Raw genomic sequence first — 44,912 nt, 5'->3', positions numbered from 1 at the left:
CCGGTTCCGCTTCGCTCCACCTGCGCCCGGCAATGGCGGCGGAGACGACAATGCACTAACTATCTACCCGGACCACCCGGTGGGGGCTGCTCAGCTGAAGTTCAGCCACCACCAGCCGCGATTCCTCGTCTCCCCCTGATTATACCCGTCGTCCAGCATGTCGCCGATGCGACGCAGCTCGTCGGCGAGTTCGCCCTGGAGAAGGTCCTTGGCGTCGAGGTGGAAGGTGGTGATGTCAGGGTCCCCGGAAACCGCCAGCTCCGGCATGTCGCGGGGCTTCCAGGCGCACGATGCACGCCAGTACTTGCGCGCGACATGGTCGGCGACCGCCGCGTCCTGGTACTCGGCGCGATGCGCCTCGCAGGCCGCGATCGCCTCCTCGAGCGTATCATGCGAGGAGAGATAGTCCTGTTCCTCGGGCATCTCGGACGGCTGGCTTGTCCTCGGATAGGCACGGAACCGTCCGTCGCGGACGGAAGCGGAGAGAGAGGGGCGCGTGTCCGGGCGCGGAGCGGACTCCTCGGCGATCCCGCTGCGCAGTCCCTCGATGATGTCGGTCAGGCTCTCGTATTCCTCCATGAGGAGACATTCGCGTCCGGCCATGGCCTCGAAGTAGATCTGGATGACCTCGAGGTCGCTCAGGCGCTTGCGCTGTTCGGCGGTCGGCACCTTCTGGCCATGCGTCTGCGCATCGTTCCAGTGCTCGACGCACCAGGACGCGATCTCGATCGCGAGGTCCGCGGCCGTGCTCTCGCAGAAGAAGGTGTGGCCGTGGAAGCCGTAGCCCGTCTGGATGACGGCGCGCCAGTCTTCGTTTGACTCGCTCGGTGCGGGTTGAAGGGGACGCGTCAGCAGCGGAATCTCGCTGACGGTCACGCGCCTCAGATCCGCCAGGCCACCATACGGAGTGGGTGCGAAGTGCTTCGTGCGGTCATCCTCGATGCCGTCCAGGAACGACCGGGCAATCGCATAGGGCATGTCGGTCGCTGCGTCGCGCACCAGCACGACGCTGTCCGAGCCGAGATCCAGCTGGCCGATCGGCTGGGCACTGGGAGGCGTGAGGGCGCCGACTTCCGACAGCTTCGAGGTCTCGTTGGAGGACCGGTGACCGAAGGCGGCGGCCGCTACCTCGAGCAGTTGCGAGCGCTTCAGGTCGATACCCTGCTCCGCAAGGGCGGCGGCGAGGCGGTCGAGGTGAATGGCGATGGGCTTTGCATTCTTCATGATATGGCTCTCCGTGCGGGCGGGGCCGGCTTGATGCGCGGGGGTTCCGTTGCCGCCGACGCCGGCCGCCCGTTCGAAGAGTGGGTGGTCAGATGTTCAGCGTATCGTAGTCCCGTGATTCGCCTGCGGATGCGACACCGCACGCCCGAGGGCGCTGGAACCGGCCGGCTCACGGGAGCCACTGTCTTCGGCAGATTTCTGCCCTGCTACTGATATTTTTTTACAGATAGGAACGTGCCGGCTGCTGTTTACGCAAAGGGTGGTGTAAACTGGTCGTACGCTCAGCCGTGTTCGAATTAAAATTCGTGATAGGTATTAGCCATGAGGGATGGCGATAGCATCGGGCTCGGGACATGTCACATTGGGGTCTGCCGTGCCGAGAGACGGCAGATCCCCAAGCAAGTCCCAGCTATGGCGCCAGGAAGCGCCGTTCGATGCTCGCGATCGGCTCGTCACCGTCCAGAGCGCGTATGTACACGACGCCGTCCATGGGAAGCGAGGTAGCAATGACCTCGATCCTGAACGGCTGCCCGTCCTGCATGACGAGGTCCGCAGTTCCGCAGAAGCCGGCCGCATAGGCGATAAGCGCTGCGCCCGCGCCCGCCAGGCTTCGCGCGGCCTGGACGAGCTCGTCATCGGGCTGCGTGAACACGAGGTAGACGCTCAACTCGTCGCGATCGTCATCTTCGGTCATGCCCGATCTCCGGCGGCTCTCGCACGCGTCACGATCTCGTTCGCCACGACGGGCCATTTCACGACATTTGCCGCAGCCCGCAGACGTTCCCAGTCGACGGAGTCGAATTGAAGCCGGTCGAGAGCGCGCTTCAGCGCCGCGATGTCCGCTCCCTCGCCGTAGCGGCCGCCGACGGTCGCGGGCACGTGGCCGCAGAGCTGGTCGAGGACGCGTTCCTGGACGTCGACGCTGCGTCCCTCGTCCTTGAAGCGGTGGCGGAGCGAATGGAAGACGAGCCGCTCGTCGGTGCTCACCACCGCGTTGATGTGGCGGTTGAGACGACGGCTCGCTTCCTTGGTCAGCTTGCCGAACGGGTTCGGGCGCAGATCGGGGAAGAGCAGATCGATGCCGGCCTTCTTCAGCGCATCGACATAGCGGCCGAAGCCGAGTGCGAGGACGTGACCATGAAGCGGAACGATCCGGCGCGACCCCTGCGTTTTCACAGATTTGTCGGGAAGGCTGGCGTCAGCCGTGTCGGCCGCCACGTCGTCGATGTCGATGTACATGATCTGGCCATCGAGCTTCACGTCGGCGACGCGCGCCTGCCCGACTTCCTCGAGCCGGGCACCGGATGTCAGCCCGAGCAGAAACAACCAGTAGAGCGTGACGTCGCTGACCGCCGTGCGTCGGCGTAGCAGCAGGTCGGGGCGTACGAACAGGTCGCTGGAGAACAGCTGCGCCAGCTCGCCGGGCATGAAGCTGCGTCGGCCGCGGGCCGCCCGGCTGAAGCCGATGATCCGGACGCCGGTGCCGACGTTGTGCGTGATCCAGCGCTGCTGGTGCGCAAAGCCGATCAGCGCCTGGATGGACCCGATCCGCTTCTTCAATGTCGTCGCGCTGACCCGGGGCGTATCGCTGTGCTCGTGCTTGGCAAGCCGCTCGTTGAAGGGCAGGGCGCGATCGGCCCGCGGCATGCTCGCCGGCAGCTTCCTGGCCTCGTCGCGATAGTCCATCAGCATGTCGGAGGTTAGCGTCTCGACGGGTATGTCGCCGAGATAGTCGATCAGGTCCTCCGTCGCGCGCTCGACCTCGGAACACGACTGTGCTCGAGGCTTCTTCTCCTCCTTCCAGAGGGTCAGCAGCTCGCGAAAGCGCAGGTCCGGACGCAGACGCGGCTTCGACGCCGTCCGGCGAGGCGCATCGATGTCCGAGCGCAGGCGATCGTTGTCCTCGCGCACGCGCGCGTTCCACGCCTGCATGATCAGGAGGTGATTGGCGGGGATCTGCGCCACCGGCGGGTCCTGGTCCTTGACCTCGTCGAGCACCGTCCGGCTCGCCTTCAGCCAATCCGATGGCGAGGTCTGCCGCACGATCGCCAGCCAGCCGTCGCCTGGCAGAGGGTGGCCGCGCTTCTTGATCAGCTCCTCCGCGCTGTCGTCAGCAGGAAGCATCGCAACAGGGATGTCGACGCCAAGAGCGAAGCGGGCCGCCTCCTCGAGCCAGTAGACGAGGCCCAGCGTGGGCCAGCGTGCCCAACTTCCACTAGCGTGTCTGGTTCGGATGAACTCGTCGACGATCACCCTGGCCCGCTCGGGAGAGATCTCGTCGGCGAGCTTCTGGGCAGCGACGCGCGCCTCGGCGGCGGCCATCTCCTGCTCGAGCTCGGCGTGCGCCAGGACGAACAGCCGCTTGGCCTCGGCGGGGTCGCGGGTCTTGAGCGATCGGCGGATCTGGCGCTTGCCCATTTCTGAGCGAAGATGGGGCGGCAGCTCCTTGTAGAGATAGTAGATCCCGGTCTGTGGATGCTTCCAGGGGGTGATCATCTGCACCATGCGCTTCTATACCCGTCCTCTATACCTGCGGACGGTGAAGCTGGCGTAAATCCTGGATTTCCGCGCTTCCGAGCGAAGCTGGTGACCCCTACGGGAATCGAACCCGTGTTTCAGCCGTGAACACAAATTCCTGTGTGTTTTCAGTGGCTCTTCCCACAATTCACTGTTCGTTCTTGTCGTGTGATTCCATAGCGTTACGCGTCTTGTGGGAACCTGACTTAGCGTTGATCGCCCGATTCGCGGTCGAGTTTTTCAGCCACGGCCTCACGTATCCACGCTGCGCGATCACGGTCGCCACGCGCTTCATCGACGCGCGCTAATAAAGCCGGTGCCCAACGCATCGGCACCATCACCGTTTTCTCGCCTGTTCCGCCAAGTGGCTTCCTGCCCATGGATTTCCCGAACGCCCTTTCACCTCGCGCCGCAGCATGGATGGCCTCGTTGATAGCGGAGCGCGCGGTGTCAAGTGGAACGGCAAACCATTCTCCCGAAACCCAGGACTCTCGCAACGCCATGTGCGCCAACGCTTCTGCCTCCGCGTCAAGGCCATCAGGAGCCTGCGCTTCGAACAACAGCCGAATTAGCCGTGGCGACCCCGTTTGCACGGAGTGAAGCCGAGATTTGGGCCGCAAGGCGCGACCTATTTTGAGCGGCCCCTCGTCTCCGCCCATGACGTACAACATACTTTTCCCCTTGCTGCCATCGTATATACGCTATATAACGTCTATACGTAACGGAGACAAGCAGTGACCTACACCGCCAACGACATCGCCAAGGTTCGGACGCTGGTTCAGGCTGGTATCGACATGCTGAAGGCAGCGGGTTGGACGGAAGACATGATCCGCCCTCGTCTCCGTTTCATGGCTGACGAGGCGATCGCCTTTCTCCTTGCAAAGGAGGCAGCATGAGCGATACCTCTCACAAGCAGCGGATGCGGGAGGCCTTGGAATTGACCGAGGCCAACCTCACCAGCTTCATCTGTACGCGTAGCAGCCTTGGCGCTGGCGAGCAGACCGTAATTACTCAGGCACTGACCGGCTGGCGCAATGAGGTCCGGCGCGCGCTTGGTAGCTGGCATCCCGGCGGCCGCGCTTCTCTGCCAAAGATTACGTTCGATCAGTATGGTGAATGCATCTGTACCCGGTGCGGAATCCGGCATGGCCTCGCTCCAAAAACCGGCGATTTCTGATGTGCGGCACCGGCGCGCATCCACCGAAATGCATCGGCTCAGCGGTCTACGGGCCTTCTGGCTGCACTTGTCCCCACAGGTATGATCACATGGCAAAACCGACCGATCTAGAAGCGATCATTGCCGAAGCGCGCGGCTACCTTGCCGGCGCGATGCGAGAGCCAACCGAAAGCTATCCACCTGTCTTCGCCACTTATGTCGAGCAAGGCGTGCCAAGCGCCTCTGCCTCCGTTCGTGTCGACACAGCAATCACCGCAATCGCTTTTGCGCTCATGGCGGAAAGGTCGGCAAAATGAACAACACGCAGATAATTAGCGAGCTAACGCGGGTGAAGGCGCTGTTCCAAGCTCGCGCAATCGCGGCCGCTCTAGGTGCGCCACAGCCCACGACATTGCCAGCCCCCGCCCGCTACCCGGAGCAAGCAGCATGACCGACCTGACCGAGCGGCTGCGACTGATTGCGGCTTGGCGAACTCGTGGGGGGCCAACGCCTAAGCAGGCGTGCCCATCCGTTTATGAGACGACAACCGAAGCCGCCACCACCCTCGAAACCCTCACGCAGGAAAACGCGCGGCTGAGGGAGGCGGGGTGGCGGGATGCGAAGGATGCCCCGAGAGACGGTACGCGGATCATGCTTTGGCTTCGGGAGCCGTGGTCATGTGTCGAGCTTGCCCGTTGGTATGAACCTTGGGGCGTCTGGCTGACCGAGCGCTATATTCCAAACGAGACAGACGAGATGGGCGGTATTGGCGCTGACGTGCCCACCCACTGGATGCCGTTGCCGCCAGCCCCCGCAAAATCAGCATTGGAGGCTAAGTAAATGGTCGCGTTCTCCACCATCAAGCCAGGTGACCGGCTGTTTCAGGTGCGTCGCGTGAAGATGGGCAATACCACCATGAGCCGCGATGCCGTGTATACGGTTGTTATCAAGGAGGTGCATGACCGCTACGCGATAGCATCGTGGAACGGCAACACCGCTGATCGCTGGTATCCAGAGCAGATCGCCAAGCTGCGCCGCACCGAGCCGAAGCGGAAGCCGGATATTTTCGAACGCGCCATGTCAGCCCGCAAAGCCCTCGGAGGCGGCGATGAGCGGTAAGCGGTTCCGCATACCGATCGCAAAGCCGGGTGAGGTGAAGATCGCTTATGGCCGACCGAGCCGACATGATGATCCTGACATATGTGCCGCTTGGGGCGGGAAGGGGGCGGACAAGTCAGACGCTCGGACGTTTATGCACGCGTTCACTGAGCGCCGGATGGCTCCGGCTTTCCCGTCTCTCAATTATGAAGAGCGGCCATCGCTGGTCGAGGAACTGGAAGCGCGTGGTTACGATATCACCACCTTGCGCTTTACCATTCAGAAGAAGGTGGAGCCATGACCAACACCGACGCGAAGATCATGCGGGAGGCGGGGATAGTCCGCGCCTATGCCGAGAAGACTGACGCCGATCTGTTGCGCTGGCACGAAGATGACGAAGCGGTCGCGGTCATTACTGGACGGGGAATTGCTGCAACCGAGATTGAGACCGCCATCAGGAGCCAGGGCCATGAATAAGCTGCTTGCGCTCGCCGATCGCGTGGAAAAGCTGAAAGAGAGCAGCAACGAGGTAGACGTGCTGGTCGAGATCGCGCTGTTCGAGCCTGACGAAGATGCCGCCGCCATATCGTCCAACGCGGCTGGCACAAAGGTCATCTACTACGGCCACGATGGCAGGTCAGAGACGCACCGCGCTCAAGACTGGACCCATGGTAAGCCCATGCGGATGACGACAGCCCGTAGGCTTCGCGTCCGCGCGCATGGGGGAGGGGAGTGATGGGAGCCATTCAAATGTATTGCCGCGATTGCGGCTCGACGTTCGTCAGAGGGCGTTGTGACTGCCCCATACAGACAGGGCCGGTCATTGATATGATCGAATGCCAATACTGCGGCACCCACATGGCTCGCGCGGAAGCCACTCAACATGACTGCCAAGCTGCATTAAAGAGGATACCGTCGCATGACCGATAACCCGCTGATCGAGGCTGTGGCGGTTCGTATGCATGGCATGGTAGACGATCGCCAATGGCATGACCCGCGCGTCGATATGCTGACGCGCGGTGAATGGTCGGGTCACGCCACCGCCGCCCTCCGCGCGATCGAGGACGCGGGGTGGAAGGTGGTGAAGGTGAGCGACGTATAAAGAAAACCGCGTTTCGTTGACACGTCGCGACAACGTGTAAGAAATCGTTACATGTTGCCCTTTCGTACACCGAACGAATAGCGAACATGCCTCGCCACGAGGAGGCGAGTCGCGGTGTACAAGAATGGCGAGATGTTCCCGACGTGGGTGGAGACGCTCGGGAATATGGCGGACGACGGCAAACTGGTCCGCGCGCTATGCCCGAGGTGCGGGGCGTGCGTCGACGTCGATATACCGGCGTTGATCGACAAGGTGGGCCGCGACTTCTGCCTGATCGATCGCCGTCCATCGTGCCGCACGCCAGGATGCACCGGTCGGACGCTGTTCATGTATCAGGGCCATGGCTGCTTCTTGCCGCTCCAGACCGAGCGCGTTGTGTCGGAGCGAAGCGCGATCTATTTCGAGCGGGACAAGGCTGCCGGTTTGTACGATCCGCCTAAAGGTTGAGGGTGACACCGTAGCGCCACCCTCTGCAAAGCCCGATGCCGAAGCAGAGCGGGGACGGCTTAGCGTCAGAGCGACGCGAAACCTCTGTGGTTGCACACTAAGAATCGCACGCTCGGAAGCGTGGGTCAACCCTCCGTCACTCCACCGGCTTAGCGGTCGCCGCCGCGATGATCGGCGCGACCAGCCCCATGAAGACGATCCGCGCTCGCTGGTCGGGGGTCACGCCACGGGAAGGGCCAGCTGCTCGCCAGCCGCCGCCAAGATTGCCCGCGCTGCCAGTGCGCCGTCTACCGCCTGTCGATACTGGACGGTCGCATATTTCTCCGCCTCGGCGAAGGAAAGCTCGCTCCATTCCTCGGTCGGATAGCATGCGTCATAGATGGCGCGCGCGGCAGCGCGCAGCCGGGGGTCGTGCTGCATCATGTCCAGGTTCCAGCGATTCGTTGCGCTGGTCATGATGGAACAGAAAGAGAACGAAGGTCAACGGGGTGAGGGCGGCGATACGCTGCCGCCCCCGTCGCCGATCAGCTATACGCCAGATCGGCCACCACGAAGCCCGCGCCATTACCGCCCAGCTGGAGGATGATCTTGCTCCCAGCGACCATGCCCCATTTCGCCCCGGACGCTCCCGACGCCGACAAGGTGTGAGGCACCGACACCTCATTATAGGACAGCTCGTCCATCGAAAGCATGGCTTTGGCCTTGTATGTCCCCGCCGCGCGGCCGGTCACGAGCCCAGGCATCACCACGACGCCGCCCGTTCGGGTGACGCGGCCATTGAGGCCTGGCTGATCGGTTGAGCCTAAGAGCTCCATCGTCCCGGTCGACCGGCGCATTGCGAAGGGGGCGATAGGCTTGGACACATCGGCGGTGAAGACGACCACGTCGGCCAAAGGCGCGGCGGTGATGTACTGATTGGAATTGACGGTCGACGATGGAGCTTTCCAATTCAGGGGAAGCGCCATCTTCTGCCAGGTCGTCGTGCCATCATCCTTATAGATGACCTGCGCATTCGCCAGTCCGGCAATATCGTCGCCTTGGCCCGTGTCGTCGCCATAGCAGACCCACAGGCGCTTCGCGACGGCGTCATAGGCATAGCCATGGAGATGCACACCAGCCGGGTAGGGCACACCCTGAGACGCGGCGAAATCGCGGATATCAAGATCCACCACCCAGCTTGAGCCGTTGCCATTATCGTCAGATCGCCACAGCCGCACCGCCCTGCCATTGTCCGTGGACACATTGCCCGATCCACCGGCTGTCTGCGGCCCGCTTTCCGCGGCCCACACCGTCGCGCCGCGCGCCGCCCACTGATGGAGGCTGTATTCCTGATCGGGCTTGGTCCCACCGATCGACAGCACCTGAGTAAAGGTCGCGGTCTGGCGATTTGCGGACCAGCCCGACGACTTGCGGATCGATCCGAAAGAGCCCGACGAAATGAGGCCGATGAGGAGTTCGCCGTCTTCCGTCTCGAAAACGCTGACGATGCCCGAACCCGCCGACGCATCATTCGGCGCGACGGCATTGTCACAATAGGTCCAGACGACATTGACCGGATCGGCCGCGAAGGCCGCAGCGGATGCCCATCCCAGCGTGCCAGATGCTCCCGCCTTGCGCCGGAAGATCAGCGAGCCGTCCTTGCTTGGACCGATCAGCCCGGCATCGGCATAGGTGGTCGGATTTGCGACGCTGAATTGCTTACGGCCTGACGTCGTGACGGCGCGCTTGACCGTCGTGGTCGCTGCGGTCGCGGGTGCGACCAGACATTCGACCTCAATGACCAGCGTGAGATCGGCCGGTGCCGTGGTATCGGCCGACCAAGCCAGCCAGGCGAGCCCGCCATTCTCCTCATAGACCTCCTCGCCGGGGGCTAGAGTGTAGAGCGCGGTCGTCGAATAGCTGTCGAGCGCCTTATTCTGGGTGCCCGCCTTGGTGCCGACTTTAATGCTGCCCGGCGATCCGGCAGGATTGCGCAGCCACAGCCGCCCGCGACGGCTCTCGGCCCAGCGCGCGATATTGGTGAAACTGCCGGTCGACGTGATCGGGATCGAATAAGTCGAGCGAATCGTCAGGTCGCGAAAGCCGGTCTGACCGCCAATGACGATCGTCTGGGCGGCTGCACCGGCGGCCAGTGACAGGCAGGAAGCGGCGATCAGCGCGCGGCGGGTCATCTTCATTGCGGGATCCTCGTCATGGAAGCATTGCAGCCGATGGCGGCCGAAGGAACCGTGGCATCCATCACCGCGCCTGCGGGGACAGCGACCAGCGAGACATCCGTCGCCGTCTTCGTGGCGGCGGTTTGCATGGTCGCCCCATCGGGGCCGCGATAGCGCAGGGTGATCGACTGGCCGTTATAATTGATGCAGCTTTGGGCGAAGGCATAGCTTCCGCCAAATAGGGTCTGCGTCCCGGTCGACGAGCTTGCGGCGATAAGCTGCACCGCCTCGGTCCGCGCGACCGCAGTGACAGGCAGGGGCGTGGCGGGGGACGCCACCTTCGTCGACCCATCGGCGTCCGAATAGGCGACGCCGGAGGGCGGGACGATCGTCGAGGGGGCGATGATTTTGGGGTAGGTCTGCGCGGCCGCGCTCGACGAGAGACAGGCGAGCGCGGCCGCGCCCACCCATAGGAGGGTCCTCATAGGTCAGTCCTTTCAGGTGGAAAATCAGCGGCGGGGCCAGGCGTCCCAGAGCATGCGGCGCTTGGCGTCACAGTCGGCCAGATCAAAGCGGCCATCGCGAATCGTCGCGTCATCGTCGGCCGCGCTGGCGCTACCGTCCGGCTGGCGGTGCTGTGCCGTCGGCCGGCACGGCTCCCCCGCTGCTGCCGGGGGCGGCGGGATCTCGGGCGAGTAGGGCATCGAGCGCGTCGATGTCGCGCACCCGGTCAGGGGCGCGACACAGAGCGCGACCAGCATCAGTCTGCGCATAGCGTGTCACCGTGTCTTTCGAGTGGATGATGAGGGGCTGGCGGGCGGCCAGCGTGGCGGCATAGGTCTGGGTCGCGGCGGCTTGCTGCTGGGCGAAGCGCACTTGGTCGGCGAGGCGCGCTCGCTCCCCCGCGGCGATTGCCTCGGTCTGAGCCGCACGTTCGTTGGTCAGCGTCTGCCTATAGTCGGCGCGAAGATGGTCTAGCCGGGCCACCCAGATACCCATCGCCAGCACGACAAGTGCAGGCCAGAAGCGGACCAGGAGGGCGACGACTTTCATGCCTCGTTCTTCGACAGAGGCAGTCCAGCTGCGGACAGCCGCACCGGCTTGCCGATCACCGGAAGGTCAGCGGGCCACCGGCGCGCGATGCACCGATCCTTGGCGATGCGAGTGACCGTCACGGCGTCCGACTGATTCCCGCCGAGCACGCGATAGGCCGTGTCGTCCTCGCCGACATAGAAGCCGACATGACCGCCTCCCGCACGCTCGAAGACCAGCACGGCGCCTGGTGCCAGCGCCGACGCGACGAGCGGCTTGCCCCAGGTCGCCCAAGCCTTCGCCCGGATCGCGATAGGGGGCGGCGTCAGGCCCGCCTCGGCGACGCACTTCGCCGCGAATAGCCCACACCAAGGGGTCGCATCTCCATTGAAGGCGATGCCGAGGACCTTGATCGGCAGGGACTTGGCCCAGCCCATGATGGTCTGATTGTTCGCGGGGCCGGGCGCTTCGTGCACGCCAAGCTTCGCCCGCGCGGCGGAGAGCCACTTCGGTTCGGTCACATCAATGTCCTTTGTTGGATACGGGGCGGTCAGGCCCCGCTATTATGACGCACGCAGGGCTCGCCTGTTCTCCCACATGGCGGGTTCTGCGACCTGTTCAGCCCTCGGGCTGCTCCTTGTCGCCAAGGAAATCCCGCAGGATCTTGGCAATCGGCTCGGGCAATGCCCATTGCAGGACCTTGATGGCCACCCGGATCGTGCCGATCCCGGTCCAGCCCGCACAGGTCCCGGCCAGCAGCACCGACCAGACCGGCCCATGGAAGTGGATGGCGATCGCTCCGCCGATCGCGCCGAAGGCGGGCAGCATCGTGCACAGCACCGCGATATCGCGCCACGTTACCACCTTGCCCGCTTCTATCTTCCGGCCGATCTTCAGCACTTGCCCCGCTGCGACCGCGAAGGCCGCCAGTGCGTAGAACTGCCAGTCTTTCACAGCGTCACCACTCCTATCCCAAGGCCGGTCAGGATCAGGACGCCGCTGACCAGGAAGCTGGCAGTCCGATGTCGGGAAAAGGCCGCTAGGACGAAGCTCATGCCCGTCGTGGCCAGCACGGAGGCGATGCAGTCGGTGACGACATCGAAGGGAATCCAGTGGTCCGGCCGCGTTGATACGAGCCGCGCGGCGTCGCCGGCCGACCCGAAGAAATAGCCCAGGCCGATCAGCACCGATCCCGCGAAAAGCAGGGTTGCAGACCAAGGGGTCTTAATCGCGATGATCAGGTCGACGTGCAGCTGATCAATAGCCGCGCGGAAATGGGCACGGCATTCGCTCCGATCGGGACCTCGGCACCGCGCCAGGCGCCAAAGCGCCCCGGCACATGGCACGAGCCAGTGCCCGGCCGACACCGCGAACCGGACCCCGAACAGCATCAGCGTCCAAATCGCCACGACGCTGATGATATGGGCAAGCGCCGTCATTTCACGGTCCTGTCGATGGCCATGACTCTTCCTTTTTGTAGTTACGAAATACGTTGACCGATACGCTCTCTGTAACTACAAAAAGGCATGGTCATCGTATGGGACGAACCGAAACGGCAAGCCAATCTCGTGAAGCACGGGATCGATTTTGCTGATATCGGCGAAGGGTTCTTCCTGACGGCGCTGGTCGGAGAAGCGAAGAACGGCCGCTACTTCGCGATCGGAGAATGCAACGGCGTCATCACGGTGATCTTCGCGACGCTCGGCTCCGAAGGGCTTTCCATTATCTCCGCCCGGCCCGCGAGCAACAAGGAAAGGAAGCTGATCCGATGAACAAGCCCTATACGCAGGCGGACATGGATGCGGTGTCCGACACCCCTGAACTCACCGACGAACAGTTGGCGTCCGCCCGCCCGTTCTCGGAGGTGTTCCCGGCCCTCGCCAGAGGCCGCGGGCCACAAAAGAAGCCGAAGAAGGTTCAGAAGACGTTGCGCCTATCGCAGGAAGTGCTGGACTATTTCGAGGCAACGGGACCCGGGTGGCAAACGCGGATCGACGACGCACTGAAGCATTGGGTGGCGGAGCACCGATAAAACGGCTGCGCCCTGCTCAGCCGTGCTGGACGTCGATCCACGCGCGACCTTCACGGATCGCCCAAACCTTACCGATGCGGCGCATGTACTCGGGGAAAGTGATGTCGTCGGGCTTCACGGCGACGGCCTTGATGCCCGCGCCGCTGGCGGCAGCGACGATGTAATCGCCCACCTCGAAATCGCTGCTGACGTTGCAGGGCACCTGACCGCAAAAGGCGATGCGATCGACGCAGAGGCGTGCTTGCTCTAACGCGGTCTCCCACTCGGTCAGGCGGGAAGCGAAAGTCGCTGCGGCTTCATCCTCGCCCTGCTCCGGCCGAGGCGGGAGGTGGGCCGCCCAGGTGTCACCCCCGACCAGCGTAGGATCGGTCGACTTCACCACGAAGCTGATCGCATCGGCCCAAGTCCGCGTGAGCTTCCCTTCGCGATCGACACCGCAGACATCGCCCTTGGCGATGATCCCGCAACCCGCCGCCTTCAGCATATATTCGGCGTAGTCAGCGCCGCTGCCGTTGATCGTCCCGGCTGCATTGATGGATCGGTTGGTCTGGGCGTTCTTGTTCAAAGCGAACGCGCAGGCCGAACTGTTTGCCGAACCGGATGCGGCCGAGAAAAAGGCGACGCCGGGATGGGCCTTGCCTTGCACCTGCATGATGAGGTCGCCCTCGCTGGTGCCACGCGATATGACGTGGTTCGACGCCGACGTCGCGCCGACTAGGAGGTTGCCAGCCGCGTCGAAGCGAGCCCTTTCACTGCTCGTCTGCCTGTCGACGATCGCCAACGCATTCGCATTGGCCGGCGCCGTGATGGTCCATGCCGCCTGAGGATTGGAGAGGTTCAAACCGGCCGAGGGGCCGCCAATCTCCAGTAGCTCGTTGACGGTCATCTTGTCGGGCGCCAAGGCAGCACGGCCCACGCCGCCTACAGAGAAGCCGAGGACGTTGGCGCCACCGCGATACAGGCCCGTATCTTGGTCCACCGCGAAGCTGATCCCGGGCACGCCCGAGGTGCCATCCCCAAATCGACCAGACAGCGCACCGGAAATCCACCCGCTGATCTGGGACAGAAAGTCGGTCAGCTTGGCCGCGGCCGCCTGCGCAAATCCCTGATTGGGCTGCACACTGTAGGCCTGCCCAGTAGCGGCAACCCCCAAATAGGGGGAGCCCAGCGTAATCTGGGTGTTGCTGTCGACAGACAGCACCTCATATGCGCGCCCATCCGGCAGATTGATCGCATGACCGATCTGAACATTGTTGACCCATGCGGTGCCTGAACCGGCGATCACGGCAGAACCGTTCGTCACCGCAACCGTACCGGCGCGATACCATGCCATATTGATGCTCCTGATTTAGCGCTTGAGCTCGGTGATCGCGAGCGTGTGGGTGACGTTGTACCGGCTGCCTCCGCTGCCGCTGTCGACCGAATAGACGACGTAATACCCGCGCTGACCGGGCGCGAGGCGCTCGATCACGAAGAAGGTCACGGGGGCAGACTCGGCCTGCGAGGGAGATTTGTAGAGACCCGACACTGCAGTGCCGTCCGACCGGAAAAGCTGCATACGCAGCGGCTGAGCGCCGGTCGCGGTCCGGGTCGCCTGAGCGCAGACATCGATCCGGAGCACGCCCCCGGTGCTGTTGATCAGAGTCGTGCCGCTCGCCTGCGCACCGTCGGCGCTCACATCGGTGACGGACTGGACATCGGTGACGGTGGTAGAGAGCGCGTTGCCAACGATCTGGTCGGTGTCGACCACACCCGCCGCGATCTTCTTGACCCGGACGTTCGGCATTTCAACCGCGCCATCGTCGGCGATAGAGAAGACCACCGTGCCGCCAGATGTGCCGGCTTTGGCGATCTTGAAGTTGTCGACGACGAAGACAGCATCGGTACGACCGGAGGCGTTGTTCAGCGCGAAGCCCGTCACCGCACCGTTGGCGTTGAACTCGACACCCCACCGGAGAGCCAGCCCGTTGATTGACTGGCCATAGGCGGTGAGCGTCGAGGTATGCCCTCCCACGGTGGTCGATAGGCTGGTGACGCTGCTGCTGACCGTCGAGAGGTTGTCCGATACCGTGCCGATCCGCTGGTTCGCCTGAGCGAGCGCATTGTCGGTCTGCGCCTTGTACGACGACAGGGCCTGTGCCCCCGCCTGGTCACCGGCAACCCATGCCCAATGCTCATCGCTGATACGACCCGACAGCGTACCGAGCGACGCGTCGTAATTGTCGAGGCGGCCCGCCATGGAGGTGAGCTTGTCGGCCTGCACGAGGAGTGCGTTATTTACTGACGCGAGCGAATTGCCGACCGAAACCTTGTAGGTCGCGAGGTCGCTGGCAATCGCCTGGTCGCCGCTGATCCGCGCCGCCTGCTCGGCACTGACCTGCGCACTGGCCGCGCCGATCTGCAAGCCAATCTGCAGTGACAGCGAAGCGATGGCGCTGGTGTTGCTGTCCGTTTTAGCGGTCAGCTCGGTCTTTGCGGCAGCAACTGCGGCCAGCGCCATATTACCTGCGTCCCACCCGTTCAACGCCGCGAGGATGTTGTTAGCGCCTGCAACGTCGCTGTCAGCCGGTGCACGACGGCTAGCGGTGACGGTGGTGGAGATAGAAGCCCCGTCGAAGGCGTTCAGGGTCTGTTCGGCTAGTGTCAGCCGTGCGCCCATGCCGTCCACCACTGTCTGGCTGGCCTTGGTCGACACCAGCGCGTTCAACGCATCGAGCGACTGATTTATGGACGTGACCGACCCCTGAAGGCCAGTGACGACGGTTGCGTCGGCCTTCAACTGGATCGACGCCTGAAGGCCGGAGATGCTCGTCTCTGCCGAGGTCAGCCGGACAAAGATCGAAGACAGGTCTACGTCGCTGCCGTCGAGCTTCGCCTGCAAGATGGCCTGGTCGACATAATTGACCGTCGCCTTGAGGTCGATCGTCGCCAGCGCCGCGTTAAGCGTCACAGACAGGTTGTTGATCTGTTCAGCCCGGCTTTCGATCGCGAACAGCTTGGCCACGCCTGAATCCGGATCGGTGAACAACCCGGCATCGCGAAAGACGTTCTGTACGATAGCCTGCCCGGTGGCCAATTGCGCAACGGCAGCGGACAGCGACGCCAGATCGCTTTCCAGCTGGCGGCGAGCCATTTCGTTTGCGGCGCCCAAGTCGATCAGGTTCAGTTTGCCCAGGGGGCGGGTGGTGTCGCCGATGGTGGCGACCAGCGCCCCGTCTGGGCGTAGCACTAGCGCACTATTCAGCACGTCGACCGGGGCGAGGATTTCTCCGACCGGGTTCTTGATGTCGACGCCAATGGTGCCGCCGACCGTGGCACCATTCTGCGGCTTGTTCGGACCGGTGACGGCGTCGAAGTCGACGGCCGGACCGGCCGTGACGACCGGGCCGATGATCCGGCGTCCGCCGGTCACGCCATTGCGCTGGTAGGAGATCGCGACCTCATAGGCGGTCCCGCTGCGCACGCTGGTGATCTCGGCACGGCTGGCGCCGACGGACCAGATGCCCGCCGAGGCCCAGCCCGCGCCCGACCCCTGGCCGGACACGAACGGCCGGTATTCGATGACCACCGCGTCGGCGGTGCTGGCATCGACAGCGCCGGTCACAACCAAAGCCGGGACGGTCTGCGCTTGCGAGATTAGACTGGTCGCGGTGATCGCCCAGGCGTTCTGCGCGGGTACCGGCACGATGGGCGGCCCACTGACGCCCGGGCTGGGCGGGGGCGTCGCGGTCTGACCCAGCGCGAACGCGTGCTTGGCGGCCGTCTCCGACCGCGCTGACAGGGTCACGATGCCCGACGCGGCGCCGAGCGTGCGGTTGAGGAGCAGGATCGGCCGCGCGTTGAGACCCAGCTCGGGCAGCACCGCCGTCACGCAATCGCCGGGCTTGTATCCCATCCAGTGCAGCTTGACGGGCAGGGTGATCGGCCCGAACTCTCTGGCATTCTCGATATCGTAGCGGACAGCGGTGCCGACCTGCTTCGTGTTCTGGATCAGCCAATAATCTTGCGCGCGGGCGCGCTTGCCGCCGTCCTCCGCCACATGCTCGGGCACGCTGATCGGCGCGCCGGGCAGATGCTGCCAGTTATTCGCTTCCAGGCGGAAACTCGGCGTGATGGTATTGATCCGGTCGCGGCGCGGCTGGGTGGCGGCGACGCTGGCCGGGCCGACGACGTCATCGATGGTGATCGAGGCGAGGCTGACCTTCGGCGCGTTGACGAAGCAGCTGATCCGCGCGCCCAGCGCGACAGGCTCGCCCATTCCGGCCTGCAGGATCTTCTTCATCGTGTCCCACTTGCCGTCGCCCGAATAAACGACGCCGCCGCAGGTCCAGCCATTGGCCTGGGAGACGTTCGCCCCCTCGACGAAGGATGCCACATCGATCGCGCCCCACGGCGCACCGATGCCCATCACCCGCTGATACTCGCTGTTTGGGTCGCGCGGGTCGCGCTGCCAGAACCCGTGCGCCCAGCGAAGACCGAGCAGGTAGGGGTCTTCGGTCCACTCCCAAGTCGCGGTCGCGGCATCATAGGCTGCCGTGTCGGCCGGGTCGGCCATGCGGTGCGGGCCATTGCCGCCGGGGTACGTGCTGTCCTTGCGCGGATCGTATGCCAGGATGCCGCGCACGGTCCACATCGGAGCGGGTACGCCGTTCTGATACAGCTTGGCCTTGGTATCGAAGCGAAGCGTCCAAGTCGCCGCCGCCTTGCCGGACAGGCCATGCTGCGTTGACCAGCCGGGCGGGGTGCCCGCGCCAGCACCGAAGCCGAGCAGCGGACTAGCCAGCGCGCCGAGCTGCGTCATCGACCACATGAACCCGGCGAACGCGCCAAGCGCGGCGCCATTACTGTACGACACTGGCGAACGATCGACCGTCTGGCCCTCGATCGCAGCGACAGGCCCCAAGGACAGCACTGACACGAACGCCTGACGGTCATTGTCGCCCGCGTCGCGAGTGTCCCACCCGAAGCGCGCGACGATATCGCCAGCGGTCCCGGTGCGTCCGAGGAGAAGTGGCGCGCCTGCGTCGGGATTCGCCGAGAAGCTGGTTTGCGATCCGGTCGATTCAGATGTCGGTTTTCGCGCGGTCAGACCTGCGGCAAGCGAAAGCACGCCTGCTGCCGCCGAGGCGATGGTCGCGACCGTCGCTACTGTCGACAGTGTCGCTGCAGTCCCAGCGGACATAGTGCCGAGCGCCAAGCTACCGAATGCGCCTGCTCCCGCCGCAGCGCCAATTCCAGACGCGACAAGGGCAACGGCACCGACTACAATAGCCGCCGTTTTTAATACTTTCGACAATCGAAAGTCCTTTCGGGAGAGGCCAAGATGCGGGCTGCAGCTATTGCTATATTGGCCGCCATGACGTTGGCTGGCTGCGCAACATCAGGCGATATTCGCGGTCGTCACGTTGCCCAGACTTCGGATAGTCAGCGCGCTGTCAACGATATCGCAGGGTGCATAGCGCTCGCATTCGCAGGCAAAGGGCTTGAGGTCGGGAAAGAACCAATAGCGAACGGGGTTTCTGTCACGCTGTCTTCGCGAGTGACTGGAATAAAGACCGTGATGGACGTGTTCGACGTAGTTGATCGTGGGGATCGACGGACCGTCACTCTGCAAAGCGTTGCAGGGCGACCGGGGGTAGTCGGACCAATCAGCGGCCCAGCACGGGACTGCCTATAATGAGCGAGGCCGGATCGACTGGAGACCAAGGCCACGGCAAAACTGTCCTGATTGTCGGAGCGGCAATTCTAGCGCTGATCGTGTTCGCTCGAGGTGGCACTGAACAGCCTGCGCCGACACCATCGCCAACAGCGTCTAAGACCGCGCGTCCTAAGCCGGGGACACAGTTGTACGCCAATCAAGCGACGGCACAGCGCGAGGTCCGCGCAATGCTAAAAGACCCAGATTCTGCAAAGTTTGAAGCGGTGCGGACCGGTTGGACGTCGGGGGCACCGGTGACGTGCGGTTATGTAAATAGCAGGAATGGCTTCGGCGGCATGACTGGCCGCCAACGGTTCATATCGGGCAACGTCACCGCCGTTGAAGAACAGATGCCCGCAGGTGAAATGGATAAGGCTTGGGACCGTCTGTGCTGATCATATTGCGCGCCAGGCGGTGACATATTTGACGGGCTGGAGCACGGCCGCGCCGATCGCTTCTTCGTGATACCCAACGACTCGCCCGTTGCCGAGGGCCACGACCAATGCTCCCAGCTTGTCCTCGGCGGGGAGCATCAGGACATCGCCCACGATCGCAGATGCCGGGGCGATGCGTTCCAGGCCCATGGCGTCCAGCGCATCGGCGAGACTGGAATATCCACGCTCGTCCAGCGCCTTCAGCGCGCTGCGGACCGATCTATAGGATCCAGATGCGGGCAGCTTCACCTTGTGGCCCAAGCGGCGCAGATGTGAGGCGGTCATCCGCACGCAGTCGGAGGTACCCAGCCGCATCGGTCGAGCCTTCCACTGGTCGAGCGTTGCCTGCGCCGCGTTGGCCCGGAGAATGAAGGGATCATTGGTCATTGATAGGCCCCGCCATAATCACCGCCGCCGCCAGAATACGTTGCCACCGCGCCTTGGACTCCAGGGACACCCCAATAGATCGTCTCGGCGACGCCGGTGACAAAATCCATACCCGCTTCGTTTGGGAAGATGCTGCGGTGGTGACCGGCGGATAGCCGAACGCTCTGGTCATCTTCGAACAGCCGCTCGAATACCGAGACGATCTCGTAATCGAGACGGCGCGCGTGATCTTCGGAATGGAGGGTCGGCACATCCAGTTCACCGAGGAAGACGAGGTGCGGATCGGGAATGGTCCGACCGGTCACCCGGTCAACCGCGCCCAGCCAGACCATGACTGGTGCCCCCTGCATCGTCGGCGATGCAAGGAACGCCGCCGCCGCGTCGTCAGAGGGTAGGAGCGTCAGCTGGAACGCCGGGGCGCTATCGCCGACACCGTCGGTCAAATCCTCAACCGACGAGATGGTGCCGAACGTCTCGTCATGCCCGACGAAAGTCCGCCCGCCAAAGGCCAGCGTGCCAGCGCCGTCGAGAAGGTTCACCGATTGTCCAGGGAGGTCGATCGCGACGGCGCCGAATACAAGCGGCGCGTCTGACTTCAGCGCTGTATCCAGGGCCGGGGTCAGCTGGCTCATTTCATCTCCGTGATGGTGAAGGTCAGGCCGACCGTGCGCGCCAGGTCGACGCTCCAGCTGCGCGCATCGCCATCGAGGAGGCCCTCGATCATTGGCTTGGCGATCTCGACGACCGCGCCATTCTGCGGACTGATCCGGAGCATGGGCGTGATCGGCAACGACAGCTGACCGTTCGCGACAGTCGCCGTGGCCGCTGCCTGTTCAAGATACCGGCGCCCACCGTGGATGATCGAGAAGAACTGGCCTTCCTTGACGGTGTAGCCGTTGGCCAGACCGCGCAGATTGATTGCCGAGCCGGACTGCCCCGATCCGTTCACGACGGGGCTTCCGGGCGCGCCGGTGTCGAAATCGGGCTGCGGCCATGGGAAGATCGCCCCATCGCGCTGCGCGCGAATGAGGCGGGCGATCCAGAGCATACCGGTCTCGGCATATGGCAGCGGAGGGAGGGTGACCTCGATCGCGAACCGGTCACCGAGTCGGGTCAGCTTCTGCATGGCCCCGCCGAAGATCGGCCTGAGTGTGCCCCCATAGTCGAGATAGCTGGGCGTGCTGGACGAGGGGGACGGACTGAGCGGAAGCGCGATGCTCATCGCGTGATCCTTCGCCGCTGCGCCGTGGCCGCGTTGCGCGCCGCCATCTCGCTGCCCCCAGCCGCGGCGCGAACGCCCATGGCCTGCACGGAAGGTTCAGCCGCACCCGCCGCGCGCACGTCGAACCATGGGCTGGGCTCGATGATGAAGCGAGGCGGGGCCGAGCCGATCGCATCATTGGCGATCACCTTGCCGGTGTGCGGAGCGGTGAAGATTTCAGGCCCCAGTTCTCCGACAAGGTAGCTGCGCCCGCCGATGACCGGCCCGCCGCTCGCACGCGCGCCGGATAGATTCGGCAGCGACACGGTGCCGCCCGCCGATCCGGCAGAGCCTGCTGCCCCGGTGCCGAATAGCTTGCTGATGCTGATATTGGCGTTCGAGGAAGGGAACAGCGAACCGAATAGGGCGGCGATGCCCTTCTGCATGCCGATCCGAAGTAGGGACGAAATGATCTCGTCCGCGACATTGCTGACTACATCGGCCAAGCTCTCAAAATTGCCACGCGCCGAAGCAATACCGTCGATCAGCTTGTCGAGGCCGTTGGTCGCGATGCCCTCCACCGCCTCGTTCATTTCAGCACCGGTTTTCGGGATGGTATCGAGATACCGAGCAAGTGGCCCGGCATTCTGTCGTTCGACCTGGATCCGGCTCAGCGCCTCCAGCTTGTCGAGCGTGGCGAGACGATCGAGGGCGATGGCCTTTTCCTGCTCGGTTGCCGTAACGCTGGCGATCACCGCTTCTTGCACGGCGCGTTGCTGCTTGAACTGGAGGTCTAGGATCTGAAGCTCGAGCGCAGCCCGTTCCTTCGACGTGCGCGCCAGCGACGACTGCGCGGACAGGATATCCTGCTGATTGTCGTTCGCCGCGGTGATCCGCTCCAGATCCTGGCGCTGCTGGTCCTGCTGCGCGCGACGCTGAGCAGCTTCTTCCTCAAGCGCCGCCGTGCCCTTTACCAATGCGGAAAGGCGGGCCTTCTGCTCGTCGGTCAGATCCTTATCGGTCTCGATCGCACGAAGGCGTGCCGCAGTCTCATTGTCGCGCAGTTGCTTTTCGACGGCCAGGCGATCCCGTGCCTCAACGGTGAGGTCGGCACGAGCTCGAAGCTGGGCATCCCGCTCCGATGCCTCGTCCGCTTCGAACCGACGCTGATCCCGCACCTCCTTTTCGGCGAGGCGCTTGGCTTCGCGCTCCTGCTTTGCCTGTGCCGCCTCCGGGCTGCGCCCGCGACCACCCTTCTTTTCGCCGCTGGGCTTTGCCGGGGCGGGTGTCGACACACGCGGCGCCGGGCGTTCGCGACGCCGGATGCCCGCTTCGTTCACTGTCCCGTCGGGGTTGCGGGGCACGATGTAGCCATCGGCCTCCAGGCGGCGCGCAGCGCGATCCATGCGGAGGCGCGCGGCCGATCGCCGTTGGCTGACGGCGAAGGTCTGGGCGGTGTTGGAACGCGCAAGAATCGGCGTCATAGCGACATCTGCGCTTGGTCCGGCACCCGCGCGCCGCTGGGCGCGGTTCAGCCCGCCCTTGATGCTGTTCTCGATCCGGCTGCCAAAGTTCTGCGCATCGACATACAGATTCCTGAGGTCATCAAACGCCTTCAGGATGCTGATGATGCTCGTGCGGGTATAGTCGGCTTCCTGCCGTACCCCTGCAAATGCACTCTGCGCGCCGGAGAGCAGCGGCGAGAAGGCATCCGACAAACCCTCGAAGGTTGAGCGGATATGGATGCCCTCGGCCGCTGCAGCTTCGGCCAGACTGGAGAAACCGTCTGCACCGCGGCCGATAAAGTTGGCGAGCGCAGTCGAGAATTGGCCACCATCGTCGAAGGCGCCGAACGTTGCGATCGCGGCGTTATGGACCAGCGTCATCGCTTCGCCGAAAGTCACCGGCAGCTGCTGGAATTCGGCGTCGAGGCCATCCGTGAATTTGCGGTTGGTCAGCGCGTTGAACAGCACGTCGCTAGTCAGCTTGCCTTCCTGCGCCATGTTGCGCAGTTGGCCGATGGGGATACCCAAGCTATCGGCGAGCAACCGCGCGATGCGGGGGCTGGCCTCCATGATGGAATTGAACTCGTCTCCGCGCAGCACCCCCGAGGCCAGAGCCTGGCCGAACTGGAGGGTGGCCGAAGCGGCTGCATTGGCATCAGCGCCGCCGATCTTCAGCGCTTTGGCGAACGTCTCGGTCGCGCGCGCCGCATCGCCTTGGGTCTTACCCATCTCATTCGTGGCGCGGACGAAATTGCCATAGAGGCTAGCAGTCTCAGCCAAGCCGCCGCGCGTGGCGGAGGCGATGCGGGCGACATCTTCCTGGGCTTTGATAAAGCTGCCAGTCTGAGCGGTCGCGAGCTTCAGCTGCGACGTGATCGACTTCGCTTCGTCGGCGATCGCGACGAGTCCGGCGACGCCGCCGGCACCAGTGAGCAGTGCGAGGGGACCGGACAGGTTTGCCAGCACTCCACCGAGCGCGCGGCCGCTATTCGCGATGCCGGTAAACGACCGCTGGATTCGACCGGCAAGATTGTTCGCCGCTGACTGGGCGCGCGCGGCACCGGCGCGGAACTCCGCGCTATCGAGGCCAAGGGACACCCGGAGGGCGCCGATAACTGCCGATGGCATAGGCTACCCCCCTCTTGCGGCGAACACGCGCATGGCCGCCCCGATCTGCTTGCCCGACATGGGCAGGCGCGGAGCCTTTCGGTCTGCGAGGATGTCCTTCAGCAGACGGTCGTGATGTTTCGGATCGGCCTGGGCGAACAGCCCGGCCCAACGGGCGGCGATGACGGCGTCTTCCCGTTCCCGCTTCAGTCGCGCGATATCACCCTTGAGCACCGCGCGCACCTCGCGCGGCGTCCTGCGCCAGAAGCTGTCGGGGTCATGCCCAAGCGAGCACCACTCCGACATAGCCTCCAGCCAGCCGCCGCCTACTGAGGGTTTGCCTCGCCGCCGCCCTTGCCCTCCGTGACCGGGAAGGCCGCTGCGAACGCATCAAGCGCCAGCTCGGTCGCCTTGCGCACGCCGATCTCGTCGATCAGGTCGCCGACTTGGGCCATGGTTGCCTGCTGGTCGTCGCCGCCCGCCCAGAACAGAGTGCGCAGCGTGCGGACGCCGACGCCCATTTCGAGTTCAGTGGCGATCTCGATGACCCGCTTGTCCAACGCCTCTTCGGCCATGCACAGCGCGTTGGTGGTGAAGCGGAGCGAGCGCGTGCGCCCGCCCGCCTCGAAGCGCACGCCTCCGATCGGCGTCGCCATTATGCGACCACCTTGGGATCGGCCGTCGCGGCGGCCTGGACGACCGCACCTGCGACACGGATGGTCACGGTCGCGGTCATCTTGTCATCCATGGGCGCGGTGCGCTCATAGCCGCGGACGAAACCGGGGAACGTGTACATTTGGGCATCGTCATCGGCCGGGGTGACGATCCGCATGGTGCGGACCTTGCCATCGGATTTTGCTACCTGGATCAGCGCGTCGGTGTCCGACCCGGGAACCCAGTTCAGCTCGATCGTGATCTCGCCCGCATCGTTGAGGCCTGGAATGAACTCGCGGGTGCGGTTCGGGCTCTCGTAATGCGTGACCTCGACCTCGGCGACCTGTTCGTTCGGGAAACCGACGCTGGTCACTTCGGCCAGCTTGGTCAGCGGCGTGGCGCCCGCCGTGGCCGCCATGAAGAAACGGGTACCGAACCCGATCATTGCATCAGACATGGGTGGTGGCCCTCCTATACGGCCGGTTGATGCCAGACCATGAGGTCGAGCGAGGTGATGAAGGTGGTCCCGCCGCTGGCGGGCTTGTCGGAACGGTTTCGCGAGCTGTTGACGAACGACCGCGAAAAGCGGGTCTGCCCGACGGCGCCTGCCGGTTCGGCTTCAGCGATCAGAGCGTCCGCGACGGCATCCGCATCGCCACGGCTGGCGGCATAAACATCAAACTGCACGCGCGTTTCGCGCAACGCCTGCCGCCCGTCATAGGTCGATGGACGCGGATCGGAGGCGGTCAGCAGGATGACGTAGGGCAGGGCTGCCCCCTGGGTAGCCTCGTCACGAAACACACGCCCGCCCGCGACCTTTGCCGCTTTCAGCCGGTCGCGAAGGTCGGCCGTCATGCTCATCGGCGACCTCCTGCTGCGCGGCGTGCGGCGCGTTCGGCCGTGCGCGTGATCTCGGGGCCAAGCTCCCGCTTCACGATTTCGAGCGCCTCGTGCTTGGTCTCATCCCAAGCGGGGCGAACGAAGGGTTGAGCCCGCCCATTCTCCCACCCGAATTCCTCTGGCACGGCTGCCGGGTCGTTCGGACCTGCGAACACCTCGACGGTGTCGCGATCCTCACGCCGCCGGTTCATCTGCGCCTGGCGACGCGTCAGCTTGGTGCCGACGCCGCCCGAGTCTTCCAGATTACCGGTCAGGTGTGGGGCCTTTTCCCGCCACGCCTTATCGAACGGCTGCAGTGCCTTAACCGCGACACGCCGGAGCACACCCTTCGCAAGCGCGGGTTTCAACTGACCGAGCGCCCGATCGAGGTCGCGCAGGCCCTCGACCTTGACCCGCACGGTCATCCGTCGGCCCGCCCGATGGCGGCGATCTGGAGACCTTCACGCCGCCCGATCTCGACCACGCTCTTGATGTCGAACTGACGGCCGGAGCCGACGGGATATTCGATGCGGTCGCGCGGATTGAGGTCGGCGACCTTGCGGGAATAGCGGATGGTGATGACGGTCGGTGCGGTGGCCGCGTTCTCGGCGCTGGCGAGGCGCTCGGTACCGGGTGACGGCTTCACCGATGCCCAGACGGTGGCAAGCGGCGCGAAGCCGTCGACCTCGTCGCCATAATCATCGGTGACCGTTCCGGCGCGCAGCAGCGTGACCCGGCGATCCATGGCACCGGCGTCCATCAGCCAAAGACCCGGAACGGGGACAGCAGGTTCTCGACGGTGGTCGACATCGGCACCTGCGTCATCGCGCCCGCGCTGACCGTCTCCCGGTTGCGGTATAGGTCGCCGACCATCAGCAGGATCGCTGCCTTGATGGGGGCGGGGATGGTCTCATACCCGGCGCGGTAGCGGATGCGGACGGCCTCGCGCCGCGTCGATCCGCCAAGCCAGGGCCATTCGGCACCGGATGCGACCAGGTCGCGCCCCATGACCTCGAAGTCTTCCAAGTCGGCCATCTGCTCGACGCCGGTGGCATCGAGATACGACACACTGACCAGCTCGATGACCGGAGGGAAGGGAAGGCGGATGCAGCTGCCGCAGGTGAGGGTGTCGCAGCGCGCTTCGAGGGTCTGGACGCCGATCGCGCGGCCCAGCCAGCCGTCGGGGCCGTCAATATGGCCGGTGGCCGCAGCGATGTGCGCCTCGACCAGCGCGGCCTGCTCGACATCACCGTCCAGCTTCAGATGCGCGTCTACGTCCTGCCAGCTGATGACCGGCTCGGGAGGGGTGATGACGAAGACGCGCACAGGATTACGCGCGCGCCCGACGCTGGCCTGCCGCAGGGGCGGGGGTTGACACCGGGGCTGGAGCCGGGGCGGGCTTGTCGGCAGCGAGGCGAACCGCGCCCATTGCCTTCAGCTGGTCGAAGTCGGCCTCTTCGTATTCGACCGACGTGCCCTCGGGCTGCCCATCGAGCGGCTTGGTCAGAATGGCCTGTACCTTCATGGTGTTACTCCTTCGCTTTCGGGAGCGCCGCTCGCGGCGTTCGCGAAAACGGGGGCGGCGATGTGCCACCCCCGAGATCATCAGGCGACGCGGCCCAGATCGCCGTAAACGATCGCCTGCGGGCGATAGATCGCCATGGCGAGGCGTTCCTCAGCGCGGATCGTGACCTTGTTCTTGACGAAGTTGTCCTGATCTTCGGTCGAGACATCGACCGTGGCATCCTGACGGTCGAAGATCTGGGCGGCGAGATTGAACGCACCGACCAACGCCTTGTCGACGCCCATCGCCTGGGTGGCGACGACCGGCAGACCCCAGAGGGTCGGCGACAGCGTGCCCTGCGGATTGCCGATCAGATAACGGCCCTGGCCGTCCTTCTGCATCTCGATCGCGGCCCAATCGATCGGGTTCAGCACGATGCCGTTGGGCGGATATTCCGCCAGCGCCGCCTGCAGGATCATGAGACGGATGATGTCGACCTGCGAGGTCGCGGTAAGGCTGCCCGGCGCCGCATAGGCGGTGGCGGCGGTGACGAGGCCGAGCAGGTTCTGCCCGGTGCCCGAACCGTTGAGCAGCTGCTGCTCCTCGGCATAGGCCAGGCCATAGCGCAGACGCTGATCGATGATCGACTGCAAACCCGCCGCATCGGCCAGGATCTGCACCGAGGTGCGCATCCAGTGGGCGATGGTGCGGACATTGGCGGTCGCGTCTTCGAACTGCAGCTCCGACTGGGGCTTCAGCGTGCCTTCGGCGACCGGCGCGGCGTTGTTGGTGAACAGCTTCTCGCGCTCGTATTCGATCTGGTTGCTCGTGGTGTTGCCGGGCAGCAACAGCGAGCGGATAGTGAGGCGGCGCTGCGGCAGCTCGACCTGCAGGCCGCGGCGATCCGAGTTGACGAGCGCACCGGCCGAACCAGCGGCATCGGTCGTCAGCGACGTGATGTCCTTCACGTCGACGATGATGCGCCCGCGCGGGCGGGTCTGACCGGCGAAGCTCTTGAACTGCTCGTCATTGACGAAGCGCTCGCCTGCCGACGCGTGGACCTGCTCCTGTTCCGCCTGGCGCGCGATCTTCTGCTCGAGCGTGGCGAGGGCGCCCTTCACCTCGTTCGCGGTCGTCAGCGCCTCGTCGGCCTTGGCCTTGTCCTCGGGCGACATCTTCTCGCCCTTCTCGGCCATGCCGAGCGCGCGTTCGGCGATCGCCTTCACCTCGTCGAACTTGCGCTCGACCAGCGTCTTGGTTTCGTCCGCCAGCTGGGCAGCCGTCTTGGTCTCGGGGTGGCCTTCGGGGCCACGCATATAGCGCCCGCGGGCGCGCTCGATCGAGGTCATCGGGCCGAGCAGCGAGGCCGCCGCGACCAGCATCATATGCTTGCGCATGGTATTCTCCAGGTTGTCAGGTGAGCTAGGCGGCGAGGGCCGCCGAAAGCGCCGACAGGAAGTCGACACCGGGTGCATCGCCGGGCTCACCCCGGAGCAGATGCGACAGGCCTTTACCGGCGATTGCCGTGGCCTGAGTCCGCGAAAAGCCTGCCTCACGCAGGAACTCTTCGAAGTCTGGGAGGGACGGCAGCTTGCCTTCGCCTGCGATGTGCTTGACCTTGGTCACCTGCGCGCGGTCGTTCATCGGAACCGCGACCAGCGAGGTTTCCAGCAGGGACAGTTCGATCAGCTCGCGTGCCGTGTCGGTGTAGCGTTCCTTGATCGAGCGATAGCCGATGGACAGCCCGGCCAGCGCGCCGTCGCGAACCAGCGCCAGCGCCTCGGCCCCATCTGCCGTCACGGTGGTGATGCGGCCCTTGATCTTCAGTCCGCGGTCGCTGTCCTCAAAGGCATTCCACACGCCGACCGGGCGGCGACCGTCGTGATAGAGCAGCATGGGGAGGGACTTGCGGCCGCGCAGCGTCTTGGCGAATGCACCGGGCAGGATGATGTCCCCGCCGTGGTCGACATTGTTATACGCCGCTGCGAAGCCCTCGATCTGGCCGTCTTCGCCGACGTCCTTCACTTCCAGGGGGAAATCGAAGGTCTGCATGGTCACTCCTTCACCGGCTGACCGGTCGCGGTAATCGGCACGTTCTGCGACTGCATGCGCGGCTCATCCCCACCCGGCACCGGGGGCAGGTTCTCCAGTCGGCGTACCTCGTTGATGGTCATCCAGCCGTTGTTGAGGCCGGACTGATAGAAGCTGGCGCGGCCCGCGCTGTCGCCGCGTAACAGGCCTTCCAGGTTAAACTCGATGGTGATGCCCTCGGCGCGGTCGCGATCGGTCAGCAGCTGCTTTTCGAGCGCCTGCTCGATCCGCTTGAGACGGCGCCGGAGGGAGAACTTCACGAAGCCGAGCGTCTGCTGCTCCAGCCCGGTGCCCCATGACGTGCTGTTCTCGGTATGGCCGACCATGTGAGGCGGCACGCCGAAGATCCGGCAGATTTCCTCAACGCCGAAGCGGCGGCTTTCGAGCATCTGGGCATCCTCGGGATTGAGGTCCAGCTGCTGCCACTTCATTCCCCGGTCGAGCAGCATGGGCCGCCCCGCCTTCAATGCCCCCGCGAACTTGTCCGTCAGCAGCGTTTCCAGTGTCTCCCGCTGCTCTTTGGTCAGGGCGACATTCTCGCCTGCCGACAGGATGCCGGAGGGACGAACGCCATTGGCAAAAATTGAAGCTGCGGCAGCATCGGTGGACACCGCCGCATCGAACGAACCCCGGCAAACTGCCAAGGTTGAGGCACCGGAGAGCGAATTGCCCAGCGGTCCGCGGATGTGCAGCATCTGCGACCCGGGGACGGTGAACTTTTTACCGTTAGCCGAATAGGAATATTCGATCTCGCCGCCCGGCAGGCGACGCGACGTAACCGTATCGGGGCGGAGCGGCACGAGCGAGCCGATTCCGCCGGTAGCCGTCTTGCTGATACGCGCGTAGGCATTGCCCTGCAGCTCCAGCCCGGCGACGGCGAATTCCCAGAAGTCGGTGGCCGTGTCGTCATAGTTGGGGCTGTCGTGCAGCACGCGGTACAGCGCATGATCCCGGGCAACCGACCGGATACCATCGCGCGATGTGCGATAGACGACGAGCGGAAGGCTGGCGATCGTCCCTGCCAACAGGTTGACGCACGCCCAGACGGCGGAAAGACCCAGAGCGTTGCGTCCGCTAGCGGCGCGCCAGTCCTGCACCTCCGCGACGGTCACCTGATTGCGGACGAAGTTGTCGCCGTTCTCGGTCGACATCTGACCGCCGCGCCAGGGCAGGATATCTTTATGGGCACCGGCGATCGCGCGCTCGGCTTCGGCAAGCCCGCTATCGTACTCGACGGTAAAGGTGCGCCGACTGCTCACGAAAGGCTCGCGATCCAGTCGTCGGCGTTCGTGGCGTCGTTGGTCTGCATCGCCGCCACTCCCATCGCCATCACGAGAGCGACCATGCCGTCGATGCGGCCGGTCGATTTCGCCTTGTTCAGCTTCCGATCGCCCGCCGCGTTCTTCTCGACCACGGCGTTGGCTGCGCACATCGTCATCACCGGGTTGGCGCCATGGGCGACCTGGCCGTTGAGGAACGCAATCTCTGTGGTGTCCATGGCCGGTGCCATGCTGACGTGGCCTTGGCCGAAGGGCTCAAAGGGGAGGGTGATCCCCAGCTTCCCCATCTGGGCCTCGAGTGTCTTGAACCGATACCGGTCGAACCCGATGCGGCCGATGTTCATGCCGTCCGTGATCTGGCCGATTTTGGTGGCGACGAGCTCATAGTCAACCGCGACGCCGGGCGTCGTCTCGATCAGCCCGTCCTTGACCCAGCGGTCATACGGCACGCGATCGCGCTTCGCGTGATCGAGCACCGTGGCCTCAGGCTTCCAGAACCACGCCTTAACGTGCCACTTGCCCATCCAGAACGCGACCAGCACGAACGCGCAAAGGTCGGTCGTCTCGGCTAGGTCGAGGCCGCCGAAGACCAGCCCTTTAAAGAACGCGTCGTCGTCGACCTCGCCATTGCAGGCCAGCCAGACGCCGGGAGCGATGAACGGCGAGAACCGGTTGACCCGCTGGTTAAGATACAGGTTCCGGAAGCCGTTCTCCGCCGACGGCATGCGGGACGCCTTCTCGGCAGCCGCGAGCAGTTCAGCCTGTGACCGGAAGGTGCCCAGCGCCGGATTGGCGGCGCGGTGGGCTTCCGGGTCGAGCACGTCGCAATCGGCCGGAGCCTCATAGACGTGGCAGATGATCTTCGGATCACCGGACCGCCGCGCATCGTCGATTTTGACGCTGAGCATGTCGGCGTCGGTCGGCGCCTGGGTCGAGATGATCAGGCGAAGCGCGTCATCGTATGCGCCGCTGGCCGTCTCGATCGCCTCGACGAAGTCGTCGTGATCGCCGCGAACCTGGCCAAGCTCGTCGAGGATGGCGAGCACCGGCGACAGGCCGTGCGAGGTCGAGCCCTCCGCAGCCAGTGCCTTGTATTCGACATTCAGCGCCAGGCCGATCAGGCGCTTGCCCGATGGCACGATGCGGATCAGCCGGGACAGGTCCGGCGACATGGCGACCATCTTGGCCGCGAGGTTGAACACGAGCGCGGCCTGCTCACGCGAGCGGGCGCCGCTGACGATCTGGCTGTTCAGCCGCGCCTCGGGCCCCGCGATGTGGGCCAACAGGATCGCGGCGATCAAACCGGACTTGCCGTTCTTCCGAGCGATGGAGAGGATACCCTCCGTCGTGCCCACCGGGTTGTCATAGACATCGAGGATGAAGCGCTGCTGGAATTCCTCCAGCCGCATCGGCTTTCCGACCAGCTTGCTTTCGGGGACCAGGCAATACCGATGGATGAAGGCGATGACCCGCTCGCCGCGCGTCACGCGCTACCGGCAGGCCTCGCCAGGAGGCTGTCCCCATCGCCCGCAAGCGGGTTGTGACCAGATTCGATATCGTTGGCGTGCTCGCGCCGCTTGTTCACGTCGCGCTGCTCGCCGTTCTTGGCTCGGTTATCCAAGCCCAGCGCGCGGCGGAGGGTCACGATGCGGCGCGCGAGCTTGTCACTGACGTCGATCGTGTCCAGCAGCTTCTTCGCGTTGACGTTGCCGCCGCCAACCACCGCATAGCCCGCGACGCGCTCCGCGTCGGCCATGGCGCGGGCGAGGTTGGCCGCGACGACGAGGTCGGAATCGGTCCATTCCGATTTCGGCTTCTCCGCGATGACGGCATCCCAGAACGGGAGGTCGCCTTTCCGGATCTTGAGATGCACCGGCGGTGACAGGTCGCGCGCGGCTGCGGCCATCGTCGCCACCGCCCCCGCCGCGCTGTCGATGCGCTGGCGCCGGGTCATGGAGCAAATCCTGTATTAGCGATGAAAGAAGAGGGACCGTCGGTTTCCAGCACGATCGCCCCAGACTTTTGACCCGCCCCCCCCCCAGGGGGTGGCGGCGCCGGGGTCGGGGCGGGGGTGGCGGGGGTCGGCCGGGTCGAGGGGTCAGGCCCGCCCGAGGGCGGCCGCCCAGGGGTGGGTCGGGTCGGTCGGCAGGCCGGTCGCGTCGCACCCGCCCATGCCCTTCGACCGGGTCTTCCCGAATTGCTCGGCGGTCACCATGCGGTGGCACCGATCACACAGGCATCGGATATTGGTGTCGATGTCGAGCCCGCCCAATGCGAGGGGCTTGATGTGATCGGGGACGGTCGAGGGGGTGATGACCCCACGCTCGGCACAGAGACGGCAAAGGGGTTCATCGGCGAGGCGGCGGCGGCGCTGCTCTACGGCAGCGCGTCCGCGAAGACGCTTCGTCACATGCCAGCCTCCGCCCCAGATACGGCAAGAGCCGCTACCCCAAGGGGCGCGGCTCTCGATCACTCCGAGCGCACAACGTGCACCATGACTGCCTGCCAGAAATAAACGGGAACGTCAAGCGATCAAATCAAGTCCGTCGAGCGCGCGCTCCAACTGCTGGTACTGGCTGGCTTGAGCCTGCCGCTTGGCGCGGTGGGCCACGACGATCGCGTCCAGCCAGGCCGGGCCGCAGTCTGGGTTGGGATCAATGACCAGCTGGTCGAACGCGTTCCTGATGTGTCGCCCCTGCGCGTTGATCAGTTCCAGCGACCGGGTCAGCGACGCCTCGCGCAGGGCGTCGCGCTCGGGGTCGGACGGCAGTTTACCGTGCTGGGGCTGGAAGCGCGCGAGGCTGTCAGGTGTCGTGAAGCCGTATGCGAACCAATAGGCGGCGGCGATACGGCGTGCTGCGTTCAGCCTGTCCTCGGCCTGCCGACCAGTCCCGAGCAGCCCGGCGCAATAGGCCCGGCCGATCGCGTCGCAGGTGTCCGTCTCTGCCTTGCGCCCACGATCCTGGCGGGCCTTGGCGTCCACCTCGCCCACGTCATTCGCTGGGAGGCCATACAGAGCGCGGCGGCGCTGGATGCCCTCGCACGGCATCAGCAAAACAGGCGTTCGATCACGCTTGCGCCCCGATGCCGACCGGCTGCCCCGAGGCTGCCCCTTGCTCAATTTACCCTTGCTGCGCCCCATAAAATCCGCCCTGCCAATCTGTTGAGAACATACCATAAACACCGCCTGGTGCTCACCCCTTTGCGGTCAGCTGCCAGTCGATGATGTCGAAGTCGTAATTCGGTGGGTACGCGGGGTCATTGAGCGTCCACCGCCACCGCTTGGGGCTGATCCCCCGCACGACGACCTTGTTACGGAAGCATATGTCGACCGTTTCAAACGGTGGCGGGGTGCCCGTATTGCGCGCCACGTCACGATCCCGAACCCTCCGAGGGATCGGGGATGAAGGTCACCCCGTAATAGGTCAGGCCGACGACATCCCGCCAATCCGGCTGGCCTGCCAACAGCACGCCTGCAATCCGGAGGCCGATAGTCGAGCCGCCGTCGCCCACGGCCGCGACCATGTCGAACATCTTCTCGCGGTCGACCTCGAAGGTGAAGCGCTCGACGGTCATGCTGCCTTGGCCTCCGCCGTCTGGTCATCGGTCTTGAACCGCGCCGCGATCTCCGAGACCTCGGCGGCTTCCTTCGCGCTCAGCGGTGCCGGATCGGGGCGCCACATGCGGTCATGCGTAGCGACCAGCGCGCGGATTTTGGACAGCTCCCACTTCCGCCGGGCGAGCATGCCGCACCGCTCGCGGATTTCGGCCGGGGTAGGGAAGAACCGGCTTTCGCGCAGCGCGGCGGCGCAGGCCGCGGCGAGCACATCACCGGGCACGTCGTCGAGCGCATCGGCGTAAATCTCCAGCCGGGCTTCCGCCTCAATGTCGCTGACCTTCGCCGACGGATAGGCCATGGCGAGCTTGGCGATCGCGCGGCGGCAGCCCTGCCGGGACGCTGGCGACAGCGACGCCTCGTACTGCGGCACCAGCGCGACCAGCGCGGCCCGCTCGTCAGGAGAGCAGACGTGGCTGAACGACGGCGCTTCCTTTACGAGCTTCTCGAGCTTCGGCGTTTCGTAGAGCCCGCACCATAGGGTTTTGGAGCTCGTCGGGATTGCGGTGGTTGCGAGGTCGGTTGCCATTGAAGCGTTTCCAGTTCTTGACCCAGGTTCTCCAGGAGGCTTGCCAGTCGAGGCTGGTTGTCCCCTTCGTCGTGTGCAGGTCGATGAAGTGCTCGACCTGCTCCTCGATCTCGCCAGGCGGCCAATCGGCCATAGCCTTGGCGGTGAGGGAGGCGGCGGCGGGCGCTGGCCAGAAGTCCGCCGGGACTTTCGTGGCACGCTCTGCTCGCGGTACCGAAGAAGGCGAAGCCTTCGTAGGTTTGGTGGTTCTTGGCTGTTTGGGTGCACCACCTGCGGGGGTTGCCGCATCTCCTGCGGGGCGCATCTCCTGCGGGGGTGCAGCCTGTGCGGGGGCGCACACCGTGCGGGGGTGTACGGTGTAGACGACGCCGTGACCTGGGCGCTCCTTGCGCGTGAGATGCCCAGCTTCAGCCAGCGCCTTCACCGCATTCTGCACAGACCGTTCGGACAGCTTCGTCCGGCTTACCAATCCCGCAATGCTGGGCCAGCACTGCGCCTGCTTGTCGGCCATGATAGCGAGCACCATCAGCACGCTCTGCTCAGGCGCGCTGATAGCCTCGACCGCGACGGCGGCGCGACACAGATCAAAGCCGGTCAGGAGCGTCACGCGGGTCGCTGCCCCCGTGCCTGGGCCAAGCGGTCGGCGTGGACAGATACGCGCGCTTTACCGCGCGATCCGATGCACGGATGACGGGGTAGGGCGCCGCAGGTCGGGCAGGCCCGCTGCAATGCCAGCCGCCGAGCACTCGGCCCGCGCGAATGCTGCGCATGGTCGTCCATCAGAATGTCACCTGCTGATCGGCGAGCGAGCGCCGCAGTTCTTCGACCTTGGGACGCGCCAGTTCGAACCGACGCGTCTCCAAGCGGGGGGAGGTGGGCCGCTGCATCCGACGTTCCGCCAACGCCGCGTCGAGGTCGGCGCGCAGCGGGGCGAGGCGGTCAACGGGGGCCTGGCGGAAGACGGAGAGCAGCGACCCGAGCATCAGATCATGCCCAGCGCGGTCATGTAGGTGTGGAGGATGGCTTCCTCCTCCTGGTATTCCTCGCGGCGCTTCTTGCGGATGACCATGATCTTGCGGATCTGCTTCGGGTCGTACCCACGCGCCTTCGCCTCGGCGAACACATCCTTGATGTCGTCGCTGATGCCCTTCTTCTCTTCCTCCAGGCGCTCAGCGCGCTCGATCAGGAGGCGCAGTTCCTCGGCGGTCACGTTGCCAGAGGTGTCGAAATCGTCTGCCATGGTTATGATTCCTTCGTGGTGATGGGGAGCCAGCGGGTACGGGTCTCGCGGTCATGCGGACGGGTCCACACGATCCAGCAGAAGTCCGTCGTGCCGCCGCGAAAGGCCCGATCGCCCAGATCGGCGATCATGTGGCCAGGCGGCATGGATGGGCGCTGCGAGAGCACCAGCACGTCACTGGGGGGAAAGTCGGTGAAGAGCGATTGCCGCCCCTGGCTGGCGAGGAACGACAGTTGCTGGAGGATCGCGACGCGGCGGAGCGGCTTGGCCAGCAGCTGGCGTGCGATCGCCTCGGCGATCTTGAACGGCGGGTTCGTTACCGCCGACACATCTGAGAAACCGGCGAGCGCCCCTGGGAGCGACGGACCAAGCACGTCATAGGCGCCCAGGAAGTGCGCGCAGCCGCGGTCAACGATGTCGCTGCCGTAGGCCACATAGCCCTTGGACCGGAATGCGTCGGGGATCGTCCCACGCCCACAGCACGGGTCCCAGATAATGGTGCGATGCTCGAATGCGATCGCGTCCGCCAGCTGCTCGACGCACCACTGGGGCTCGACATACCAGTCGTCGGCAGCGCGCTCATATGGAGCCGCTCGGACAATGCTGCCGGTGCTCATCGCGCCTGATCCCCCAGGCCCTGCCGGATCAGCTTCCACAGCCGCTCGACCTGCTGCACCGGCATCCGCATCCGATAGGCGGCGTCCGTCAGCGTCGGGCAGCCGTCCGCCATCAATTCGGCCAGCTTGTCCATGCGAGCGATAGAGGGATCGCGGGCCATCAGCGCGGCTTCCGCCGACCGTCACGGCAATAGCCGCAGCGGTATCCCAGGTGGTCCTTCACCAAACGGGTGAAGTGGTCGCCGCATTGGTCGCACTCGCCCTCAATGCCGACCGGGTGATTGGCGGACTGGGCTGCCGCAATGCCCCGTGCGGCTTCGGCCTCGGCAACCTCATTCGCCATGTCGATGTGGTCGGCCATTACGCTGCCACCTCGAACAGAGGGATCACCGCTTGGGCGGGATCGCTGATCGGCAAGAAACGGTACGCCTGCCCGCCGGAGACGATCACCGCCGCCGCAGGCTGCACCATCGCAAGACGCAATTCTTCGGTCGCGAAAGCAGCGCCAGCCGCTCCCGCGTCGTCATTGGCAATCGTCATCGTCGTCACTCCAGAGCCGGGTCAGACCGGCTGATTGGTCCTCATCCGTCTTGCTCGATCGACGCCAACTCGGCGTCCATCGCGGCAAGCAATTCCATCAATTCCATGATCTCCGACCGCACCTTGCGGGCCTCCGCCGGCTCGACCACGCCATCGCGCAGCGCCTCGCAAAGCCCGGACGAGACATCGGCCCCTTCCTTCACCTTGCGTGCAAGCAGGCCCATCAGGTTTGCGCCGGTCGCGCGGCCCTCGGGCACTGCCACGAAAACGCCGCCCATCTGCTTGCATAGGGCGCGGGTGACATGCGGCCAGCCAGACCGCTCGCGCGCCAGCGGCTCCAGGTCCGCGACGACGTCAATCGCGATGAAGCTCTCGGGCCGAGACACGGACTGGTTATCGCCGAGCACCGACTTGCCGACGCGGCAGAAACCCGCCGCCGCCTCTAGGCCGCCGACGCCCTTGACCATCTCCTGCGTCGCGCGCTTCAGGTCGATTTTCTCGGGAGTCATTGATTTCCCTCAGCGGAAATGTCGTCAGCCTTTCCGGATGACGTTGCGGTGTCGCAACGGCCATACGATCCGGCATGAACAGTGATTGCCTTTCCACCGCACCGCGCGCCGTCCGCATCGCGAAAGCCCGCGCGCTGGTCGACAATGTCACCGGCGGCGGCCGGGAGTGCGCCGCCGCCGGTGAAGGTGCTGCCGCCAGAGCATGGGAGTACGGAGGCGGCAGCCGCAGGGAGAGGATGGATACCGGCATAGACCGGATCGGAATGGCCGCAGGTCACGGACTGGCAGGCAGCGCAGGCCATGTCAGCGCCCTCCAGCCGGAGCACTGGACGCGCTCCGGCCTTCGGCTATCGTGCGAGATCCTACACACGCACGAAGAGGTAAATGATGCTCGGCGAAGACCCCACCGCGCTCGCGAAACGGCAGGATTTCAATTACCAGGTGCTGACCTTCACGACATTTTGGCTGACGCGATTGATGCCGACGCTGGCAAAGCAGGGAATTGTGAACCCTCAAGCTCTGAAGGTCATGCATGACACTCTCCAGATTCTTGAGAACGAAGATTTTCTCCCGGTTGATAAGGAGAAGATACTGCTCTGGCGGACGACCTTGGCAAGGGATGCTGGGCTGGAGCAGGCGTGAGATCGACCTCAGCAATCTGACGGATCATCTCGCAGGCTTCACCGCAAGAGGCGCTGCCGGATCCGGCGAAGCCTGCGACGATCTCCCGGATGCGCGCTTCCTGCTCGGGCGTGAACGGCTGCTCGGGGTGGCAGGCCATTATGCTGCTACCTTAGTGCTGGCCGAGCACCGAGGCGCGCGGCGAATGTCATTGCGGATGTCGATCAGCGCGAGCGTTGCAAACAGCAGCAACAGCGCGATGAAGCACTTCACAAGGAAGTCGAAGGGCTCGGGATCGCGCATCTATGCCGCTGCCTGCGCGGAAGCGACGGGCGGCGTCGCGATCAAATCCTCAGCGCTAACCTTGATCTTGCGTCGCTTCGCCTCGTCCAGCACCTCGCGCTGGCGCTGCGCCGGGATGACATCCCGATCCCACCAGCCTTGCACAGTGGTATGCGAGCGATGACCCAGCTTCTCGGCCATTGGCCGAATGCCGCCGAAGCGAGTGATGACAGATCGGATGCCCATGTCATGTGTGTACACTTGGAGCGTACATCTGTCAACGTGGATTGTGTACGTACGTCGCTGGATAATGAAGATGTGTCAAATAACGAATCTACTGGGGCGGCTGTAGCGCGCCTGCGCTTGCGATCTGGCCTCTCTGTTCGTGACCTTGCTGTTGCCGCAGGGTACAACCATGGGTCAGGTGTGCAACGCTACCTCGATCCCGCCTATGATAAGCGGCTACCGGTAGAAGTCGCGGATCGTCTGGCGTCGGCGTTGGTCGGGAAGGGGGATCCGCCGATCACGCGTGACGAAGTTATCGCCCTGACAGGTATCTCGTTTGAAGGCAGGGGCGCCGAACAGCGGGCCACACGTATTGATAAAGCGCCGGATCAGCCATCAGTACGCTCGGTTGATGGTGGAGAAACCGCCCCTGTGGCCCGGCTCGACCTGTCATATTCAATGGGGCCGGGGAGGGATCTCGACGATAGCTATATTGAAAGCGAGGCCTTTGAGTTCGACTTGGGCTTCCTTCGCAGCATGACGGTGACGCCCCCTGATCGCCTACGCATCGTAGATGGCATCGGCGATAGCATGCAGCCGACGCTTCATGATCGCGACCTGCTTTTTGTCGACGTGAACCAGGCGAGCTTGAATGCCCAGGATCGCATCTGGGCAATCTGGCTATTTGGCTTGGGCGCTGTGAAGCGCTTGCGCGCGATCGATACCGAGAAGGTGCTGGTCATCAGCGACAACCCCGACGTGGAAAATCAAATCGTGAATCGGGCCGACATTATCATCCACGGGCGGGTCGTGGGGTCGATCAAGCGGCATTGAGTTTGCAGCCTATTCAATTTGTTGGATCAAGTGGGGGGTGGAATGGGGTACAGTCAGGATGTCATGGACCATCCGCCATTCCAGCTTCATCTCGAGCCAGAGATACCAATCGAGCTTGGCGTCATGCTACGATGCCTCGGCGCGATTGGCCACCAATTCGAGGTTTTTGCAACCGCCGAGGGTCTGACGTCGGCGAAAGACGCTAAGCTACTTGTCTCTAGCGTGAAGCCTGGCTCGATTGATATCGGCCTACTTCCCGACCTTTCTACGCTCGGCACACTTGTTGCCCCGGTCATGGTTTACTCAGCGCCGGTTTTGAAATTCGCGACCGCCCTTAAAGGCTTAATTGATAAGTTTAAAAAGAAACCTGAGCCGGTTGGTATTACTATAAAAGATTGCTCTGACGTTGCTAATATCGTTGCTCCGTCCGCGCAGAGCGGAGGGACTCAGACAATCCATATATACAATGCACCTGTTTACCAACCAGTGGTGCATGTGACGCAGGAAGATGCAAAGCTTATTCAAGCTAACGCGTTGGAGATGAAGGCACTGCTTGAGGCTGAGGCTCTCGAGGTCGTTCAGAGGACGCCAATGATCCTGTACGGCATGGATGCGGATGCCGCCCGGACAGCCGGTGCCCGGAGCCCGGACAAAGCGATTATTGAAGAGATAGACCCTAAGCATCGGCCTGTATTTTTCGAAGATGAGTTCGCCGGGCTAAAATCTGAGATGCTCGCTGGGCACGACAACCCGTACAAGCGGATATACTTTGTAGACGTGAAGGTGTCACGGGTTGCCGGTCGCGTAGTGAGTTATCGCATAATTGGATTCCATGGGTCAGAAGAAATACCCGACGAAGAAGACGACTGAGAGCCTGCTTTCCCCTGTCCGCGACCCATGGAAAAATGGCCGGATGGTTTACCCCTTTTTCGGGGCTTTTTGCGGAGGCGCATACAAAAAACGTACACTCAATGTGTTCAGCCTGTTGACGGGTGTACATTATAAGCGTACATCCTCCTCACCGCTGATCGCCGCCTGATGCGAGCGAAGCGGTCGAGGAGATCGCTATGTCCTGCATCGCGGGCATTCCCCAGCATAGGAACGATGATCGCCGGCAGATGACGCTGGCGGCGCTGCGGGCACGGTACCAAGCGCTGTCGGTCTCGAAGCAGGTCGACATGCTGCACCTGATGGCGCGCGGCTGATGCTTCGGTCATCGCTTCCCCAGCGTAAGCCGATGAAGTCCGCCAAGGCGGATGCCGGACTGCGCTGCCGTCAGCACCTCCAGTGGATACGGGGCCATGTGTGCGCAGTCTGCGGTACGCGCGGCGACGAGGCCAATAAGATCGAAGCCGCCCATGTGCGCCGCGCCGCCAATTCCGGCGTCAGCATCAAGCCGAGCGATGCGTACACCGTGCCGCTGTGCGCGGCCTGTCACCGTGAAAGCCACCGCGGAGAGAAGTCTTTCGAGGCGAAGAACAACGTCGACCTGATGGCGATCGCCCAGGGCCTATACCGCAAGTCGCCTCACCGCCTGAATCTGGCCGATCCGTGGGGTGCGTGATGACCGCCGCACGCCGTCCCAGCCCTGTGAAGCTCGCCGAGATCGACCCCGATTTCGACCAGGTCTTCCACGGCTTGCGCTGGAAGGTGGCGCGCTACCGCCAGCTCAGCCCCATGATCCTGTCGGCGTCCACCGATCCCATGCAATATCAGAAGCTTGGGGCGATGGCGGCAGAGCGGGGTGACATCTTTGCCACCCTCCACGACCAGGCGGACAAGATGAAGATTGGCTCGGCCTATGCACTGATGCGGCTGGTCGAGACGGTTGAGGCACTGACCCGCCGGGCGCGCGGGCGCGAAACGTCGCCGGCGGCCAACGCCGTGATCGCTGAGCTTCGCGAGGAACTGGGCCGCGCGGAGAAGGCCGCCGAGGAAGCGCGCGTCGAATATGTGCTCCGCCGCCGCATAGCGAAGGAGGCTGTCGATGCCGCCGCGTCCGTCAGCGCCGCCCTCCGGTATGTGGAGGCGAGCCTTGGCTGATCCCAATCTCCCGCCGATCGGACGGCAGCCGTCCGTCCGCCAGGTCGCGCCCTCAATCCGCACGCCATGGTACGGCAATATCGTCCGTTACGATGACCGCGACGGCATACAGTCGGGTGGCGAACGCTGGACGACCCAGCAGGCCGCCGCGATCTTGCAGCGTGGACTGGACCCGCTGACCTGCGAGGCGATGGAGGTCCGGCGCCAAGCGGTGAATGCCGAGGTGTGGAGCCCGGTGGGGTCGCTGCCCGCCGTCTTCGCCTTCGACTGCCCGATCATCAAGCGGATGGCCGGCGGCAAGGTGAAGGTCATCGCGCCCGACGGCCAGCCCAAGATCGTCTTCGCCAATGGCTGGGGGCACCACCCGATCCGGCGCCCATCGCAGCCCGAGGACGGCTTCTCGCAGGCCCGCATTTTGGGCGCTGGCGGCTCCGGCGCGCGCCCTGTCTTTTCCACCACTCGGAGGCCCATCCGATGACCCCGTCACCCTTGGCTGAGACCCTGCAGATCGCCGCATTCGTCTTCGCGGGCGGTGTCGCGATGCAGACCATCGTCGGCTCGCTGGCGCCCAACTGGGGCCGGATCATCGCCATCCTCTTTCCCGTCACCATTGCCGCCTCGGCCGATCAGGCTGGCTCCACGCTGCGCACCGATGAGGCCGGTGCCCAGCCAACCGCAGAGGTCCAGTGATGTCCGATTTCGAGCGTCAATATGCTGAGGCCCGGCGTCGCAATGCCGAAATTAACCGCCGCATGGAGCAGTGGGCGCGGGTCAATGCCGGGATCGGTGTCGGGGCGCTTGCCACCTTCGTCGTAGCACTGATCCTCGTCGTCTATGCCTTGGTGTCGCGCTGATGCCCTCCGTCTATCGCTCCGTCACCATCGCCCCCGGTCACACGCTGAGCCTGCGCCGCGCGCGCCAGCAGTCCGACCGCCCAGGCTTCGTCACCGTCACCGGCCGCCGCCGCGCGCCCTTCGACGTGAAAGCTTCCCTCTGGAATGAGGCTCCGATCTCCAATGCCTAACCATGTAACGTCCCGGTGCGTGATCACCGGCCCCGCCGCTGACGTTGCTCGCTTTCGTGAGCAGATGATCGTCACGAAGATGGAGGAACCGGAGGAGTGGTGGCGCGCCGACCGCAAGCCCCAGCCGTACACGACGTTCGATTTCGACGCGATCATCCCCATGCCGGAGGTATTGCGCCGAGCGGAGGATTCGACTGCCGCCGAAGAGGGCATGGCGATGATCACGGCTCGAGGGGAGCGTGGTGCGCCGTTCGCCACCTACGGACTTTATGCCGCCCGCATCGCTTGGATTCGTGCACAGGCGGGTCTGTGCGCTGATGCGTCAATATCCGCCGTGGCGGGCGCGTTCCTGGAGAAGCATCCGAGGTGGGAGGAAGCAGGCAAGGCCCGCATGCAGGCGCTGACTGAGACGGGCTTTGTAAGCTGGTATCCGTGGTCGATAGCGAATTGGGGCACGAAGTGGGGTGCGTATGCCTTCAGCCTGGCCGCAGAGGAACCGCTGACCATCAAGTTCGAGACGGCCTGGAATTTCCCCACTCCGGTCTTCGAAGCGCTGATCGCCGCATTTCCGACACTGACATTCGACTGCATCTGCTTTGATGAGGGGTGGAATTTCGCAGGTGAGGGCGTCTTCGCCGCCGATGTCACCACGTTCCGCGAGGTCAAGGCAACGGATGCCATGTACGAGCGCGTGTACCTGCGGAAGCCGGAGCGTGACGAAGACGACGAGGATGCCGACGGCAAAGCCGCCCCGGGCGCCGCCGATCCGCAGGAGGCCGCCCGTGGCTGACCAAATACCCGATAGCGCGAAGTTGCTGCCCACCGATAAGTGGGGGGAGAACGCCCTCTCCGCAGACGCGATCCGCCAGGGGGAGGGGTGGCAACCGATTGAGACTGCCGTGCTATGGGAGGTCTACATCGTCACGGACGGCGTCAATGCCGCGATGTCGCAATATGCGGAAAGCGATCACGGCGACCGCTATTGGGCAGTAGAGCCGGAAGACGCCCTCGAATGGGTGCCGACGCACTGCATCGGCACCCCCGCCTCTCACGCCAGCGATGGGGGAGCGAGCAATGCGTAAGCCGTTCCGATGGGAAGCCGATTGCCTTGCCGATGATCCGTTCGCGGGAGACTTCGGCAATGGCGAGGTGGCGCTTTCCGATAAGATGGTCACGAACCGGGGCGGTGGGACCTGCCACACCTGCGCCGGACCATGCGAGCCGGGCACCCGCAACCGAGTGCTTACCGAGCGCGGTGACGAAGGCCTCGAGACCTTCCGTTGGTGTCAGCCGTGCTGCTTCGCGATGGCGGTTTACGACCGCCGCCCGAGCATCGGTGACGCACGCTTTGCCCTTGGCGAACAGCGCCGGGCTGAAATGCGAGGTGTAGCATGACCACCCGACAGACGCCGGATGCTGTGCGCGAGGCGGCAGAGGAAATTGTCGCTCTCCCTCATTTTCTTGATATCGGTTACGCGCAGGACATAGCCCGTCGCATCCTCGCCGCCCTCGACAGCCGCGCGGGCGATGCGGGGGAGATCGATAACGGTTATAGCGCAGATGACGCCGTTGATTTCGTGTTCAACCGGCTCGCTGAAAAGCTGGGGCTTGCCGAGTGGCAGGTGGTCGAGGGCAGCGAGGAATGGGAAGGGGATGTTTCCGCCACCCTTCACCGCCTGCTTATCGATGCTGGGATCATTGACGACGAAACAGGCGTCGTTGCGACTCTCGCCACCCCCGCGCCCGCTGTCGATGCGGTCCCGGCGGGGGAGGTGTATACGCGAGAGCAGATCAATTCCGCACTACGAACGGCGCGATCCAATGCCATGGAAACGTTCGGCATTCGATGGGCGCATCTGGAAGAAATTAGCCGGATCGAATTGACGCTCTCCGCTCTCTCCGCCCTCTCGCACGGGGAGGGGCGGAAGTGAGGGAGGTGCTCGACCTGTTCAGCGCGGCCGCCGGGGGCTGGTCCCTTGGTATGCACCGCGCCGGTTTCACAACGACCGCTGCCTGCGAGGTCGAAGCGTGGCGGCGCGCGCTCTATTCCGAAAACAATCCAGGCGTGAAGGTTTACGACGATGTCCGCACCCTTACGGCAAACCGACTTCTCGCTGATCTTGGACGGCTTCCGTCCATCGTCGTCGGCTCCCCTCCCTGCCAAGACATCAGCAGCGCCAACACCAAAGGCCGCGGCGTCGAAGGGGAGCGCTCGGGCCTCTACTTCGAAGCCATCCGCATCATCGGAGAGGTCCGTCCTCGTTGGTTCGCTCTTGAGAACAGCTCTAATCTCCGAACTCGGGGCGCTGACGCCGTCATCGCTGCACTGGAGGCAATCAGCTACGCCTGCTGGCCGGTCGTGGTTCGTGCTGGCGACGTCGGAGCAAATCACGAGCGACCCCGCTGCTGGCTCATCGGGTGCGACCTTGCACAGGTTGCACACCCCAACAGCAACCGGGAATTTGCATCACCCGTCCATGCAGAAATGGCCATCGTGCGAGGGCTGGGATCTGATCGGCAATCCACCGCTGAGCACGCCGCGCGCGTCGGACATGAAGGCGGGGGGGCACGGCGACACGGGCCGGATGGGATCGGCGCGCCATCAGTTGCAGGTGGCGATGCTGGGGACGCCAACGGCCAATCCCGCCCCACGGGGCTCGGTGCTAAGACGGCAGAAGGGGCGGATGACAACGGACCAGGACGACTTCGATCGGACTCCGAACATGGGCGAGGTCGTGCACTTCCTGATGGCCGAAACACTCCCAACCCCGACCAAGCGGGACAAGCGGATGGATGCATGGTCGCCAGCGTACGACAAGCGGAAATCGCCGACGATGGACGCGGTGCTGGACGGAGCGCAGACGGGCAGGGCGCCAGACAAATGGGCCTACGCTCGCCAGATCGCGGCGATGCTCACCGAAGCGGGCCTGACTGGTCCCTCGGCCACCTTGCCGACCACTTACGGCTGGATGATGGGCTATCCGCCAGGCTGGCTGGGACGCGCGTTGATGTCGGCGATGGCAAAGGGCAGTCTGCGGCCAGCCTCATCGTCGAAGCGTTCGGCGACGCGGTCATCCCGCAAATCCCCGAAGCCATAGGCAAGGCGATCCTGCGCACGGAAGCGGCGTTGGCTGCCATCTATGGGAGGGCCGCCGCATGACCGCCTCCGGTTTCGCGATGAGCGAGAGGCGTGTGGGTGCGGACGGATATCGTGTGATCCGCCCCGGCACGCCATTAGTCGCCACCGAATACTGCACAGGCGGGCGCTGCGTGCAGATGGCGGGGGAAGGGCCTGAGGTGCGCGAGAAGTTGAAGGGAGGGAGGGATG

At 64.4% G+C, this 44,912-nt stretch carries 73 protein-coding genes and 1 pseudogene; 29 read left to right on the top strand and 45 right to left on the bottom strand.

Features of this window, described 5'->3' with window-relative positions; translation table 11 throughout:
* Positions 1-90: 90 nt before the first annotated feature.
* The 4 genes from GGR45_RS15860 to GGR45_RS15845 all read right to left on the bottom strand — a co-directional run bounded on the left by GGR45_RS15860 (position 91) and on the right by GGR45_RS15845 (position 4,400).
* Complete coding sequence (locus GGR45_RS15860) at positions 91-1,224, bottom strand: hypothetical protein (RefSeq protein ID WP_175310812.1); 1,134 nt, start codon at positions 1,222-1,224, stop codon at positions 91-93.
* Positions 1,225-1,633: 409 nt separating this feature from the next.
* Positions 1,634-1,918, bottom strand: coding sequence for a hypothetical protein (locus GGR45_RS15855; protein WP_175310811.1), 285 nt, complete (start codon positions 1,916-1,918; stop codon positions 1,634-1,636).
* A complete protein-coding gene (locus tag GGR45_RS15850) occupies positions 1,915-3,729 on the bottom strand; it encodes a site-specific integrase (protein WP_175310810.1) in 1,815 nt (604 codons plus the stop codon). The genes GGR45_RS15855 and GGR45_RS15850 overlap by 4 nt, the downstream gene beginning before the upstream one ends.
* Positions 3,730-3,947: 218 nt before the next feature.
* Positions 3,948-4,400, bottom strand: coding sequence for a GIY-YIG nuclease family protein (locus tag GGR45_RS15845; RefSeq protein ID WP_246358264.1), 453 nt, complete (start codon positions 4,398-4,400; stop codon positions 3,948-3,950).
* A 75-nt stretch (positions 4,401-4,475) separates the two neighbouring features.
* On the opposite strand from GGR45_RS15845, the gene GGR45_RS15840 reads away from it, so the two are divergent.
* The 10 genes from GGR45_RS15840 (at position 4,476) to GGR45_RS15800 (ending at position 7,544) form a co-directional block, all read left to right on the top strand.
* A complete protein-coding gene (locus tag GGR45_RS15840; protein WP_175310808.1) occupies positions 4,476-4,637 on the top strand; it encodes a hypothetical protein in 162 nt (53 codons plus the stop codon).
* Positions 4,634-4,918 carry a hypothetical protein gene (locus GGR45_RS15835; RefSeq protein ID WP_175310807.1) on the top strand — a complete coding sequence of 95 codons (285 nt, stop codon included), beginning with the start codon at positions 4,634-4,636 and terminating at the stop codon, positions 4,916-4,918. Before GGR45_RS15840 ends, GGR45_RS15835 begins: the two co-directional genes overlap by 4 nt.
* 89 nt (positions 4,919-5,007) lie before the next feature.
* Entirely contained in the window at positions 5,008-5,214 is a 207-nt protein-coding gene (locus GGR45_RS15830; protein ID WP_175310806.1) for a hypothetical protein, read from the top strand.
* Between the two features lie 130 nt (positions 5,215-5,344).
* Positions 5,345-5,737, top strand: coding sequence for a hypothetical protein (locus GGR45_RS15825; protein WP_175310805.1), 393 nt, complete (start codon positions 5,345-5,347; stop codon positions 5,735-5,737).
* The gene (locus GGR45_RS15820) at positions 5,738-6,016 is read left to right on the top strand and encodes a hypothetical protein (protein WP_175310804.1); all 279 of its coding nucleotides are present in this window, start codon (positions 5,738-5,740) and stop codon (positions 6,014-6,016) included.
* Between the two features lie 157 nt (positions 6,017-6,173).
* Positions 6,174-6,296, top strand: coding sequence for a hypothetical protein (locus GGR45_RS19865; RefSeq protein ID WP_281394137.1), 123 nt, complete (start codon positions 6,174-6,176; stop codon positions 6,294-6,296).
* Entirely contained in the window at positions 6,293-6,472 is a 180-nt protein-coding gene (locus GGR45_RS15815) for a hypothetical protein (RefSeq protein WP_175310803.1), read from the top strand. The genes GGR45_RS19865 and GGR45_RS15815 overlap by 4 nt, the downstream gene beginning before the upstream one ends.
* Positions 6,465-6,731, top strand: coding sequence for a hypothetical protein (locus GGR45_RS15810; protein WP_175310802.1), 267 nt, complete (start codon positions 6,465-6,467; stop codon positions 6,729-6,731). Before GGR45_RS15815 ends, GGR45_RS15810 begins: the two co-directional genes overlap by 8 nt.
* 183 nt (positions 6,732-6,914) lie before the next feature.
* Complete coding sequence (locus GGR45_RS15805) at positions 6,915-7,097, top strand: hypothetical protein (RefSeq protein ID WP_175310801.1); 183 nt, start codon at positions 6,915-6,917, stop codon at positions 7,095-7,097.
* Between the two features lie 132 nt (positions 7,098-7,229).
* Positions 7,230-7,544 (top strand): hypothetical protein, encoded by a 315-nt coding sequence (locus tag GGR45_RS15800; protein WP_175310800.1) that lies wholly within the window; start codon positions 7,230-7,232, stop codon positions 7,542-7,544.
* 219 nt (positions 7,545-7,763) lie between these two features.
* On the opposite strand, the gene GGR45_RS15795 is transcribed toward GGR45_RS15800, so the two are convergent.
* The 7 genes from GGR45_RS15795 to GGR45_RS15765 all read right to left on the bottom strand — a co-directional run bounded on the left by GGR45_RS15795 (position 7,764) and on the right by GGR45_RS15765 (position 12,171).
* A complete protein-coding gene (locus GGR45_RS15795) occupies positions 7,764-8,000 on the bottom strand; it encodes a hypothetical protein (protein ID WP_415640774.1) in 237 nt (78 codons plus the stop codon).
* A gap of 68 nt (positions 8,001-8,068) precedes the next feature.
* Complete coding sequence (locus GGR45_RS15790) at positions 8,069-9,721, bottom strand: hypothetical protein (protein ID WP_175310799.1); 1,653 nt, start codon at positions 9,719-9,721, stop codon at positions 8,069-8,071.
* The gene (locus GGR45_RS15785) at positions 9,718-10,185 is read right to left on the bottom strand and encodes a hypothetical protein (RefSeq protein ID WP_175310798.1); all 468 of its coding nucleotides are present in this window, start codon (positions 10,183-10,185) and stop codon (positions 9,718-9,720) included. The genes GGR45_RS15790 and GGR45_RS15785 overlap by 4 nt, the downstream gene beginning before the upstream one ends.
* A gap of 130 nt (positions 10,186-10,315) precedes the next feature.
* Entirely contained in the window at positions 10,316-10,753 is a 438-nt protein-coding gene (locus GGR45_RS15780) for a hypothetical protein (protein ID WP_175310797.1), read from the bottom strand.
* The gene (locus GGR45_RS15775) at positions 10,750-11,253 is read right to left on the bottom strand and encodes a TIGR02594 family protein (RefSeq protein ID WP_217497881.1); all 504 of its coding nucleotides are present in this window, start codon (positions 11,251-11,253) and stop codon (positions 10,750-10,752) included. Before GGR45_RS15775 ends, GGR45_RS15780 begins: the two co-directional genes overlap by 4 nt.
* A 97-nt stretch (positions 11,254-11,350) precedes the next feature.
* Entirely contained in the window at positions 11,351-11,686 is a 336-nt protein-coding gene (locus tag GGR45_RS15770) for a hypothetical protein (RefSeq protein ID WP_175310796.1), read from the bottom strand.
* On the bottom strand, positions 11,683-12,171 hold the full coding sequence (locus tag GGR45_RS15765) for a hypothetical protein (protein ID WP_175310795.1): 489 nt from the start codon (positions 12,169-12,171) through the stop codon (positions 11,683-11,685). The genes GGR45_RS15770 and GGR45_RS15765 overlap by 4 nt, the downstream gene beginning before the upstream one ends.
* Positions 12,172-12,258: 87 nt before the next feature.
* Here GGR45_RS15765 and GGR45_RS15760 point away from each other — a divergent pair, with 87 nt between their 5' ends.
* On the top strand, positions 12,259-12,504 hold the full coding sequence (locus tag GGR45_RS15760) for a BrnT family toxin (protein WP_175310794.1): 246 nt from the start codon (positions 12,259-12,261) through the stop codon (positions 12,502-12,504).
* Positions 12,501-12,764, top strand: a complete 264-nt coding sequence (locus GGR45_RS15755) for a BrnA antitoxin family protein (protein ID WP_175310793.1) — start codon at positions 12,501-12,503, stop codon at positions 12,762-12,764. Before GGR45_RS15760 ends, GGR45_RS15755 begins: the two co-directional genes overlap by 4 nt.
* 16 nt (positions 12,765-12,780) lie before the next feature.
* Here the strand turns inward: GGR45_RS15755 and GGR45_RS15750 are convergent, their stop codons facing one another.
* Together GGR45_RS15750 and GGR45_RS15745 are read right to left on the bottom strand one after the other, a co-directional pair.
* Positions 12,781-14,097, bottom strand: coding sequence for a hypothetical protein (locus GGR45_RS15750; RefSeq protein WP_175310792.1), 1,317 nt, complete (start codon positions 14,095-14,097; stop codon positions 12,781-12,783).
* A 15-nt stretch (positions 14,098-14,112) separates the two neighbouring features.
* Positions 14,113-17,946, bottom strand: coding sequence for a hypothetical protein (locus GGR45_RS15745; protein ID WP_175310791.1), 3,834 nt, complete (start codon positions 17,944-17,946; stop codon positions 14,113-14,115).
* 494 nt (positions 17,947-18,440) lie between these two features.
* Here GGR45_RS15745 and GGR45_RS15740 point away from each other — a divergent pair, with 494 nt between their 5' ends.
* Positions 18,441-18,857 (top strand): hypothetical protein, encoded by a 417-nt coding sequence (locus GGR45_RS15740; protein WP_175310790.1) that lies wholly within the window; start codon positions 18,441-18,443, stop codon positions 18,855-18,857.
* On the opposite strand, the gene GGR45_RS15735 is transcribed toward GGR45_RS15740, so the two are convergent.
* The 30 genes from GGR45_RS15735 to GGR45_RS15590 form a co-directional block, all read right to left on the bottom strand.
* The gene (locus GGR45_RS15735) at positions 18,858-19,283 is read right to left on the bottom strand and encodes a DUF6950 family protein (RefSeq protein WP_175310789.1); all 426 of its coding nucleotides are present in this window, start codon (positions 19,281-19,283) and stop codon (positions 18,858-18,860) included.
* The gene (locus tag GGR45_RS15730) at positions 19,280-19,915 is read right to left on the bottom strand and encodes a hypothetical protein (protein WP_175310788.1); all 636 of its coding nucleotides are present in this window, start codon (positions 19,913-19,915) and stop codon (positions 19,280-19,282) included. The genes GGR45_RS15735 and GGR45_RS15730 overlap by 4 nt, the downstream gene beginning before the upstream one ends.
* A complete protein-coding gene (locus GGR45_RS15725) occupies positions 19,912-20,505 on the bottom strand; it encodes a hypothetical protein (RefSeq protein WP_175310787.1) in 594 nt (197 codons plus the stop codon). Before GGR45_RS15725 ends, GGR45_RS15730 begins: the two co-directional genes overlap by 4 nt.
* Entirely contained in the window at positions 20,502-23,117 is a 2,616-nt protein-coding gene (locus tag GGR45_RS15720; RefSeq protein WP_175310786.1) for a tape measure protein, read from the bottom strand. Before GGR45_RS15720 ends, GGR45_RS15725 begins: the two co-directional genes overlap by 4 nt.
* Before the next feature lie 3 nt (positions 23,118-23,120).
* Positions 23,121-23,402, bottom strand: a complete 282-nt coding sequence (locus tag GGR45_RS15715) for a phage tail assembly chaperone (protein WP_175310785.1) — start codon at positions 23,400-23,402, stop codon at positions 23,121-23,123.
* A gap of 20 nt (positions 23,403-23,422) precedes the next feature.
* Positions 23,423-23,752 (bottom strand): hypothetical protein, encoded by a 330-nt coding sequence (locus GGR45_RS15710; RefSeq protein WP_175310784.1) that lies wholly within the window; start codon positions 23,750-23,752, stop codon positions 23,423-23,425.
* Complete coding sequence (locus GGR45_RS15705; RefSeq protein ID WP_175310783.1) at positions 23,752-24,207, bottom strand: phage tail tube protein; 456 nt, start codon at positions 24,205-24,207, stop codon at positions 23,752-23,754. The genes GGR45_RS15710 and GGR45_RS15705 overlap by 1 nt, the downstream gene beginning before the upstream one ends.
* 14 nt (positions 24,208-24,221) lie before the next feature.
* Positions 24,222-24,611 (bottom strand): tail completion protein gp17, encoded by a 390-nt coding sequence (gene gp17, locus GGR45_RS15700; protein WP_175310782.1) that lies wholly within the window; start codon positions 24,609-24,611, stop codon positions 24,222-24,224.
* The gene (locus GGR45_RS15695; protein WP_175310781.1) at positions 24,608-25,054 is read right to left on the bottom strand and encodes an HK97-gp10 family putative phage morphogenesis protein; all 447 of its coding nucleotides are present in this window, start codon (positions 25,052-25,054) and stop codon (positions 24,608-24,610) included. The genes gp17 and GGR45_RS15695 overlap by 4 nt, the downstream gene beginning before the upstream one ends.
* The gene (locus GGR45_RS15690; RefSeq protein ID WP_419790017.1) at positions 25,051-25,389 is read right to left on the bottom strand and encodes a phage head closure protein; all 339 of its coding nucleotides are present in this window, start codon (positions 25,387-25,389) and stop codon (positions 25,051-25,053) included. Before GGR45_RS15690 ends, GGR45_RS15695 begins: the two co-directional genes overlap by 4 nt.
* Complete coding sequence (locus GGR45_RS19935; protein ID WP_175310779.1) at positions 25,389-25,955, bottom strand: head-tail connector protein; 567 nt, start codon at positions 25,953-25,955, stop codon at positions 25,389-25,391. Before GGR45_RS19935 ends, GGR45_RS15690 begins: the two co-directional genes overlap by 1 nt.
* A gap of 4 nt (positions 25,956-25,959) precedes the next feature.
* The gene (locus GGR45_RS15680) at positions 25,960-26,154 is read right to left on the bottom strand and encodes a hypothetical protein (protein WP_175310778.1); all 195 of its coding nucleotides are present in this window, start codon (positions 26,152-26,154) and stop codon (positions 25,960-25,962) included.
* An 80-nt stretch (positions 26,155-26,234) separates the two neighbouring features.
* A complete protein-coding gene (locus GGR45_RS15675; RefSeq protein ID WP_175310777.1) occupies positions 26,235-27,530 on the bottom strand; it encodes a phage major capsid protein in 1,296 nt (431 codons plus the stop codon).
* 25 nt (positions 27,531-27,555) lie between these two features.
* Entirely contained in the window at positions 27,556-28,185 is a 630-nt protein-coding gene (locus GGR45_RS15670) for an HK97 family phage prohead protease (protein ID WP_175310776.1), read from the bottom strand.
* Between the two features lie 2 nt (positions 28,186-28,187).
* Complete coding sequence (locus tag GGR45_RS15665; RefSeq protein WP_285139417.1) at positions 28,188-29,483, bottom strand: phage portal protein; 1,296 nt, start codon at positions 29,481-29,483, stop codon at positions 28,188-28,190.
* Positions 29,480-30,991 carry a terminase TerL endonuclease subunit gene (locus GGR45_RS15660; RefSeq protein ID WP_175310775.1) on the bottom strand — a complete coding sequence of 504 codons (1,512 nt, stop codon included), beginning with the start codon at positions 30,989-30,991 and terminating at the stop codon, positions 29,480-29,482. Before GGR45_RS15660 ends, GGR45_RS15665 begins: the two co-directional genes overlap by 4 nt.
* Positions 30,988-31,458, bottom strand: a complete 471-nt coding sequence (locus GGR45_RS15655; protein ID WP_175310774.1) for a terminase small subunit — start codon at positions 31,456-31,458, stop codon at positions 30,988-30,990. The genes GGR45_RS15660 and GGR45_RS15655 overlap by 4 nt, the downstream gene beginning before the upstream one ends.
* 144 nt (positions 31,459-31,602) lie before the next feature.
* Positions 31,603-31,914 (bottom strand): HNH endonuclease, encoded by a 312-nt coding sequence (locus GGR45_RS15650; RefSeq protein ID WP_175310773.1) that lies wholly within the window; start codon positions 31,912-31,914, stop codon positions 31,603-31,605.
* 114 nt (positions 31,915-32,028) lie between these two features.
* Positions 32,029-32,646, bottom strand: a complete 618-nt coding sequence (locus GGR45_RS15645) for a hypothetical protein (RefSeq protein ID WP_175310772.1) — start codon at positions 32,644-32,646, stop codon at positions 32,029-32,031.
* A gap of 52 nt (positions 32,647-32,698) precedes the next feature.
* Entirely contained in the window at positions 32,699-32,875 is a 177-nt protein-coding gene (locus GGR45_RS15640) for a hypothetical protein (protein ID WP_175310771.1), read from the bottom strand.
* Position 32,876: 1 nt separating this feature from the next.
* Positions 32,877-33,080, bottom strand: a complete 204-nt coding sequence (locus GGR45_RS15635) for a hypothetical protein (protein ID WP_175310770.1) — start codon at positions 33,078-33,080, stop codon at positions 32,877-32,879.
* On the bottom strand, positions 33,077-33,493 hold the full coding sequence (locus tag GGR45_RS15630; RefSeq protein WP_175310769.1) for a hypothetical protein: 417 nt from the start codon (positions 33,491-33,493) through the stop codon (positions 33,077-33,079). The genes GGR45_RS15635 and GGR45_RS15630 overlap by 4 nt, the downstream gene beginning before the upstream one ends.
* Positions 33,494-33,518: 25 nt before the next feature.
* Positions 33,519-34,256, bottom strand: a complete 738-nt coding sequence (locus GGR45_RS15625; RefSeq protein ID WP_175310768.1) for a helix-turn-helix domain-containing protein — start codon at positions 34,254-34,256, stop codon at positions 33,519-33,521.
* A gap of 172 nt (positions 34,257-34,428) precedes the next feature.
* Entirely contained in the window at positions 34,429-34,632 is a 204-nt protein-coding gene (locus GGR45_RS15620) for a hypothetical protein (RefSeq protein ID WP_175310767.1), read from the bottom strand.
* Positions 34,632-34,889, bottom strand: a complete 258-nt coding sequence (locus GGR45_RS15615) for a DUF2312 domain-containing protein (RefSeq protein WP_175310766.1) — start codon at positions 34,887-34,889, stop codon at positions 34,632-34,634. The genes GGR45_RS15620 and GGR45_RS15615 overlap by 1 nt, the downstream gene beginning before the upstream one ends.
* 2 nt (positions 34,890-34,891) lie before the next feature.
* Positions 34,892-35,506: a TRM11 family methyltransferase gene (locus GGR45_RS15610; protein ID WP_175310765.1), complete on the bottom strand. Its 615-nt coding sequence runs from the start codon at positions 35,504-35,506 to the stop codon at positions 34,892-34,894.
* Entirely contained in the window at positions 35,503-35,667 is a 165-nt protein-coding gene (locus tag GGR45_RS15605) for a hypothetical protein (protein ID WP_175310764.1), read from the bottom strand. The genes GGR45_RS15610 and GGR45_RS15605 overlap by 4 nt, the downstream gene beginning before the upstream one ends.
* The gene (locus tag GGR45_RS15600) at positions 35,667-35,867 is read right to left on the bottom strand and encodes a hypothetical protein (RefSeq protein WP_175310763.1); all 201 of its coding nucleotides are present in this window, start codon (positions 35,865-35,867) and stop codon (positions 35,667-35,669) included. The genes GGR45_RS15605 and GGR45_RS15600 overlap by 1 nt, the downstream gene beginning before the upstream one ends.
* Positions 35,867-36,046 (bottom strand): hypothetical protein, encoded by a 180-nt coding sequence (locus GGR45_RS15595; protein ID WP_175310762.1) that lies wholly within the window; start codon positions 36,044-36,046, stop codon positions 35,867-35,869. The genes GGR45_RS15600 and GGR45_RS15595 overlap by 1 nt, the downstream gene beginning before the upstream one ends.
* Positions 36,047-36,087: 41 nt before the next feature.
* Entirely contained in the window at positions 36,088-36,555 is a 468-nt protein-coding gene (locus tag GGR45_RS15590; protein WP_175310761.1) for a phage regulatory CII family protein, read from the bottom strand.
* A gap of 384 nt (positions 36,556-36,939) precedes the next feature.
* Between GGR45_RS15590 and GGR45_RS15585 the strand changes: the two genes are divergently transcribed.
* Entirely contained in the window at positions 36,940-37,197 is a 258-nt protein-coding gene (locus GGR45_RS15585; protein ID WP_175310760.1) for a hypothetical protein, read from the top strand.
* Between the two features lie 138 nt (positions 37,198-37,335).
* Here GGR45_RS15585 and GGR45_RS15580 read toward each other — a convergent pair whose 3' ends face one another.
* Positions 37,336-37,479 carry a hypothetical protein gene (locus GGR45_RS15580; protein ID WP_175310759.1) on the bottom strand — a complete coding sequence of 48 codons (144 nt, stop codon included), beginning with the start codon at positions 37,477-37,479 and terminating at the stop codon, positions 37,336-37,338.
* Entirely contained in the window at positions 37,480-37,659 is a 180-nt protein-coding gene (locus GGR45_RS15575) for a hypothetical protein (RefSeq protein WP_175310758.1), read from the bottom strand. It abuts the gene before it with no gap.
* Here GGR45_RS15575 and GGR45_RS15570 point away from each other — a divergent pair.
* From GGR45_RS15570 to GGR45_RS19705, 15 genes and pseudogenes are all read left to right on the top strand, one after another.
* A complete protein-coding gene (locus GGR45_RS15570) occupies positions 37,639-38,517 on the top strand; it encodes a S24 family peptidase (RefSeq protein ID WP_175310757.1) in 879 nt (292 codons plus the stop codon). The two genes, GGR45_RS15575 and GGR45_RS15570, sit on opposite strands and share 21 nt — an antisense overlap.
* 42 nt (positions 38,518-38,559) lie before the next feature.
* On the top strand, positions 38,560-39,387 hold the full coding sequence (locus GGR45_RS15565) for a hypothetical protein (protein WP_175310756.1): 828 nt from the start codon (positions 38,560-38,562) through the stop codon (positions 39,385-39,387).
* 197 nt (positions 39,388-39,584) lie between these two features.
* Positions 39,585-39,722, top strand: coding sequence for a hypothetical protein (locus GGR45_RS15560; RefSeq protein WP_175310755.1), 138 nt, complete (start codon positions 39,585-39,587; stop codon positions 39,720-39,722).
* Positions 39,723-39,754: 32 nt separating this feature from the next.
* Complete coding sequence (locus GGR45_RS15555; protein WP_175310754.1) at positions 39,755-40,081, top strand: DUF968 domain-containing protein; 327 nt, start codon at positions 39,755-39,757, stop codon at positions 40,079-40,081.
* Positions 40,081-40,560, top strand: coding sequence for a hypothetical protein (locus GGR45_RS15550; RefSeq protein WP_175310753.1), 480 nt, complete (start codon positions 40,081-40,083; stop codon positions 40,558-40,560). Before GGR45_RS15555 ends, GGR45_RS15550 begins: the two co-directional genes overlap by 1 nt.
* A complete protein-coding gene (locus GGR45_RS15545) occupies positions 40,553-41,038 on the top strand; it encodes a hypothetical protein (RefSeq protein WP_175310752.1) in 486 nt (161 codons plus the stop codon). The genes GGR45_RS15550 and GGR45_RS15545 overlap by 8 nt, the downstream gene beginning before the upstream one ends.
* A gap of 11 nt (positions 41,039-41,049) precedes the next feature.
* On the top strand, positions 41,050-41,250 hold the full coding sequence (locus GGR45_RS15540) for a hypothetical protein (RefSeq protein WP_175310751.1): 201 nt from the start codon (positions 41,050-41,052) through the stop codon (positions 41,248-41,250).
* Positions 41,250-41,414 carry a hypothetical protein gene (locus tag GGR45_RS15535; RefSeq protein ID WP_175310750.1) on the top strand — a complete coding sequence of 55 codons (165 nt, stop codon included), beginning with the start codon at positions 41,250-41,252 and terminating at the stop codon, positions 41,412-41,414. The genes GGR45_RS15540 and GGR45_RS15535 overlap by 1 nt, the downstream gene beginning before the upstream one ends.
* Complete coding sequence (locus GGR45_RS15530) at positions 41,414-41,584, top strand: hypothetical protein (protein WP_175310749.1); 171 nt, start codon at positions 41,414-41,416, stop codon at positions 41,582-41,584. Before GGR45_RS15535 ends, GGR45_RS15530 begins: the two co-directional genes overlap by 1 nt.
* A gap of 19 nt (positions 41,585-41,603) precedes the next feature.
* The gene (locus GGR45_RS19930) at positions 41,604-42,374 is read left to right on the top strand and encodes a hypothetical protein (protein ID WP_175310748.1); all 771 of its coding nucleotides are present in this window, start codon (positions 41,604-41,606) and stop codon (positions 42,372-42,374) included.
* Complete coding sequence (locus GGR45_RS15520; RefSeq protein ID WP_175310747.1) at positions 42,367-42,666, top strand: hypothetical protein; 300 nt, start codon at positions 42,367-42,369, stop codon at positions 42,664-42,666. Before GGR45_RS19930 ends, GGR45_RS15520 begins: the two co-directional genes overlap by 8 nt.
* The gene (locus GGR45_RS15515) at positions 42,659-42,979 is read left to right on the top strand and encodes a hypothetical protein (RefSeq protein WP_175310746.1); all 321 of its coding nucleotides are present in this window, start codon (positions 42,659-42,661) and stop codon (positions 42,977-42,979) included. The genes GGR45_RS15520 and GGR45_RS15515 overlap by 8 nt, the downstream gene beginning before the upstream one ends.
* Positions 42,976-43,515 carry a hypothetical protein gene (locus GGR45_RS15510; RefSeq protein WP_175310745.1) on the top strand — a complete coding sequence of 180 codons (540 nt, stop codon included), beginning with the start codon at positions 42,976-42,978 and terminating at the stop codon, positions 43,513-43,515. Before GGR45_RS15515 ends, GGR45_RS15510 begins: the two co-directional genes overlap by 4 nt.
* 50 nt (positions 43,516-43,565) lie before the next feature.
* Positions 43,566-44,024, top strand: a pseudogene (locus tag GGR45_RS19925) (DNA cytosine methyltransferase); the annotation flags it as partial.
* 37 nt (positions 44,025-44,061) lie between these two features.
* Positions 44,062-44,682, top strand: a complete 621-nt coding sequence (locus tag GGR45_RS19705; RefSeq protein WP_246358257.1) for a hypothetical protein — start codon at positions 44,062-44,064, stop codon at positions 44,680-44,682.
* The last annotated feature ends 230 nt before the right edge of the window (positions 44,683-44,912 follow it).

This window comes from Sphingomonas zeae, from assembly GCF_014197135.1.
Lineage (GTDB): Bacteria > Pseudomonadota > Alphaproteobacteria > Sphingomonadales > Sphingomonadaceae > Sphingomonas > Sphingomonas zeae.
Note: the sequence above shows the minus strand (reverse complement) of the source record. Positions and strands in the feature narration are given on the sequence as shown.

Excerpts from the sequence above, each read along its gene's own strand:
- GGR45_RS15860 (WP_175310812.1), bottom strand. The coding sequence starts at position 1,224 with ATGAAGAATGCAAAGCCCATCGCCATTCACCTCGACCGCCTCGCCGCC.
- GGR45_RS15855 (WP_175310811.1), bottom strand. The coding sequence starts at position 1,918 with ATGACCGAAGATGACGATCGCGACGAGTTGAGCGTCTACCTCGTGTTC.
- GGR45_RS15850 (WP_175310810.1), bottom strand. The coding sequence starts at position 3,729 with ATGGTGCAGATGATCACCCCCTGGAAGCATCCACAGACCGGGATCTAC.
- GGR45_RS15845 (WP_246358264.1), bottom strand. The coding sequence starts at position 4,400 with ATGGGCGGAGACGAGGGGCCGCTCAAAATAGGTCGCGCCTTGCGGCCC.
- GGR45_RS15835 (WP_175310807.1), top strand. The coding sequence starts at position 4,634 with ATGAGCGATACCTCTCACAAGCAGCGGATGCGGGAGGCCTTGGAATTG.
- GGR45_RS15830 (WP_175310806.1), top strand. The coding sequence starts at position 5,008 with ATGGCAAAACCGACCGATCTAGAAGCGATCATTGCCGAAGCGCGCGGC.
- GGR45_RS15825 (WP_175310805.1), top strand. The coding sequence starts at position 5,345 with ATGACCGACCTGACCGAGCGGCTGCGACTGATTGCGGCTTGGCGAACT.
- GGR45_RS15820 (WP_175310804.1), top strand. The coding sequence starts at position 5,738 with ATGGTCGCGTTCTCCACCATCAAGCCAGGTGACCGGCTGTTTCAGGTG.
- GGR45_RS19865 (WP_281394137.1), top strand. The coding sequence starts at position 6,174 with ATGGCTCCGGCTTTCCCGTCTCTCAATTATGAAGAGCGGCCATCGCTG.
- GGR45_RS15815 (WP_175310803.1), top strand. The coding sequence starts at position 6,293 with ATGACCAACACCGACGCGAAGATCATGCGGGAGGCGGGGATAGTCCGC.
- GGR45_RS15810 (WP_175310802.1), top strand. The coding sequence starts at position 6,465 with ATGAATAAGCTGCTTGCGCTCGCCGATCGCGTGGAAAAGCTGAAAGAG.
- GGR45_RS15805 (WP_175310801.1), top strand. The coding sequence starts at position 6,915 with ATGACCGATAACCCGCTGATCGAGGCTGTGGCGGTTCGTATGCATGGC.
- GGR45_RS15800 (WP_175310800.1), top strand. The coding sequence starts at position 7,230 with ATGTTCCCGACGTGGGTGGAGACGCTCGGGAATATGGCGGACGACGGC.
- GGR45_RS15795 (WP_415640774.1), bottom strand. The coding sequence starts at position 8,000 with ATGACCAGCGCAACGAATCGCTGGAACCTGGACATGATGCAGCACGAC.
- GGR45_RS15790 (WP_175310799.1), bottom strand. The coding sequence starts at position 9,721 with ATGAAGATGACCCGCCGCGCGCTGATCGCCGCTTCCTGCCTGTCACTG.
- GGR45_RS15785 (WP_175310798.1), bottom strand. The coding sequence starts at position 10,185 with ATGAGGACCCTCCTATGGGTGGGCGCGGCCGCGCTCGCCTGTCTCTCG.
- GGR45_RS15780 (WP_175310797.1), bottom strand. The coding sequence starts at position 10,753 with ATGAAAGTCGTCGCCCTCCTGGTCCGCTTCTGGCCTGCACTTGTCGTG.
- GGR45_RS15765 (WP_175310795.1), bottom strand. The coding sequence starts at position 12,171 with ATGACGGCGCTTGCCCATATCATCAGCGTCGTGGCGATTTGGACGCTG.
- GGR45_RS15760 (WP_175310794.1), top strand. The coding sequence starts at position 12,259 with ATGGTCATCGTATGGGACGAACCGAAACGGCAAGCCAATCTCGTGAAG.
- GGR45_RS15755 (WP_175310793.1), top strand. The coding sequence starts at position 12,501 with ATGAACAAGCCCTATACGCAGGCGGACATGGATGCGGTGTCCGACACC.
- GGR45_RS15750 (WP_175310792.1), bottom strand. The coding sequence starts at position 14,097 with ATGGCATGGTATCGCGCCGGTACGGTTGCGGTGACGAACGGTTCTGCC.
- GGR45_RS15745 (WP_175310791.1), bottom strand. The coding sequence starts at position 17,946 with ATGTCCGCTGGGACTGCAGCGACACTGTCGACAGTAGCGACGGTCGCG.
- GGR45_RS15740 (WP_175310790.1), top strand. The coding sequence starts at position 18,441 with ATGAGCGAGGCCGGATCGACTGGAGACCAAGGCCACGGCAAAACTGTC.
- GGR45_RS15735 (WP_175310789.1), bottom strand. The coding sequence starts at position 19,283 with ATGACCAATGATCCCTTCATTCTCCGGGCCAACGCGGCGCAGGCAACG.
- GGR45_RS15730 (WP_175310788.1), bottom strand. The coding sequence starts at position 19,915 with ATGAGCCAGCTGACCCCGGCCCTGGATACAGCGCTGAAGTCAGACGCG.
- GGR45_RS15725 (WP_175310787.1), bottom strand. The coding sequence starts at position 20,505 with ATGAGCATCGCGCTTCCGCTCAGTCCGTCCCCCTCGTCCAGCACGCCC.
- GGR45_RS15720 (WP_175310786.1), bottom strand. The coding sequence starts at position 23,117 with ATGCCATCGGCAGTTATCGGCGCCCTCCGGGTGTCCCTTGGCCTCGAT.
- GGR45_RS15715 (WP_175310785.1), bottom strand. The coding sequence starts at position 23,402 with ATGTCGGAGTGGTGCTCGCTTGGGCATGACCCCGACAGCTTCTGGCGC.
- GGR45_RS15710 (WP_175310784.1), bottom strand. The coding sequence starts at position 23,752 with ATGGCGACGCCGATCGGAGGCGTGCGCTTCGAGGCGGGCGGGCGCACG.
- GGR45_RS15705 (WP_175310783.1), bottom strand. The coding sequence starts at position 24,207 with ATGTCTGATGCAATGATCGGGTTCGGTACCCGTTTCTTCATGGCGGCC.
- gp17 (WP_175310782.1), bottom strand. The coding sequence starts at position 24,611 with ATGAGCATGACGGCCGACCTTCGCGACCGGCTGAAAGCGGCAAAGGTC.
- GGR45_RS15695 (WP_175310781.1), bottom strand. The coding sequence starts at position 25,054 with ATGACCGTGCGGGTCAAGGTCGAGGGCCTGCGCGACCTCGATCGGGCG.
- GGR45_RS15690 (WP_419790017.1), bottom strand. The coding sequence starts at position 25,389 with ATGGACGCCGGTGCCATGGATCGCCGGGTCACGCTGCTGCGCGCCGGA.
- GGR45_RS15680 (WP_175310778.1), bottom strand. The coding sequence starts at position 26,154 with ATGAAGGTACAGGCCATTCTGACCAAGCCGCTCGATGGGCAGCCCGAG.
- GGR45_RS15675 (WP_175310777.1), bottom strand. The coding sequence starts at position 27,530 with ATGCGCAAGCATATGATGCTGGTCGCGGCGGCCTCGCTGCTCGGCCCG.
- GGR45_RS15670 (WP_175310776.1), bottom strand. The coding sequence starts at position 28,185 with ATGCAGACCTTCGATTTCCCCCTGGAAGTGAAGGACGTCGGCGAAGAC.
- GGR45_RS15655 (WP_175310774.1), bottom strand. The coding sequence starts at position 31,458 with ATGACCCGGCGCCAGCGCATCGACAGCGCGGCGGGGGCGGTGGCGACG.
- GGR45_RS15645 (WP_175310772.1), bottom strand. The coding sequence starts at position 32,646 with ATGGGGCGCAGCAAGGGTAAATTGAGCAAGGGGCAGCCTCGGGGCAGC.
- GGR45_RS15635 (WP_175310770.1), bottom strand. The coding sequence starts at position 33,080 with ATGACCGTCGAGCGCTTCACCTTCGAGGTCGACCGCGAGAAGATGTTC.
- GGR45_RS15620 (WP_175310767.1), bottom strand. The coding sequence starts at position 34,632 with ATGCTCGGGTCGCTGCTCTCCGTCTTCCGCCAGGCCCCCGTTGACCGC.
- GGR45_RS15615 (WP_175310766.1), bottom strand. The coding sequence starts at position 34,889 with ATGGCAGACGATTTCGACACCTCTGGCAACGTGACCGCCGAGGAACTG.
- GGR45_RS15610 (WP_175310765.1), bottom strand. The coding sequence starts at position 35,506 with ATGAGCACCGGCAGCATTGTCCGAGCGGCTCCATATGAGCGCGCTGCC.
- GGR45_RS15605 (WP_175310764.1), bottom strand. The coding sequence starts at position 35,667 with ATGGCCCGCGATCCCTCTATCGCTCGCATGGACAAGCTGGCCGAATTG.
- GGR45_RS15600 (WP_175310763.1), bottom strand. The coding sequence starts at position 35,867 with ATGGCCGACCACATCGACATGGCGAATGAGGTTGCCGAGGCCGAAGCC.
- GGR45_RS15595 (WP_175310762.1), bottom strand. The coding sequence starts at position 36,046 with ATGACGATTGCCAATGACGACGCGGGAGCGGCTGGCGCTGCTTTCGCG.
- GGR45_RS15590 (WP_175310761.1), bottom strand. The coding sequence starts at position 36,555 with ATGACTCCCGAGAAAATCGACCTGAAGCGCGCGACGCAGGAGATGGTC.
- GGR45_RS15585 (WP_175310760.1), top strand. The coding sequence starts at position 36,940 with ATGATGCTCGGCGAAGACCCCACCGCGCTCGCGAAACGGCAGGATTTC.
- GGR45_RS15580 (WP_175310759.1), bottom strand. The coding sequence starts at position 37,479 with ATGCGCGATCCCGAGCCCTTCGACTTCCTTGTGAAGTGCTTCATCGCG.
- GGR45_RS15570 (WP_175310757.1), top strand. The coding sequence starts at position 37,639 with ATGACCCAGCTTCTCGGCCATTGGCCGAATGCCGCCGAAGCGAGTGAT.
- GGR45_RS15575 (WP_175310758.1), bottom strand. The coding sequence starts at position 37,659 with ATGGCCGAGAAGCTGGGTCATCGCTCGCATACCACTGTGCAAGGCTGG.
- GGR45_RS15565 (WP_175310756.1), top strand. The coding sequence starts at position 38,560 with ATGGGGTACAGTCAGGATGTCATGGACCATCCGCCATTCCAGCTTCAT.
- GGR45_RS15560 (WP_175310755.1), top strand. The coding sequence starts at position 39,585 with ATGTCCTGCATCGCGGGCATTCCCCAGCATAGGAACGATGATCGCCGG.
- GGR45_RS15555 (WP_175310754.1), top strand. The coding sequence starts at position 39,755 with ATGAAGTCCGCCAAGGCGGATGCCGGACTGCGCTGCCGTCAGCACCTC.
- GGR45_RS15550 (WP_175310753.1), top strand. The coding sequence starts at position 40,081 with ATGACCGCCGCACGCCGTCCCAGCCCTGTGAAGCTCGCCGAGATCGAC.
- GGR45_RS15535 (WP_175310750.1), top strand. The coding sequence starts at position 41,250 with ATGTCCGATTTCGAGCGTCAATATGCTGAGGCCCGGCGTCGCAATGCC.
- GGR45_RS15530 (WP_175310749.1), top strand. The coding sequence starts at position 41,414 with ATGCCCTCCGTCTATCGCTCCGTCACCATCGCCCCCGGTCACACGCTG.
- GGR45_RS15515 (WP_175310746.1), top strand. The coding sequence starts at position 42,659 with ATGCGTAAGCCGTTCCGATGGGAAGCCGATTGCCTTGCCGATGATCCG.
- GGR45_RS15510 (WP_175310745.1), top strand. The coding sequence starts at position 42,976 with ATGACCACCCGACAGACGCCGGATGCTGTGCGCGAGGCGGCAGAGGAA.
- GGR45_RS19705 (WP_246358257.1), top strand. The coding sequence starts at position 44,062 with ATGCAGAAATGGCCATCGTGCGAGGGCTGGGATCTGATCGGCAATCCA.